Below are 57,036 nucleotides of genomic sequence, written 5' to 3' on the forward strand. Positions count from 1 at the left end.
GCTTCAGGAAGAGCTACTTCCCCGAAGAGCTCGGCGGCAAGCTCTACCTGGCCGGCGACGGCTCGATCCGCGACAAGGACACCGGCTACTTCACCATCATGGGCCGCATCGACGACGTGCTGAACGTGTCGGGCCACCGCATGGGGACGATGGAGATCGAGTCCGCGCTGGTGTCCAACCCGCTGGTGGCCGAAGCCGCCGTGGTGGGCCGCCCCGACGACATGACCGGCGAGGCCATCTGCGCCTTCGTCGTGCTCAAGCGTTCGCGTCCGACTGGCGAAGAGGCCGTCAAGATCGCGACGGAGCTGCGCAACTGGGTCGGCAAGGAGATCGGCCCGATCGCCAAGCCCAAGGACATCCGCTTTGGCGACAACCTGCCCAAGACGCGCTCGGGCAAGATCATGCGGCGCCTGCTGCGGTCGCTGGCCAAGGGAGAGGAGATCACGCAGGACACCTCGACGCTGGAGAATCCGGCCATCCTGGAGCAGCTTGGCCAGGCACGCTGAAGATGCGGCGCGCACAAGCCGTGCGCGCCGCGGCGCGACTATGCCCGATTCAGACAAGGTCGGCAATTGTGCAGTGCCGCCGAGCGCTGGCCCAAGGTGACCGCAGCCCCTTGAGCTTTCCAGACTTGACGCGCGGGATCATTCCGCAATGGTCTCGATCGTCAGGGTGACCTCGCCGCCCATCGCGGCCAGCATGGCCGGGCCGCCGCCCTTGTAGGCGACATGGGTCATGTCGAGCTTGGCCTGGGACTTGCGTGCGGCGTGCCGTGGTTGCCGGCAGCCAGGAACGAAGGGTCTTCGCGCAGGGCGCCAGGCATGCCTGCCGGCGCGGCGCACAGCAGCGCGTTCATCTGGGACAGCTCGCGCAGGGTGTCCAGGTGCAATGCGCTGGTTTCCACGCTCGCGGTGCGGCGCTGCGCCACCCGGGCAATGTGGCGGGCGGTGAAGCGCTCGGCGCGCGCCTGGAAGTCGCCGGCGCATTCGAGAAGCAATGCCGAAGCTGCGCGGTCGTTGGCAACAAAGAGCGACATCCTGGTACGCAGGTTGGCCACCAGCATGTCGCATAGTTCCAGCAGTTCGGCGCTGCCCTCGGCCGAGAAGCAGAAGTTGCGGGTGAGCTTGCGCTGGTCCAGGTCGACCAGGATCCGTTCGACGATATCGCCCGCGTACTCCAGGTTGATATTGACCAGCATGATCGCATCCCAGCGTTCCGCATCCTCACCGTCGAGGCTGCCGGCGTCGACGTCGGTCAGGTACATCTTGACGGACGAATAGAGGTCGTCGATGCGGTCGTCCAGCGCGCGGCAGCGGGCGTTAGCGGCGCGGTCGTTGCCCACGATCGAGAGCTTCATGCCATCGAGCATTTCCTCGATCACGTCGCCGATGCGCACGACCTCGCGCGTGGCATTGCCCAGCGCGACGGACGGGTGCCGCAGGTCGCCCTGGCTCAGGTAGCGCGCGCCGCCGGGCGCTGCGTCGTCGTGCGCCTCAGGCAGCCATCGGGTGCAGAGGGCCGCCACCGGGTTGACAAACCAGATCAGCGTTGCGGCCAGGGTCAGGTTGAAGGCCATGTGGAAGTCGATGGCCATGGTGCCGGCACTGCTGCCCAGGCGCGCCAGCAGCCAGGGGATGGCGTCCAGCAGCGGCAGGAATGCCAGTATCCCCGCGAACCGGAAGATCAGGTTCGCGAGCGATACCCGTCGCGCGGCAGGCGAACTGCCGGAATTGGCCAGGCAGGCAATCAGGCCACTGCCCAGATTGGCGCCAAGCACCAGCGGCAAGGCGGTGGCAGGTCCGATGACGCCGCCCATGGCCAGCGTTGCGGTGAGCAATACCGCGGCCAGGCTGGAGTAGGCCAGCAAGGTCACGAAGGCGCCGATCACCAGGGCCAGCAGTGCGTCGTTACCAAGCGAGGTGAAGATGGCGCGCACGATCTCGGCGTGCAGCAGCGGCGCGGCGTAGAGGCGGATCAGCTGCAAGGCCAGCGTGATCAACCCCAGTCCCACGATGACTTCGCCGGCCTGTCCGCGCAGGCTGGCCTTGCCGGACAGGCGCAGTGCGATGCCGATCACCAGCAGCAGTGGCGAGAGCCAGGAGATATCGACCGTCAGCAGACGCGCCATCAGGCTGGTGCCGACGTCGGCACCGAGCACGATCGGCAGTGCCGCCGGCAACGACACCAGGCCCCCTGCAACGAAGGCGCTGGTCATCAGCGCCGTGGCGCTGCTGCTCTGGATCAGCGCGGTCACGCCAAGCCCGGCCACGAAGCCACGCGCGGGACTGGCCGTGCCCGCGGCCAGCACCAGCCGCAAGCGCGGCCCCAACAGGTCCAGCATGCCGTGGCGCGTCACATGCGCGCCCCAGATCAGTAGTGCGACCCCGGACATCAGGGAAAGCAGGATTTGCATGGCGCCGCCCCCTGGTGGTGGCTGTCTTCGCGGCCACCTTTATCTGCTTGTTGAGGAAGCGTGCCGGCCAGGCCGGCACGCACCGGACTTAGTCCGCGTGGTTCAGCGCCAGCCGCAGGATGTCGAAGTTGCGCAGCCGCTGGCCTGCGGGCGCAGTGACCTTGCGGTTGAACAGCAGCGGCACCTTTTGCTCGGACAGGCCGCCATGCGAGCGCAGCGGGGCATCCAGGCCGCTCAGGTCATGGCGCGCCGGCGTGGTGCCGAGCACGGTCAGGCGTTCGCTGACCACCACCAGGTCGCCGATGCGGTCGGGCGGCAGTTCGAAGCGCTCGCTGGCGGCGCGCTTGTCCAGCACCAGTTCGATCCCGGGCAGTGCGGCGATGCCTTCATGCACGGCCTGTTGATCGGTGCCGGCAGGCAGGTACACGGTCGCGTAGGAGCCCAGTGCGCCATGGTGGGCGACGTAGGGATCGGTGATCGGCAGCAGCACGCGCGTGGCGTCCGTGCCGAAACGCTCGTCCAGCACCTGCTGCAGGAACAGGATGTTGGCCTTGCCCAGCGAATCGGTCTTGGCATTCATGCCGTGGTCGGCGGTGACGCCGATGACCGCACCGAGCGCGTCCAGGCGCTGCAGGTAGCTGTCGATCATGGCGTAGAAGGCATTGGCCTGCGGCGTTCCCGGGGCATGCTTGTGCTGGATGTAGTCCGTGGTGGACAGGTACATCAGGTCGGGGCGGACGGTTTCCAGCAAGGCCACGCCGGCGGCGAACACGAACTCGGACAGGTCGGCGCTGTAGACCGAGGGCAGCGGCATGCCGACCTTGCGCAGCACGTCGTCGATGCCGTTGTCTTCGATGGTGGCCTGGTCGGCCTTCTCCGCCGAGAAGCAGATGCCCTTGAGGCTGTGGCCCAGCAGCGCGCGCAGCTTGTCCTTGGCGGTGACCACCGCCACCGATGCGCCGGCCTGCGCTGCCGCAGCCAGCACGGTGGGCGCGCGCAGGTAGCGGGCGTCGTTCATCAGCACTTCGGCGCCGGCTTCGGTGTCGTAGAAGAAGTTGCCGCAGATGCCGTGCACCGACGGCGGCACGCCGGTCACGATCGACAGGTTGTTGGGGTTGGTGAACGACGGCACCACGCAATCGCCGGTCAGGACGGTGCCGCGTTTGGCCAGGCTGGCGAAGAACGGGGTGGCGCCCGCCTGCACGGCAAGGTTGATGTATTCCTGCTCGCAGCCATCGATGCAGACGATGACGGTGGGCCGGGCGGGAAGCTGGTAGTGGTGGCCGTTGACCTGGATCTGGGTGCTCATGGCGTCTCTTGCGGAAGGATTGTGAAGGGGATTTGCCTGAGACCCATGCTAAGTTAGGCGATAAACTCTCACAATCGAGTTTATTTTCCAGATTCTGTCAGGAAATCTCACAATGCCGCACAAGCTGCCCCCGCTCAACGCCCTGCGCATCTTCGAGGTTGCCGCCCGCGCCGGCAGCTATTCGGCGGCCGCGCGCGAGCTGCACCTGACCCATGGCGCGGTCAGCCGGCAGATCGAGATCCTGGAGCAATGGCTGGGGCAGCCGCTGTTTATCCGCCAGGGCCAGCGCATGGTGCCGACTGTCCACGCGCAGGCGTTCGCGCGCGAGATCAGCACGGCGTTCGACCAGATCAGCGCCGCTTCCGAGCGCTATGGCCGCATCGCCACGCGCAAGGTGGTGCGCGTCAATGCCCCGGCAACCTTTGCCATGCGCTGGCTGATTCCGCGGCTGGATGACTTCCGGCACCGGCAGCCCGAGGTCGACGTGCGTGTGTCGACCGCCTTCAGCAACGAGACAGGATTCAATGGCACCTTTGACGTGGCGATACGGCGCACCCTCGAACGTGGCGAACAGTTCGAGTCAGTGCCGATCTTTTCGGAGTACCAGACGGTGATCGCCAGTCCGGCGATGCTGGAGCAGGTGCCGTTGCAAGGTGTAGAGGACCTGGTGGAGGGCGTCTTCCTCTATACGGAGACCCGGCCGGGAAGCTGGGAATCGTGGCTGCAGCAGGCGGGACATGCCTCGCTGCTGCCGGTGCGAACGCTGCGCTTCGACCATTTCTTTGTCACGCTGCAGGCGGTGGTGGACAGCCTTGGCTTTGCCATCGGCACCTTTCCGACGCTGGAAACGGACCGCGCGGGCGGGCGCATTGCGACGCCGTTTGCCGCCATCCGCGCACCGGGCAATACCTATCATGCGCTGGTGCCGCGCGATGCCGACAAGCCGCTGCATCTGCGCGCGTTCCTGGAGTGGCTGCAGCAGCAGGGGCAGACGGCCGCAGCGACCTGAAGCGGCGCGAGCCGGGGAAGCGGGGCGAGTGTGGCGCGCGGCCCGCGCGATGCGGGCCTGCGCTGAGACGGGAGCTCAGGCCCCGTCGAGGAACGCGCTGCGCTGGCCCAGGCGCGAGCCGAGCGCATCGGGGGCCAGGCTCATGCTGGCGGGGTCCACGGCCGAGGCGGGGCTGCCTGCCATGGTCGGGTCGGCGGCTGCCGGCGCCATGCCCGGCTGGGCCGCCTGTATGGGAGCCTGGGCATAGCTGCCGCCCGCTGCGGGTGCCACCTGGGCCGACGGCGCTGCCGACGGCATGGCTTGCACGGGCTGGGCGGACTGCACCGGCTGACTGGATTGCATCGGCTGCATCGGCTGCGTCATTGGCATCGGCTGGCTCGGCTGCAGGGGCTGAGCCTGCTGCGCAAACAGCGGGTAGGACGCGATCATCGCGCCAGCCACGACCAGGGATTTCGCCAGATGTTGCTTCATTCGTGTACCTCCTAGAACGCCTACAGGCAAGGGAACAGTCACTGTAGCGCCGCAGCACCTGACATTCTGTTTGATTTTGCAACGGTCGTTAACCAGCCTTGCCATTGCGGCCAGGGCAGGTTAATTGCGCGCGCGGCCTGCAAATCTTGCGCGGCCGTCAACGCCGGGCCAATCGCTTGAGCGCCGCGGGGTCCAGCAGTTCGATCTGGCGGTACTCGCGGCGGATCAGGCCCGCATCTTCCCACGCCTGCAGGTACTTGGCCACGGTCTGGCGCGAGCGGTTGACCATGTCGCCAAGGTCCTCAGCGCTGATGCGCACGACATGGTCGGTGCGGTCGGCCAGTTCCAGCAGGCGCGCCGCCATGCGCGCGTCGATGGGCGCCTGCGCCGCGCTTTGCGCGTGGTCGAACGCTACGCGCAGGCGCGCGCAGATCTGCTGCACGATCAGCTGCATGCCTTCCGGATGCGCGGCCAGGATGCGGTGGAAGTCGCGCTGGCTCAGCACCATCAGTTCCGTATTGCCTACGGCGAAGGCGTCGTGCGTGCGCGGCTTGCCGTCCAGCAGCGAGATCTCGCCGAACCAGCGGCCACGCCCGATCACCGAGTACACCGACTCGCGCCCGCCCGTGCTGACCCGGCTCATGCGCACCCGGCCCGACAGCACCATGCAGAAGTAGGTGGGCGGATCGCCGCGCGCGAAGATCATCTCGCCGTCGCCAAAGCGCAGGCGGCGTGCGGCGTTCGCCACGGCATCGAGCACGCCCGGCGGCGCATTGCGCAGCCAGCCGCTGGCCAGCACGCTGCGCGGCAGCGTGCGCGCCGGCTCCACCGCTCTCGATCCACTCTTCACATCAGCCTTCACATCGCTCTCCTGCTGGAGCCGAGATTGTCCAATACTTAACAGACTTTGGCGCGGTGCGCCCGGACAATGCATCGATTCAATGACTCACATGCCCCCGGGAGGTACGCATATGGCGCAAATCCAGCTCGTCGATTCAATCAGGGACCGCGTCTCCGACGCCGAATGGCAGATGCGCGTGGACCTGGCGGCCGCGTACCGCCTGGTCGCCCACTTCGGCTGGGACGACCTGATCTTCACCCATATCTCGGCACGCGTGCCCGATGCGCCGGACCAGTTCCTGATCAACCCGTACGGGATGATGTTCGACGAGATCACGGCATCGAGCCTGGTCAAGGTCGACCACGAAGGGCAGCCCGTGCTGGAAACGCCGTATGACGTCAACCCGGCCGGCTTCATCATCCACAGCGCCGTGCACGAGGCGCGCCCCGAAGTCGGCTGCGTGATGCACACGCATACCTCGCACGGCGTCGCCGTCTCGGCGCAGCAGGCGGGCCTGCTGCCGATTTCGCAGCAGTCGATGTTCGCGCTGACCGGGCTGGCGTACCACGACTATGAAGGCGTGGCGCTGCGCGAGGACGAAAAGGCGCGGCTGGTGGCAGACCTGGGCCGCTGCAAGCAGATGATCCTGCGCAACCATGGCCTGCTGACGTGCGGGCGCACGGTATCCGATGCTTTCCTGACCATGTACACGCTCGAGTCCGCCTGCCGCATCCAGATCCTGGCGCAAAGCGGCGGCACGCCGCTGACCATGGTGCCCGAAGCCGCCAGCGCCAACATGGGCCAGCAGGCGCGCCAGGCCACCAAGGGCAAGGGCTCCAACCTGGCCTGGCCGGGCCTGCTGCGCCGCCTCGACCGCATCAACCCTGACTACCGCAACTGACCATGGCCATCCTCGTTCACCTGCCGTCGTTCATGGCGGTTCCCATCACTGCCGCGCTGCGCGAAGCCGCGCCGGACATCACCGTGTGGAACGGCCGCGAGGCCGCCGTCGCGGAACAGGTCGAAGCCATCATCGCCTGGGGCCTGAAGCCCGGCGTGCTGCCGGCCTACCCGAAGCTGCGGCTGGTCTGCGCTGCCACCGCGGGCGTCGACAAGCTGCTGGCGGCGCCGGACCTGCCGCCTGGCATGCCGGTCACGCGCATCGTCGATCCCGGCCAGCAGGCCGGCATCGCCCACTACGTGCTGGCGATGGCGCTGCGCCATACCCGCGCGCTCGGCCGGTACGCCGAACAGCAGCGCCGCGGCGAATGGAAGCGCCACCCGGGGCGCGATGTGTCGCGCTGCCGCGTGGGTGTGCTGGGGCTGGGCGAGATCGGCAGCGAGGTGGCGCGCATGTTTGCCGCCATCGGCTACCCGGTCAGCGGCTGGAGCCGCAGCGCCAAGCATCTGCCCGGCGTGACCAACTTCACCGGCGACGACGGGCTGGATGCCATGCTCGCGCACAGCGACATCCTGGTCTGCACGCTGCCGCTGACGCCGCGCACCGAGGGCATGCTGAACCGCCAGACGCTGTCGCGGCTGCCCAAGGGGGCGTTCCTGATCAACGTCGGGCGTGGCGAGCATGTGGTCGAGCCAGACCTGGTCGCACTGATCGACGAAGGCCACCTTGCCGGCGCGGCGCTTGATGTGTTCGCCAAGGAGCCGCCCTCGGCGGACGATCCGGTCTGGAACCATCCCCGCATCGAGGCCACGCCGCATATCGCGGCCGACCCCTCGTACGAACTGGTGGCGCGGCAATGCATCGAGAACCTGCGGCGCGCGCGCGACGGGCGTGAACTGTTGAACCAGGTGGACCGGCAAGCGGGCTACTGAGCGCCCGGCGTGCCGGTCCGTCCGGGTGGCTATGTCACGCTTACATCCGCGGTTCCCGCCGCCACCTCCAGCAGCCGCGTGCTCGCCGTGGCAGGTAGCGCCGGCGCCGTGCCGCCCTCGAGCGGCTTGAGCGTATGGAAGGTGCAGCTCAGCTTCTCGGGCGTCAGGGTGACCAGCGTGTAGCCCTCGGCGTTGGAGTCGGCATGGCGCAGCCACGCGTTGAAGGTGCGCAAGGTGGTGTCGAAGGTGTTCACCACCGTGCCGCCCACGTCGCTGTAGACCAGTTCACGCAGTGCGGCGAAGGCCTGGTCGTTGTCGACGATCGAGCGGAATGAACTGAGCAGGGAGTTGCTCGACAGTCCGGCCGTGACCAGGTCCACCATCACCGGCGCTGGCGTCGCCGCATCGTAGTCGTCCATCACCTGGCCGGCAAAGAATGCGTGGATATCGCCGCTCAGCGCCACCACATTGCGCACGCCGTTGTTCTTCAGGAACGCCATCAGGTTCTTGCGCTCGGCGTTGTAGCCATCCCACTGGTCGGCATTGAGGATAAAGCGGTCGAGCAGCGCGATGGCCGGCAACCGGCTTTCGATCAGCGGCTTGATGTTGGCATCGAACGTGGCGCTGTCGATGCCGATCTGCGCCAGTACATTGCGCAGCGCCGTGTAGGCCAGGTTGGCATAGGTGCCGGCGGTCTTGGCCGCGCGCAGGTCGTCGGCCAGCGCATTGGCAATGGCGCTCTCCAGCGAGGACAGGGAATTGTTGGCCAGCACCAGCGCCCTGGCGATCAGCCGTGCCACCGCCTGGATCACATCCACCTGCATGCGCAACAGCGACAACTGGTTGGCCCACAGCTTCCACGCGGTGGCGTCGGCGCCGACGCGGTCCTGCCACCACGCGCGCTGCGCATCGCCCAGCATCGACACCGGTGTCAGCGTGCCGCCGGCGGCGGCAATCTTCTGCGCTTCGGCCGCAGCCAGTGTCTCGGCCGGGACGAAGTACAGGGCGCCGACTGCGCGGCCGGTGGCTTGCTCGGAGATGATGTGGTCGGCGCGGTACAGGCGCTCGTCGGTCATCAGCAGGGTGGCGAGATTGCCGAAGGTGAACGAGCGATAGATCTGGATGTTCTGGAACGACGGGTTGTTGACGTCCAGGCTGACATCGGCCGGCATGAACTCGAACCACGCCTGGTTGGCAGCGCGCCGGCGCGCGGTGCGCGGCGTCAGGTCGTCGTCGGAGTCGTAGGTCTGCCGGTCCTGCCAGCAATTGTCCGAGAATTCATGGTCGTCCCAGATCGCAATCATCGGGAACGCGGCATGCAGGGCCTGCAGGCGCGCGTCGGTGCGATAGCTGCGGTACAGGTAGCGATAGTCGTCCAGCGTGGTGGCGTAGACGCTGCCGTCCGGCAGCGCGGTGCCATTGGGCAGTTGCAGCACGCCGTGGCGATCCTCCACATTGCCGGCGCGCGAGCCGCCCGGGACGGCCTCGTAGATGTAGTCGCCGACATGGACGATGAAGTCCAGGTCCTGCTGCGCCAGTTCTTCCATGCCGGCCCAGTGGTTGGCATTCCAGTCCTGGCAGCTGACAAAGGCGAAACGCAGCTGTGACAAGGGCGTGCCGGCCGCTGCTGCGGTGCGGGTGCGGCCGACGGTGCTGGGGCGGTTGCCCAGCAGGAAGCGGTAGTAGTAGCGGGTGCCGGGGCTCAGGCCCGTGACCTTGTTGCGGATGGTGTAGTCCCAGTCCGGCAGGGCCATCAGCGGTTGATTGACCAGCAGGCTCGGCGGCGGGAAGTCAGGCTGCGCCGACACCTGCAGCCGCACCACCACCGGCCGCTTGCCATTGCTGCCTTCCACCCGCGTCCATACCACCACGCTGTCGGGCTTGGGGTCGCCCGAGGCGACGCCATGGACGAAATTGAAATTTTCCGGATTGCCGGTGTCGGGTTCCGGGTCGTCGCCGCCGCCGCAGGCGCTCAGCCCGCCGGTGGCAACGGTGACGGTCAGGAAACTTCCCCACTTGAGAAACTGTCGGCGGTCCATGGCGCTCCTCCTGTGCTTGCGGTCTCGGTCCACGCAGCGCGCAGCCGCGGCCACGATGCCGCTTGCGGCACCAGGATTCGTGGGGGCGTGCTGGTTGCTGAATGCATACTAGTGGCTGGCCTGCACGCTCGCCGTCGGTGAGGTTCCGACATCGATATAGGAGGAAGTCGACTGGTTCGTGCCGGCGCTGGCGCACCGCGCACCACCATTGCTGGCGCGATCGGCAAGTCGGCATGCATTGCCTGCGACGCGGCCTAGACTGAAAGCAAAAGATTCGGACGCGAGGGCATCATGGCGTACGACAGCATCCTGGTCCATCTCGACGGCAACCGGCAGGCCATGCAGCGCTTGCAGGTTGCGGCACGCCTTGCCACCGCCAGCCAGTGTCCGCTGATCGGCCTGCTGGCCGGGCGCGTGCCAGACCCCAGCTGGTTCTACCGCATGAACAATGCCCAGCGCTGCCTGGCCGAAGACCAGGAGCGGCGCCGGCTGCAGCGCGAGAACATGCGTTGTGCCTTCGCGGCCGCCACGCGCGAGCTGGCGGTTGCCTGCGACTGGCGCACCGTCGAGCGCGATCCGGTGCCACTGGCGCTGCGCGAGGCGCGCGAGGCCGGCCTGATCGTCTCCGGCCAGTATGACGCCGACAACGCTGAAGGCCCGGTGGCGCGGCAGCTGTTGGAGGCGCTGCTGCTTGAGAGCGGCCGGCCGGCGCTGGTGGTGCCCTGTTCCGGCGCTTTCGCCACCGTGGGCACACGCGTGCTGGTGGCCTGGAACGGCAGCCGCGAGGCCGCGCGTGCCTTGCACGACGCGCTGCCGCTGATGGCCGGGGCACGCGCGCGGGTGCTGGGCGCCCATGCCGCCAGGGAGCCGCGTGCCGATGCCACTCCGGTCAGCCACGCCGTGCACGTGCTGGAGCGACAGGGTGTGGCAGTTGAGGTGGAGCACGGCCCGGGCGGTGGCGACCTGGCCATCGGTGAGCTGATCCTGTCGCGAGCGTCGGACTTTGGTGCCGACCTGATCGTGATGGGCGCCTACGGCCACGGCCGGCTGCGCGAGCTGGTGCTGGGCGGCGTGACCAGGGTGGTGCTGGAGTCGATGACGGTGCCGGTGCTGTTCTCGCACTGAAGCGCAGCGCCAGGGTTCATGCGGCAAGCCCCTCCAGCCGCGGCGCCCCCCGGTGGTCTTCAGTCGACCGTGATGTGGTTGGCCTGGATCACCTTGCCCCACACGCCCACGTCGTCGCGCACGGTCTGCGCGAACTGCTCGGCACTCCTGGCGGGCGCCATGCCCATGTTCAGCTGCAGGAAGCGCTCGCGCATGGGCGCGTCAGCCAGCAGGCGGGTCACTTCCGCATTGAGCCGCTGCACGATGGCGGCACTGGTGCCGGCCGGCGCGAACAGGCCATACCAGCTGTCGGTATCGAACCGGTAGCCCTGTTCAGTCATGGTCGGCACGTCCGGCGTGGCCGGCGCGCGGCGCGTGCCGCTGATGGCCAGCGCGCGCAGCTTGCCGGCGCGGATCAGCGGCAGCGACGACGAGGTATCGACAAAGGCCACCTTGACCACGCCGCCCTGCATGTCGGTCAGGATCTGCGCCACGCCCTTGTATGGCACGTGGCGCAGCTTCATGCCGGTCTGCATCTTGAGGGCTTCCATGGTCAGGTGGCCGCCCGAGCCGATGCCCCATGAGCCGTAGTCGTATGCATCCGGGCGCTTGAGCACGTGGGCGACGAGCTCCTTGAGCGTGCGTGCCGGGAAGTCCGGCGTCACCACCAGGAAATTGCCGCCCGCGCCGACCTGCGCCACCGGCAACAGGTCGCGCAGGCCGTCATAGGGCAGCTTGGGCTGCAGGGTCTGGTTGATCACCACCGTGGCGGCATAGGTGAACAGAAGCGTGTAGCCGTCGGGGCTGGCCTTGGCCACGGTATCGTTGCCGATGATGCCGGTCGCGCCGGGCTTGTTGTCGACCACGATGGTCTGGCCCAGCGCCTTGCCGAGCGATGCGGCCAGCGCGCGCGCGAACAGATCGGTGCCGCCGCCGGGCGGGGCCGGCACCACCAGCCGGATGGGCTTGGCGGGCCAGGCATTGCTGGCGCATAGCGGGCCGGCCGCAGCACCAAGACCAAGTGCGGCAAGCGCGCGCAGCACGTCGCGCCGGCGCGCGGCGTTGCCAGGCAGTTCCGTCGGAGCCGGGTTCATTGCTCGGGGCATGGCGTCTCCCTAGTGCATGCCGAAGTTGTCCGCCGCGTCGCTTTCCAGCGCGTCGGCGGCCGCGCCGTACAGGCTGCGCGACACATAGCTGCGGATCTGCGTGGCGCGCTGGCGCAGCCAGGCGGCCTTGAGTTGGCGGGCCTCGCGCACGGTGGGCGTTTCATCGGGCGCCAGCGCCAGCACGTCGATCACGTGCAGCGCCAGCTGCGTGTCGCCGCGCGCGGCCAGGGCCTGCGCGTGGCGGATCAGTGCGCCATGGTCGGCCACGGCCGCGGCGATCTCGGCGGCCGCCTGTTGAGGCGCGGCTGGATGCAGCGTGGTGGCATTGCGGTCCCACCAGCCGTTCTCAGAGCGGTAGATGTCGCGCGCGATGTAGCTGGGATCGCCATAGGTGGGGCGCATCCAGGGCTGGTCGAACAGGTCCGCCGGCGGCTTGAGCGCGGCCAGCACCTGGCGTTCGTTGCAGCCGGCGTTCATCAGCCGCACCACCTCCGCGCGCAGCCAGCGCAGGGCCCTGGCGGTCTGGCACAGCACGCGCTGGCACTCGTCCTCGCCCTGCAGCGTGGCGCCGAACTCTCGCACCACGGTGCGCGGCTGCAGCCCGGCCAATCGTTCCAGCGTATCGGCCCAGCGCACGGTGTCGCGCATGGTGCGGAAGGGGGTGCCGATGTTCGGGATCGAATCAATCACCGCGGGGCCGCCGTACAGCAGGCGCCGGCCCGGCAGCCAGACCGCCACGGCGTCGTCGGTCTCGGACGGCGCCCACAGGATTTCCGCGCGGCGCTCGCCCCGGCCCAGCGTCAGGCCATCGGCGAAGGTCTCGGTGGGTTCGATGTGGACCAGCTTTCCCGCCAGCGCGCCGGCCGGCTGGCGGAACTGGATCTCTGCCATGCGCTCCTGCATGCGCTGGGTCTCGCGGTAGCGCGCCTGCCGCGCCAGCACGTTGACGTGGGCCAGCACGCGTGGCGCGGGCTCGCCGCGCGCGGCGGCGTGGTCCAGCCATTGCCGCAGGCCGGCGTTGTAGCCCATATGGCCGTGGCTGTAGCAGATGGCCAGCACCGGCAGCCAGGTCTGCGTGCGCAGCGCCTCGATCATGCCGCGCGTGACGCGCCCGCCGGGGCCGCTGTCGACCACCAGCAGGCCGCCGCCCACGTCTGCAACAAAGCTCTGCCCTTGCCCGTGCAGCAACCACACGCCGTCGCCGACGCTTTCGATGCCGGTGCCAGTGACCAGTGCGGCCGGCCGGTCCTCAATGTCCTGCATGCTTGCCTCCTCCGCGAACCAGGTCGCGTCCAGCGCAACTGTCACGCAAGAAGGGACATCCCGGGGATTGGGGAAAATCCCGCCGGGATGCGGTGAACCGGCCGCAAACCAAGCGCCGGTGCGGCCCGGCGGAGGTTTTGGAATTTCATGTGTAAACCGCTGGTTAGCACCGCGCGGGTGCAGGGAGTTCCCCGCCGGCACGCGCTGCGGTAGCGGCTGCCTTCAGTCAAGTCGGCGCAGCGGACTGTCAGGCAGGTTGGACAGATAGTGGACTTCACGCCGCAGCAAGGTGGCGAACTGCGCCGCCACCGGCGTCATCGGCGAATCGGCGCGGTAGATCAGGCTGACGGTGTGGCTGGGCAGCTTGTCCTCGATCGGCAACGGCACCAGGCCATTGGCGGCCAGCCGGCCTGCCACCATCTGGCGCGGCAGCATGCACAGCAGGTGGCGGTCCTGCATCAGGTGCTCGATCATGCCGATGGTGTCGCAGCGCACTGCCACGCGCGGCAATGGCAGATCGCGTTCACGGAAGGCATCGAGGATGGCGGCGCCCGGGCCGTGCATGCGCTGGCCGGTCAGGATCCAGTCCGAGCCGATCAGTTCGCGCAGGCTGCGGGCGTTGCGCAGCGGATGCTCGCGGTGCGCCATCACGACCGAGTCGTTGTTGTAGAGCGGCTCGCAGGTGAATTCGCGCTCGATGCCCTCATCCGGGACCGGGCTGACTGCCATGTCCATCACGCCCGAGCGCAGTTCGTCCAGGTGGGTCGGGTAGCCCCAGCTGTCGATGCACACCAGCACGTCGGGGTGCTGGACGCGAAAGCGCTTGACCACCGCGGGCAGCAGCACATGCGCCGGGCCGCGGGTGGTGCCGACGCGCACCACGCCGTTGCGCGCGCCCAGCATCTGCGCCATTTCCTCGCTGGCCTTGCGGGCCTCGGTGGCGATCAGCCGCGCGCGCCGCAGGAAGGCATCGCCGTAGCGCGACAGCACCACGCCGCGGGTGGTGCGGGTCAGCAGCGGCACATGCAGCTCCTCTTCCAGCTGGCGGATGCTCTTGGTCAGTGCCGGTGCCGACACGTCGCGCGCACGGGCCCCGGCGCGGATGCTGCCGTGCTCGGCCACGGCGATGAAGTCCTGGACTTGGCTCAGACGCATGGATTTGGCTCCACTCAAACGACGCACTGGGCGCACAGCATAGCGGCATTCCGGTGGGTTCGGGATAACCCCAGGGTGCTAACCATTGGTTTGCACCGAGGCGGTTTTAGCATCTGCCGTGATGCGCCGTGCCAACGCATGATCGCTCCACATCGTCGCAAACCGCCGGCCGCGCCGGCATCTTCGAGGAGTGGCATCGCATGACGAACCGGCAAGACCTGCCGCTGGCAGGCATACGCGTGGCGGAGTTCGGGCAGTTCATCGCGGCGCCGGGCGCGGCCATGATGCTGGCCGACCTGGGCGCCGACGTGGTCAAGGTGGAGGCCTTGCGCGGCGACAGCGCGCGGCGCTTTGACGGCACCAGCCCGCAGAGCCCGATGTACCTGGCCTACAACCGCGGCAAGCGCGGCATAGCGCTGGACCTGCGCACGCCCGGCGGGCTGGACGCCGCACGGCGGCTGGCGCTGGCCAGCGACGTGGTGCTGCACAACACCCGCGCCGGCGTGATGGACGCGCTGGGGCTGGACGCCGCCACGCTGCGCGCGGCGCGTCCCGACCTGATCCATGCCTCCATCAGCGGCTTCGGCACGCGTGGGCCGTCGCGCACGCGCCCCGGGCTGGATATTGCCGCGCAGGCCGAGAGCGGCATGATGTCCGTCACCGGCGAGGCCGGCGGGCAGCCGCTGAAGGCCGGTTTTGCGCTGATCGACGCGGCCACCGCGCTGGCGACCGGCAACGCCATCCTGGCGGCGCTGTTCCGGCGCGAGCGCACCGGCGCCGGCGAGACCATCGAGACCTCGCTGCTGTCGGTCGGCGTGCAGATGCAGGCCCAGCTGTGGGCCGAGTACCAGTGCTCCGGCGCGCTGCCAGTGCGCAGCGGCAACAGCCAGCCCAAGGCCGCGCCGGCCGCGGATGTGATCGCGGTGGCGGACGGGCATATCGTGCTGTCGGCCTATCTCGACGAGCACTGGACGCGCCTGTGCGAGGCCATCGGCCAGCCGGCGCTGGCGCACGATCCGCGCTTTGCCTGCAACGCGCTGCGCGTGCAGAACCGCCCGGCGCTGCTGGCCATCCTGCACGACGCCATGCGCCACCTCAGCGGCGACGCCGCGCGCACGCTGCTGGAGCGCCACCAGGTGGTGGTGGGCGTGGTGCGCGACTACCACCAGGTCAACGCGAGCCCCGACGTGCGCGCCAGTGGGGTGCTGCAAGCCGTTGACGACGGCGAGGGCGGCCAGCTGGAGCTGCCGGGACTGCCCTTCACCATGGCCAGCATGCCGGCAGGCGCGATGCCCGCGGTGCCGCGCCTCGGCCAGCATACGACCGAGGTGCTGGCCGAGCTCGGCTTCAGCGCCGCGGAGATTCACACCATGGCCCGCGCCGGCGCGATCGGCGTGGAACAAGCCCGGCAGGAGCCCGCATGAACACCCCCCAATCCCCTGTACTGCTGCAGCGCCATGCCGGCTGGGCCGAGGTGGTGCTGAACCGCCCGGCCCGCCGCAATGCCGTCGACATGTCACTGGCACGCGCGCTGGGCGACGCCATCGAGACCCTGGCCGCCGACGACAGCGTGCGCGCCGTGCTGCTGCGCGGCGCCGACGGCGCCTTCTGTTCCGGCCTGGACCTGCAGGCACTGCAGGCGGAGCGCGGCGGGCTGGCCGCGTTTGCGCCGCTCTGGGAGCGCGTCCACCTAGGCCTGCTGCAAAGCCGCAAGGCATGGATCGTGGCGCTGGAGCGCCATGCCATCAACGGCGGCGCGGCGCTGGCGCTGGCCGGCGACCTGCTGGTGTGCGGCGCCGGGGCCTTCCTGCAGATCGGCGAGATCCGCCTGGGCATGGCCGCGCCGCGCAATGCCGACTGGCTGGCGCTGCGCCATTCCGAGGCCGTGGCCGCGCGCCTGTGCCTGCTTGGCGACCGCGTGCCCGCGCCGGAGCTGCTGCGCCTGGGCATTGCCACCGAACTGGTCGAAGACGCCGAGGTGCTGGACCGCGCGCGCGGCCTGGCCGCCACCATCGGGGGTTTTCCGGCCGATGGCGTGGCTGCGATCAAGGGCGGCATGCGCGCCGCGACGAGGCGCATGGCATCTGCTGCGCGCGACAAGAATTCCTGAGGACCGATATTTCCATGACAGATTCCATCACCACCGACGACGACGCGTCGCTGCAGGACTTCCGCCGCGAGGTGCGCGAGTTCGTCGCCCGGTCGCTGCCCCATGCCGTGCGCGAGAAAGTCCGCCTCGGACTGGAACTCAGCAAGCCAGAGCTGGTCGACTGGCAGCACCGGCTGGCCGAACGCGGCTGGCTGGCGCCGCACTGGCCGGCTGAATGGCAGGGCTGCAACTGGAGCGCCGAGCGCCGCGCCGCATTCCAGGAAGAACTGGTGCTGGCGCACGCGCCCGAGAGCGGCGGCATCACCTTCGAGATGATCGGCCCGATCCTGATCCGCTACGGCACGCCGGCGCAGCAGCAGTACTTCCTGCCGCGCATCCTGAACCAGGAGCACTGGTGGTGCCAGGGCTATTCCGAACCGAACTCCGGCTCCGACCTGGCTTCGCTGAAGACGCGTGCGGTGCGCAAGACGCGGCCCGACGGCACCGAGGTCTACGTGGTCAGCGGCAGCAAGATCTGGACCTCCTACGCGCAGTACGCGGACTGGATCTTCTGCCTGGTGCGCACCGATACCGAGGCGCGCGCGCAGCGGGGCATCAGCTTCCTGCTGATCGACATGCGCAGCCCCGGCGTCAGCGTGCGGCCGCTGGTGGGCATCCATGGCTGGCACCTGTTCAACCAGGTGTTCTTCGACGAGGTGGAAGTGCCGGTGCAGAACCTCGTCGGCGAGGAGAACGCCGGCTGGACCATCGCCAAGTCCCTGCTCGAGCATGAGCGGCTGAACCTGGCGCGCGTGGCGGAGAACCGCCGCCGCCTGGCCAAGGTGCGCGCCATCGGCAACGAGCTGGAGGAGGGCGGCCAGCCGCTGTCGCAGCGCCCGTGGTTTGCACGCCGGATGCGCGCGCTGGAGGTGCGGCTCGAAGCGCTGGCTGCAACCGTGCTGCGCTTTCGCAAGCGGGCGCGCGCCGGCGAAACGCTGGGGCCGGAGACCGGCATGCTCAAGCTGCTGGGCAGCCGGCTGATCCAGGACATCGAGAACCTGGCGGTCGATGCGCTGGGGCCGGACACGCTGGCCTATGACCGCGCCGCGCACTTCGAGCCCGCCGTGCCGCAAGCGGGACAGTCGGCGTACGCCGCGGCGGCATCGGCGCGCCGCTTCGTCACCCGCGGCTACTCCATTGCCGGCGGCTCCAGCGAGATCCAGCACGAACTGCTGGCCAAGCAGGTGCTGGGCCTGTAGTGGCTCCAATCGTGCCCGCAACCCAGGACAAGGAACTGAACACATGAGCGATCCAACGGACGATCGCCGCATGCTGCAGGAAAGCGTGCGGCGCTATGTCGAACGCGGCTACGGCTTCGAGCAGCGCCGCGCGGCGCTGGCCGAGCCCGATGGCTTCTCGCGCAAGCACTGGCAGGCGTTTGCCGAAATGGGCTGGCTGGCCGTGGGGCTGCCCGAAGCCTGCGGCGGCCTGGGCGATGCCGCGGACCAGGCCCTGCTGGCCGAGGAACTGGGCCGCGCCCAGCCTGCCGAGCCCTGGCTGGCCAATGCCGCGCTGTGCGCGCCGCTGCTGGCCGCCTGCGGCGATCCCGCCCACGCCGCGATCGCGGCGGCGATGGCCGAGGGTGGCGCGATGCTGGCGCTGGCCGCATGGGAAACGCAGGGACGCTATGACGCCTTCGATATCAGCACCACCGCGCAACAGCATGAGCCGGGGCAATGGACGCTGGACGGCCGCAAGACCCTGGTGCTGGGCGGCGGCAGCGCCGCGGTGCTGCTGGTGCTGGCGCGTAGCGGCGGCCAGCGCCGCGACCGCGACGGCCTGACGCTGTTCGCGGTGCCGGCCGACACGCGCGGCATCAGCGTCGATGCGCTGCCGACCTACGACGGCCGCCAGACCGCCAGCGTGACGCTGCGCCGCGCGACCGTGCCGGACAGCGCGCGCATCGGCCCGGTGGACGGCGCCTGGCCGATGGTGGAAGCCGCCATCGACCAGGCCACGGTGATGGCCTGCGCCGAAGCCGTGGGCACCATGTCGCGCGCGTTCGACCTGACCCGCGACTACCTGGTGACACGCGAGCAGTTCGGCCGCGCGCTGACGGCCAACCAGGTGATCCGGCACCGGCTGGTGGACCTCTATGTCAGCGTCGAGCAGGCACGCGCCATCACCGAGCTGGCGGCCAACGCCCTGCATGGCGATGCGGTGGCGCGCATGCGCGCGGTATCCCATGCCAAGGCCTTTGTCTCGGATGCCGGGCGCGCGCTCGGCGAAGACGTGGTGCAGCTGCACGGTGCGGTGGGCATGACCGACGAGATGGAAATCGGCCACTGCTACAAGCGCCTGGCAGCCCACGCCAACCTGTTCGGCGATGCCGACTGGCACTACGAACGGCTGGCGGCACTCGATCACGCGGCGCAGGCGCAAGCCTGAGCCGGTTCAGCCAGGGCGCCCGGGCCGCTGCCCGGTGCGCCCACCCATGACACGCCGGCAACGCACCGGCATGCGCGGCCAATGCGCCGCAACGGAGACAGCAATATGAGCAGCCAGCACACTGGCGCCCGCAGGGCTTGTGCCACGCGCACAGCAGCCCTGGCCGCGGCGCTGGCCCTGGCGGGCGCCGCCAGCGCGCACGCCGAGGCCCCATACCCCAGCAAGCCCATCCGCATGGTGCTGCCCTCGGGCGCGGGCACCGTCACCGACCAGACGGCACGGCTGGTGGCCGAGCGCCTGACCGCCGCGCTCAGGCAGCCGGTGGTGGTCGACAACCGCCCCGGCGCCAACGGCATCATCGCCAACGAGACCGTGGCGCGCGCCGCGCCCGACGGCTACACGTTGCTGTTCACCTATGCCGCGACCATGACGGTGAACCCGTGGACCACGCCGTCGCTGCCCTATGATCCGATCAAGGACTTCACCCCCATCGCACGCCCCAGCCAGCCCGGCGGCAACCTGCTCGCGGTCAGCGCCAATGTGCCGGTGCACAGCCTGCAGCAGCTGATTGCCTACGCCAGGGCCAGCAAGACGGAACTGGCGTACTGCTCTTGGGGTGTGGGCTCGGGCGGCCACCTGGCCATGGAATACCTGAAGGCCAAGACCGGCATCCACCTGCGCCATATCCCCTACAAGACCGCCACCCAGTGCAGCAACGACCTGGCCGCGGGCCACGTCACCATCGGCATCACCGACGCCATCTCGTCGGTCCCGCACCTGAAGTCCGGCCGCATACGGGGCATTGCGGTCTCCGGACCGGAGCGCCTGCTGACGGCTCCGGACGTGCCGACCATGTCGCAGCAGGGCGTGCCCTTCCAGCAAGCCAGCTGGGTCGCGATCTTCGGCCCCAGGGGCCTGCCCGCGCCGATCGTCAACCGGCTCAACGCCGAGGTGAATCGCATCCTGCAGACACCGGGCGACCGCGAGAAATTCACCGCCATGAACCTGCAGCCGGCCGCGCCGTCGAGCCCGGCCGACCTGGGCAAGCTGGTCAGCGCCGACCTGGCCGCGTGGGGCGAGGTGGTGAAGGTGGCGGGGCTGCAGGCGAAGTAAGGCTGGACCACAACAACAACGGGAGACAGGCAGCGTGAAGGTAAGACAGTGGATGGTGATGGGTGCGGCGCTGGCCGCGGGCAATGCCGTGGCGGGCACGATGCAGTTGTTCGGGGTGGTCGATGCATCGATCGAATACGCCAGGGGCTCGGAAAGCGTGGTGCGCATGCGCGAAGGCCAGCAGGCCGCGTCGCGCTGGGGCATCCGCGGCATCGAGGACCTGGGCGGCGGGCTCAAGGCCAACTTCCTGGTCGAGTCGGGCTTCAATATCGACAACGGCACCGAGTTCTTCGGCAACAACCGGCTGTTCGGGCGGCAGGCCTATCTGGGCCTGTCGGGCAACTGGGGCGAGTTCCGGCTGGGGCGGCAGTACACGCCGTCGTTCTATGCGCTGCTGCGGCTGGATCCGTTCCTGCTCAATGGCGCGGTGTCGCCGTTCAACCTGCTGAGCGCGACTGCATCGCAGGGCACCGGGCACGTGGCCTACGGCGCCCGCTTCGACAACGCCGTGCAGTATTTCTCGCCCAAGTGGGGCGGCTTTTCCTTCGGCGCAGCGGTGGCGCCGGGCGAGGTGCCGGGGTCGGCGCGCTCAGGGCTGAACTTCGGCATGAATGCGACCTACGAGGCCGGCAACGTCTACGCGTTCTACTCCTACCAGGGGATGTATTCGGGCGCCAACGTGCCGGTGGAACCGACGCTGACTTCCAACCATTTCGTCGGCGGCTCCTATCGCTTCAAGCCGGTGGAAATCGGCCTGCTGTACAGCGCCGCCAGCAGCGACCGGCCCGAGACCCGCTCGGCACGCCACTACGGCGTGACCTTCAGCTGGAACGTGACGCAGCGCGACACCTTCAAGGCCGCCGCACTCAAGCGCCAGATCCTGGGCGGCGGCCAGCGGCCGCTGGCGGTGACGCTGGGGTGGGACCATGACCTGAGCAAGCGCACCACCGCCTATGTGCGGGCGGTGCTGGTGCATAACAGCCCTGGCGGCAGCGTGAGCAACAACAGCATCGTGATCGATCCGGGTAGCGGGGATGATGCGAAGTCGGTGAGCGTGGGGTTGCGGCATCGGTTCTGAAACGGACTGCTGCCCGTTCATGCGGCGCTGAGGCCAAGCGGCTGAGGCTACGGAGACCCGGGGCGGGCTGCCACCTGTCCCGTGGCGCTCCCCGCAAAGTGGGGGAGGGCGCCAATCTCCAGAACGCATACCGGGCTGTCGCTCGTGTCGGGTCATTTTCCTTTGTGCTTACTCTTCGCGCTTCACAAGGCGAACGAAATCGCACGGAACGACCCTATAGATCATGGCGATACGAGATTGATATAGGACATCCCTTAATTTCTATTGGAATTCTCATTCAATCGAAAACAATGGCGATATCTGAATAATCCACCTTCCTTCCTCAACGCATAACGGCTACCGTACGCGACGAACGCATCTTCTTGACGGTCATGCAAATGACGCGAGAAGCAAAGCACCGGAACACTGGTGCTTCTGCGGCAAGAGAAAGTTCAACGCTACGGAGTGCTGCACTTGGATAACCGACCGCCGTTCCTTTCCTCCCGCACCGTCACCGTGTCTGGTCCGGCGTTGCCGGAACTCTTCGGACAGTCCCCCTTTACCTTCGTACGCCTGGATGGCAAGGAAGGCGTCTGCGGCCTGTTCGAATACGACATCGAACTGAAGACGCCGGACAAGGCCTACAACTTCCACGGCCCGGAAGGCAACTTCGACTTGCGCGAGATGAACGGGCGCGAGCTGACCGTTCGCATCGAACTGGATGGCATGGGCACCGGGATGGCAGGCGGCGTGGGTGCCGGCACGCGTGAGATCAGCGGCATAGTGGACCGCGCCCGCTACCTGCGCGCCGAAGGGCGGCACTTTGTCTACGGACTGACCCTGCGTCCCTGGCTGTGGATCGCCTCCCAGAACCGGGACAGCCGCGTCTTCGAGAACCGCACCGACATCGAGATCATCGAAGAGGTCCTGTCTGCATACTCCTTTCCGGTTGAGCGCAGGCTCGACGTGGCGAAATACCCCAGGCGGGTCTACCGCACCCAGTGCGACGAGAGCGACTACACCTTCATCGCCCGCCTCATGCAGCACTGGGGCATATCGTGGTTCTTCGAACATTCTGACGGCAAGCACCGCCTGGTTCTGGTCGATCACGTCGGTGGCTATTTCAGCATGCCGAGCGAGGCGTACCAGGTGCTGGAAATCCATCCGCCTGGCGTCAGGGTCGACCAGGAACACCTCGATGCGTTCTCGGTTGTCGATGCCGTGGTCGCAGGCAAGTACACGACCAATGCCTACAGCTTCACCCAGCCGCGCGGCAACCTGAGCGCCAGCAGTTCGGACCCGCGGGACACGGGCCTGAACACTGGCGCGCTGCACCAGGAGGTGTACGACTTCCCCAGCGAGCATGCCCAGCCGGCCACGGACAACCGCCCGTGGGACGAAGGCGACATGATCGCCCGCATCCGCATGGAGGAAATCCGTTCGCGTGGCCTGCGCTGCTTTGGCACCGGCAACCTGCGCGCGGTGGTGCCAGGCTGCACCATGAATGTGAAGGGACACCCCCAGCAGGCGGCCAACCGCGAGTACGTGGTGCTTGGCGCCAACCTCAGGCTGGAAGACGTGGCCGAGGCCTCCGGCGAGGGCCAGCGCTGGCATTGCCGCGTCGAGTTCGAGTGCCACCCCACCCATGAGGTCTTCCGTCCGGCGCTGAGCATCCCGTGGCCGGTGGTCGCTGGGCCGCAAAGCGCGACCGTGGTCGGGCCGGAAGACAGCCATGTCGTGTGGCCGGATCAGTATGGGCGCGTCCGCGTCCAGTTTCCGTGGGACCGCTTCAACAAGATGTCCTGCTGGGTGCGCGTGGCCACGCCGTGGGCGGGCTCACAGTACGGCCAGATCAGCATCCCGCGTATCGGCAGCGAAGTTCTGGTGATGTTCCTGGACGGCGGCGATCCGGACAAGCCCATTGTGATGGGGGCGGTGCCGAACAGCCTCAACATGCCGCCATGGCAGCTGCCGGACCAGCTCGCTCTCACCGGCATTCGCAGCCGCGAGCACGATGGTGGTCGTAGTAACCACCTGGTGCTGGACGACACCAAGGGAAAAATCCAGGCGCAGCTCGCATCGGACCACCTGCAGTCGCAGATCAGCATGGGGTACATCACCGGCATTCCTGACGTGCAGGGACGCCGCGACAAGCGTGGTGAGGGGCTGGAGGCGCGCACCGATGGACATGCCGCGCTACGCGCGGCGTTGGGCATGCTGCTAACCACCTACCCGCGCGAACGGGCCGAGGGCAACGCCATGAACGTGGAGGATGTCATCCATGTGTTCATGGAAGCCCTGACCCTGGCGGATTCGCTCGCCCAGAGCGCGGTCAATGCCCAGGCCCAGACCGGGCAGCAGCAGGAGGTTGCCAAGACTTTGCGCAGCCAGGCCGATGCGGTCAAGGGCGGCGGCAAGCTGGGGGAATTCACCGAGCCGCACATCACCGTTGCCAGCCGGGCGGGCATCGCCACCACCGCGCCGGGATCCACGCACCTTTACAGCGGCGAACACATTGCGCTGACCAGCGGCCAGCACCTCTCATTCTCCTGCGGCGGTGGCATGTACGCCACGATCAGCGACCGTTTCTCGCTCTTCGTCCAGCGCGACGGGATCAAGCTGTATTCGGCCAAGGGCAAGGTGGAGGTGCAGGCCCAGTCGGATGACGTCGATGTGATCGCACAGAAGGTGCTGCGCCTGCTGTCCACAACTGACTGGGTGGAGATCAGCGGCAAGAAAGGCGTTCGGGTCAATGTCGAAGGCAACGAGTTGCGCATCACGCCGGAGGGCATCGAGAACATTTCGACGGGCAAGTGGATTGTGTTCTCGGCCAGCAAGTCGCTCACCGGGCCAAAGAATGCTCCCTATACGATGCCCACCACCAAGATCTGCTCGCACCTGGCGGCGGGAGCGGCGGCATCCGGCGCCGGTGCCGTGCCTCTGCATTGAGGACGAACATGGCCGCACCCATCGGCAACCCATTGACCCAACTGCCCTGGCCGCAGGCCTGGGGCGACGGTTACCTGGTGCTCGATCCGCTAAATCACGATCCCATCCTCGCGGATCTGTCTGCCCTGACGCTACATCAGTGCTTGCCCGCCGGCATCGGCGACAACGCACACCTGATGCCCGCCGTGGTAGAGCTGGCCACCGTGTCGCCGGCAGACCGGCAGATGCTATTGAACGTGGCCCAGGATGAAGCCGCGCGTGGAGATCCGCCCCTCATCTGCGCGTGGCTGCAGAGCGTCGCCCCTGTCCAGGAAGTCAGCAGCCATCTGGCGTCCTGCCTCACCGGTACCGACCATGCCGGCGGACACGCGCTGTGGCGCTTCTACGACCCTCGCGTATTTGCGCACATGACGTGGCTGCTGCGTCCCGTCCAACTCCATGCGCTCCTTGGCCCGAGCGAGTCGTGGGGCTTCGCCTGGGCGGGCGATTGGTACCAGTTCGCCAGACCGACGCTGGCGGAGGCACCGCCGACGTTGCCGCGACCCTGGTGGCCAGACGCCAGGCAGTGGCCCACCGTCGAGCAAACCGCCGATATTGCGCAGGTCCTGACACGCATTGCCGGGCGCAACAAGCCGTCCCTGGCACAGGCCCGCACAGTGGACCGCGCCTTGCGGCACGCCGATGAAGTGCTGCATCTGACCCTGCCGGCGGATCGCCGTCACTACGCCACACACGTCGCGGCGTTTGGGCAGCCGTTCGAAGACCAACCGAAACTGCAGGCCGCATGGCCCGCCGTGGCCGCAGGCGAAATGACGCTGCGCCAGGCACTGGGATCGCTGTCCAGCGACGACTGGGAACTCATGAAAATCATGGCGCAGCACGCCAGGCAAATCTCATCGGAACGCCACCATGGTCATGTATAACGTTGACAGCACGCTGGAATGTTCATCCAAACCGGTGAAGGCGTGCAATTTTTGCCATCATGCGCCCGGCTTGGCCGTGCTGCCGGTCCGGTACGCCGTCGTCGGACCCGAGGACAAGAACGGGGCGCCGCCGCTCTCAGGGAATTTCAGGATCGAGAACGCCCCTGCCCAGCTCGGCAGCGGGGTGCAGTACATCCTTCGCACGATGCGCCCCGGCTTCCTGTACGTCTTCCATGAAGCCATGCAAATGTGGGATGCCTATGTGGTCATGAAGGGCGGTCACATGTGGAAGGTCATACCGGAGAATCCTGGCCCAGCCAAAGTCCCGGAGGCGTTCAGTTGCTGTGTTAGTTCGCACCACAGCCTTGAATCCCTGTATTTCACCATTCCCGATCCCGCGCACGCGACGCGTGTCTGGTACGCCTATTCGCATGTGGCCTGGACCAAGGCCCAACTGAACGACAACAAGCACAAAGTCGATGTGCGCAGGGCTCATATGCAATGCCTCGACGTGGCCGCCTGGATGGGCAACCAGAACCAGCCACACGCCGGCCGCGCGACGGAAATCAACAAGCGCGTGGCATCGTTCGCCATGACGCCCGAAGCGCAGCAACAAGCATTCCGGCATCTGAGCGCCACACCACCCGGAACCATTAACCTGGGCGAGATTGCTCCGATTGGCCCCATAAGCGGTTCGATGCTTGCGGATCGGATGGAGATCGTGTCCCCCGGCAAGGCGATGATGCTGGCGTTCAATGATCCGCTCGCAATCACTGAAGACCTGGGCATCCTGACCAATCCCAAGCTGCACGCTAAGGCAAACAACGGCGTCATCTGGGACAAGGCAACAGATCTGTTCCTGGATACGCTCGAAAAGAACATCCGGGCCAACGCCGAGGCGCAGCACACGAAAGAGGCGGAGGCCGCGGCGGCCGAGGCTGAGCGCATGAAGACCACGCCGGATGGATTTCCGGCTTACGAACTCATGTCGGTTCTGTTTAATGGAAAAGCGACGGCCGAGCGATGGAAACGCGAAGATGCGGAGCGTGAAGCCACGCGACTTGCCCGCAAGAAAGCCGCCAGTGACGCCGCCTGGAAACCCTACGAAGACGAACTCACGCCAGGCAAGCGCCACCAGGACCTGAGTCCCAGACTGAAGGCCCTCAACGAGGACGTGCTGGCACCCATTGCGACCTCGCTCGCACAGTGGCTCATGAGTCCTCAGCTTGCTTCCTACATGCAATACCGGCATGACAAGTTGGACCTGCCGCACGGCTATGTCTACAACGAATCCCTGACGCGCTGCCTGGAGAACGCGCTCGACACCGTGGAATGCCGTCGGGTCATCCAGCGTTGGTTCAACGAGGCGAATCCGGAGAACCACAGCAATCTGCTTGCGCGCGCCCTGTTGCTGGACCACAAGCCCATCATCGACACGGTGCCGGACCCGACCGACCAGGGCTATGCCGCCATCTTCGGCATCCTGAAGAGCGGTCTCGACAAGATGGACTCCATGGCAAAGGGCCTCACTCTTCCCGAAGCCCTAGCGAAGATGGGCCTGGTACCGCGCCTGACCTGGATACTGGCCGACCAGATCATCCCGACCCTTGCAAACAGCTTCAGCTCGGCATCGGCCAGGCTCGCCTTGTACGGGATGAGCCTGCTAGGCGGCGTGCGCCTGATCGCCCCGACGGCCAGCGTCATGCAAATCCGCGCGGTCGTGCTGAACGATCTCTCCACAGTGAATCCGGAGTTGTACAAGCAACTGGACCGCACCCGACGGCGCGAGGACGCCGTGGCACTCGGACGCGCGGCCAAGCGCATGGCTCAAACCGCCAGATTGGTGTGGTTCAAGACAGAGGACCTGGAGCGCATTCCGGAACTGAGCGCCCTCAAGCTGCGTACCGCCAATGACGTGCCTGGGGTGCGGCAAGTCAAGGCGGTCCTGGGTTCACGCTTCGTGAATGTCGGGGCGGTCGCCTGCATCCTGCAGGGACTGGCGCTCTATCACGCCACGCAATCGTTCCGCGCAGCGGGCGAGTTCGACGAACCCGAAAGAGGAATCAAGCTGGTCGGCGGCCTGGTGTCCATGGCCGGGACCCTTGCCGAGCAGACTGGCGTCGTGCTGGAGAAGGCGCCGACGCACATAATTGTCCGGCGCATCATGCGCTCGCCGCCGAAGGCGGAATGGCTGGAAATGGGCAAGAAGCTGGCTGTCAGAGGGCGTTGGATTGGTTTTGCCGGGGCTGCAGTTGGGGTGGGATGGGATGCGTACCATGCCTACGATGAAGGCATGAGGGGAAACCGGACAGTCTCAATACTATATTTTGGCTCTGCGATGTCCGGAGGCGCAGCAGCCGTCCTCCCGCTGGCGACTGAAGAATTCCTGGCCTTCCTCGTTGGCGTGCCTAGCTGGCCGTTCCTAGTCGTGTTGCTCGCGGTGAACATCGGCATCCTGATACTAGACGACCCGGCGACGCTCAAGTGGGCCAAGCGTTGCCGTTTCAGCAAGGGACCCGCCAGCGAACGCTACACCAGCCTGGAGACCGAGTCGTTCGAGTTCGTGCAACTGGGCCTCAAGGACGTCAAATAGGACTCTTCGATGAAATTCCCGACCAAGGATGAACGCACGCCTTTCTACTTCCGCCAACAGGGCAAACCGCTGGGCAAGTGGGAGCAAGAACACCGGCTCCATGTCGGCCAGCCTGCCAGCGAGCATGTGCTGGAGAGCGGCAATATCTACCGCATTGATTCGACCTGCCTGGAGATCACCGATGAGTCGCAGGCTCGGATGCAGAACGTTGGTCTGCTTTGGATTATCTGTTCAGCATTTGCGTCGTTTTCTCTCTTTTACGGATTATTGCTTGCAACTAGCCCATTCAGAGACTCTGAGGAAATGATGGCGAAGAACGGGTATTGGTTCGGTACGATCGTCGGCATATTACTTGGCTTTAGTTCTGCAGGCTTCTTCGGTCTGCTTGCCTTCGATCCGATGCGTCGCAACATGTTCACGCTGAAGCGCCGCCCCATCCGCCTGAACCGGAAGACCCGTCGTATCTATGCCATTCGCACCAAGGACCCGGGCGGCATCTGGGAAGTGCCATGGAACCATGACGAATTCTTCTGTGTGGGCCATCGGCGCATGGGCGGCTTGTCACGCGCCTATGACATGTACGACATCCGCCATTACCAGCTCGACGCGAGTGGCAACGTCGTCCGCGCATTCGTGCTCGGCCAGTTCGTCTTCACCCTGGAAGAAGCCTACGCGCAGTGGGAATACTACCGCCGCTACATGCAGGACGGGCCGGCTGGGCTGCCCGAGCCATATCGCTTCTGGGCGCCGCGGGAAACGTTCTGGGAAGGCTACAAGATCTGCAGAGGGGGTAAATTCTCCGGAGCGTTCTTCACCTTGACCGACGTCATCTTTGCACCGTTCGCACTGCTGGATGCGATCGCCCGCTGGCTCGTGCTCGTCACGTGCAGTGATCCCGTGTGGCCGCCGGAGATCGAGGCGGCGTGCAAGCCCATGCCCAATGACCCGTACGCGCGCCCGTACGCCGACGACTACATCGGCGTGCCGAGCGGCCCGGATGCCAGGCCTTCCCGCGAGGATCTGGCGCGAATGCTCGACCAGCAGCAGGAGCGACGCAAGGGTGGCGCGCTGACCCGCGCGGAAGCGGAAGCCCTGCTTCGAAGCACTACGGAACAGACCACATGACCGCCACTTCGCCGCTACCAGCGCCTCACGTTATCTTGATAGAGCAACCTTCCAAGGTACCGGGCAAGCGCGGAATGGAAGGCTTCTGGGGCATGCGCTACGGGAACAAGACGGTCCTGACTGCCTACCTGTCGCCGATCGACCTGCTGTTGGACTCAATGCGGGGCAGCGCCCCCAATCAAGCCTTCAAGTTTCCATCCCTTGACCGGCTGCCCGCAGCCCGCGTGAAGCAAACCTTCCCGACCGGCGTGGAGTTGGACATTGCCTGCGGCTTTCTCGCCCGCGACGGACAGCTCCTGCTCAGCCCAAGCGGCAAGTGGCGGCGCAACGTCTTGGTGCATGACGTGCGCGCGCCATTGCGGATGGGAATTCTTGTGCCTGAATACACCACCGATGGCCGACGCGCGATCAGCCGTCTCTTTGAGGGCGCAGGTCTCTTTGCCTGGCAGGACACACTGCAGTCGCTAGCCAGGATCTGGAAGGGCGACCGCATGAAGCACGCAATAGACAGCGCGCTGGCAACCGCAAGTACGGTAGTGCATTCGGCTGGCCAAGTCGTGAACCAGATCGCCGTATTCGATCCGGAGGCGGAACAATGGCATTTTGTCCCTTGCCAGACGATGGACGATGTGCCGGAGAACAATCACCCACATGGAGGCGGCGACAGCGCCACGGTAGGCTGACGTTGATTCGGAGCGTCTCGGCCAGACGACACGTTGTTCAATTCAGCCTTTCCTTGAGGCCATGTAATTTGAGACCCTCACCTCACCATGCAGACCGGCGAAATATCAAGGAAGTCGCGCCGGCACGGTATCCCGTGCCGGCGCCATTCACTTGCCGCAGCCTTACTTCAACTGCTGCGCAAACTCATCCAGCTGCGTAATGCAGATGCCCCAGCCTTCATAGAACCCCAGCTCCTCATGCTGCTTGCGCGTGGCCTCGTCCGGATGCATCACGCGCGCAATGTAGCGGGTGCCGTCACCCTCGTCGGCCATGGTGATGACCGCGGTCATTGACAGCCACGGCTTGTTGGGCCGGTACCCGGCCACCAGGGCCGAGGTGGAGACGATCTTCTCCATCGGCACGATCTCGAGGAAGCATCCCGGGTTGTCGCTGACGCCGCCGTCCGGGCCTTTCATGAGGGTATGGAAGGCGCCGCCGGGGCGCATGTCGAAGGCCAGGACCTCGGTGGTCCAGGGTTTGGGGCACCACCATTCCTTGAGCAGCTTGGGATCGCTCCATGCACGCCAGACCTTGGCACGCGGGGCCTTGAGCAGGCGCGAGATGACCAGGTCCTGGCTTTCAGGGCTGGCGGCGTTTTCATTCGGCATCTGACTGTTCCTCCTGATGAAGGGCTTCGACAAGAGCGGCCAGGCGGTCGGTACGGGCCTCCCACATGGCGCGCTGGTCGGCCAGCCATTGCTGCGCGTCTGACAGCGGTTGCGGTACCAGTTCGCAAGTGCGCACGCGCCCCGTCTTGCGCGAGCGGATCAGGCCGCTGCGCTCCAGCACCTGCAGGTGCTTCATGAACGAGGGCAGTGCCATCGTGAACGGTGCCGCCAGCGCCGAGACCGTTTCCGGCCCGCGGCCGAGCACGCTGACGATGGCGCGGCGGGTCGGGTCCGCCAGCGCGTAGAACACGTCGGAAAGCGGGGAAATATCGACAGCCTGGGACACGTCAGCAAACTCGGCACAATGGTTAGCCATGAGGCTAAGTATAGGGAGGCAAGCGGAAACTGCAAGCGCGAAATGCAAGACGCCCCGGCATCAGCCGGGGCGTCTTGTGATCGGGGAAGCGGGGCGCAGGCTATTGCTGCCGCACGTACGCCGCCAGCGCCTTGACCTCATCCGCCTTCAAGCCGGCAAACGGCGGCATCGGCACCGATCCCCATTTGCCGCTGCTGCCGCCGCGGATGCTGGCTTCCAGCTTGGCCTGTGCCTGCGCATCGCCCTTATAGCGGGTGGCGACTTCGTGATAAGCCGGGCCGACCACCTTCTGCGTCACGCTGTGGCAGCTCAGGCAGGCGTTCCTGGCCAGCAGGCCCTGCACGTCCACCGCGGCGGCGGCAGGCGCCGAGGCGGCCGCGGGTGTGGCCGGCGCGGGCTTGCCCGCCTTCTGCGCGATCGCCACGATCTCCGGGTCCTTGATCCTGGCGGAGCCGTAGGCCACCGCGAGGTAGGCGCCGAGCTGCTCGACCTCGCCATCGTCGATCGGCGCACCATAGGCCTGCTGCATTTTCTTCATCTCGGCGGTCCACTGCGTCAGGCTCAGGCCGGGCGGCTGGTAGGAGACGTAGTCGGCCGAATGGCAGATCGCGCATTTCTGCATGGCGATGCCGTAGCCGGGCAGCTTGGCGGGTTTGAGCTTGACGTTCTCCGCCGGCAGCTTGATGTCCTGGGGGGCCGCGGACGCGCTGCCCGCGCCCAGCAGGGCGAGCGCGAGCAGCACTGGGGTGATGGATCGATGCATGGTGCGCTCCTCAGGCGATGGTGACCGGCGTGGATTCAATGACGTTGCGGCGATAGCCGGCCGGGTTCCAGTTGGCCTTGGCGGGCTGCACCTCGCCCTGGACGCTAGTGGCGCGCACCATCAGCACCGCCGGGCCCTTGCGCGCGAACTTCACCGGCAGTTGCCAGGCGCGGAACGAGAAGCGCCCCAGGTCCTGGCCCAGCGTCGCGGCCTGCCAGCTCTGCCCGCCGTCCACCGAGACCTCGACGCCGCGGATGCCGGAGCCGCCATCGAAGGCAATGCCTTTCAGCTCCACCGTGCGCCCGGCGGGCAGCACGCCGCCGGCGCCCACGCTGGTGATGAAGCTGCGTACCGCCAGCGTCGAGATCGGTCGCGTCTTGCTGGCGGGGGTGCCCGGCGCCACGCATTGGCAGTCGTTATCCGGTACGCGATAGCCCTTGGTCATGAAGAACGCATCATGGCCTTCGAACGGGTGGTCCAGCACCTCGATCTCGGACAGGTGTTTGATCCAGTAGGTGCCGAAGTAGCCCGGCACCACCAGCTTGACGGGGTAGCCGTTGAGCAGCGGCAGGTCTTCGCCGTTCATGCCCCAGGCCAGCATCGGCTCGCCGTTCATGGCATGGGCGATATCGAGCGACTTGCGGAAGTCCGGCGTGCTCGGCAACACCGGCGTATCCATCCCGTTGAACGTGACCACCTTGGCGCCGGCCTTGACGCCCGCGTGCTCCAGCACCTTGCGCAGCGGCACGCCGGTCCAGCGCGCATTGCCCATTGCGCCGTTGGCAAGTTGGGCACCGAACACGCGCGGCTCGGAGAAGCCGCGGCTGTTGCCTGAACACTGGTTCACGGCGACGATGTCCACCGGATCGGCCAGCCGCTTCAGTTCATCGAGCGACAGCTTCAGCGGCTTGTTGACGTGGCCGCCGACCGTCAGGCGGAAGGTGGCAAGGTCTACAGACAGCGGAATGTTGGCCAGGTGGTAGCGCACGAAGAAGGCGTCGTTGGCGGTGATCGGCCCCTCGTTGAACGCGGAGAAGGGCGTCTCAAGGTGTGGCGGCCGGGTGCTGACGCGCACCAGCGGGCGCTTGCCCGGATAGCGCACCAGCGGGCGGGGGCCGTCGGCCAGCGTGACGCCGTCGCTGATGCGCGCGGCCAGTGCGCCGAGCGGGGTGGCGCCGAGGGCGAGCAGGCCCGCGCCCTGGACGATGCGGCGCCGGGCCGGCAGCGGCTGGGCGGGGTCGGCAGATTCCGCCGGACTGTTCTTGTCTCGCATGGGGCGTCTCCTTCAGGGGCTTGTTGTGTCTCGCAAGGCGCTATGGCGGGTACTTTGAGGCCGCGGCATCAACTTGTGAAACGTGTTTTGCTGCTAGCACTTATCGATTGAATCGATATAGGGGAAGACCACGGGCGTTCCGCCGAGAAACCGCTTGCATCGCGAATTCCATTTCCCTACACTTACCAAAACGTTTTTGTTGGCGGAAATCGATAATATCTGAGGCGAATTGCGCACAGACGCAGCAAGTGGCTTGCGAGCCACCGGCACAAACGCTCACACACCAAACGAGGAGCAAAGCATGTCCCACCCCGCCCCCGCGCCGGTGGATGAACGGCTGCCATGGCGGCGCCTGTTTGTCTTCGGGCTTCAACACGTACTGGTCATGGCCGCGTCGCCGATCGCGTCGGTCTTCCTGATGAGCAAGGCGCTGAACTTCCCGCCCGCGCTGGCGGTGCAGCTGCTGAGCGCCACCTTTGTGATCTGCGGCCTCGGCACGCTGTTGCAGTCGCTGGGCAAGCGCGGCATCGGTGCCCGGCTGCCGTTCGTGATGCTGCCCGGCGGCGCCCCGATCGTGCTGTTTATCCTGATCGCGCAGCAGACCGACGTGCAGACCGCTGCCGGCGCGGTGATCCTGACCGGCGTGTTCTACTTCTGCGTGCTGCCGGTGTTCCGGCGCTGTCTGCGCTATTTCCCGCCGGTGGTGGTGGGGACGATGCTGCTGCTGGTGGCGATCAACCTGGCGCAGGTATCCGGCAAGCTGGTTGCCGGCCACCCGGCCGCGGGCAGCACGGTGGACCCGCTCAACCTGCTGCTGGCGTTCGCCACCATTGCCTGCACCGTGGCGGCATCGCGCCTGCTGTCGGGCATGCTGGCGCAGCTGGCGATCCTGCTGGGGCTGCTGGGCGGTGCGCTGGTGGCCGGGCTGGCCGGCGCGTTCCAGCCTGGCCATGTGTCGATGTCGCCCGTGTTCGCGTTGCCCACGCCGTTCCCGTTCGGGTGGCCGCATTTCGATGTGGTGGCGGCAATCCCGCTGATGGTGTTCGCCGTGATCTCGATGGTGGAGGCCACCGGCCAGACGCTGGCGATCAGCGATGCCGTGGGCCGGCCGGTTGACCAGCAGCGCGACGTGCCGCGCACCATCCGCGCCGATGCGCTGACTTCGCTGCTGGGCGGGATGTTCGGCACCTCGCTGATCATCACCAGCGGCGAGAACATCGGCATCGTGCGTGCCACCGGCGTGCGCTCGCGCTTCGTCACGGCGATGTCGGGCGCGATCCTGGTGGTGTTCGGGCTGCTGGTGCCGGTGTCGTCGCTGATCAGCGCGATTCCCGAGGCCGTGGTCGGCGGCACCGGGCTGGTGGTGTTCTGCATCGTCGGCACCATGGGCATCGACATGCTGCGCAAGGTGGACCTGCGCGACCACGCCAATATGTACGTGGTGGCCGTGGCGCTGGCCGTGGGCCTGCTGCCGATCCTGGTGCCCGGCATCTATGGCGGCCTGCCGGCCAATGTGCGCATCCTGGTGGGCAATGGCGTGGCCATGGGTGCCATTACCGCGGCGCTGCTCAACTTCCTGTTTTTCCATACGGGCCTGCGAGCCGCGGCAGCGGGCGCGGTTGCCCGCGACGATGCCGCCGCCACGCATTGACCCGGCTTCCTGAATTGCAATGACTGATCGTTCTGACTCGACGCCGGCCTGGCCCGGCGATACCAAACCGGCCCTGGTGCCGGACAGCTTCAGGCAGCCGCGCATCCTGCTGCCGGAATGGACCTTGCTGCGCCAGGGCGCGGTACGCGGCCACGCGGTGGTGGTGGAGGGCGGCCGCTTCACGGCAGTGGGCACGGCCGCGGAAGTCGCCGCGCGCTTCCCCGAGCTGGAAACCCTGCCGCTGCCGCGCATGCTGCTGATGCCCGGCATGATCGACACGCACCACCACCTGACGCAGTCGTTCGGCAAGTCGCTGGTGTTCGGCGAACCATCGGAGATCTTCCGGCGCGTGTGGGTGCCGCTGGAAGGCAGCCTGAAGGCGGAGCACCTGTACCTGTCGTCCAAGCTGGCGGCGCTGGAAGCGCTGCGCGGCGGCTTCACCACCGTGGTCGATGCCGGCACGCGCAGCGACGCCGGGCTGGATGCGGTCGCGCGCGCGGTCGCCGATGCCGGCGTGCGCTGCGTGCTGGGCCTGATCTGCAACGACAAGCCCGGCGCCGAAACGCTCGACGCCGCGCCGATCCTGCGCCGCGCCGCCGCCCACCTGGACAAGTACGCCAGCGATCCGCTGGTGGCCCCGTCGCTGGCGATCTCGATTCCCGAGGTGGCCTCCGACGCGATGCTGCACCACGTCTACCAGTTGTGCGCCGAGTCCGGCCGCATCTTCCAGACCCATGCCAACGAGCACCTGGTGGCGGTGGAGCGCTCGCTCAACGCCTGCGGGCGCCGTCCGATCGAACATCTCGCCGCAGTCGGCGCACTGGGTCCGGCGGCACTGCTGGCGCATGCCACGCTGGTGACGCCGCAAGAGATCCGCTTGCTGGCCGACACCGGCAGCGCGGTGGCTTACAACCCCGTGGCCAGCGCCTGGAAGGGCAACGCCGTGGCACCGGCCGAGACCATGGCTACCTTCGGCGTGCGCCTGGGCCTGGGCACCGATGGCACCCGCAGCGACGGCTTCCGCCTGCTGGACTATGCCGAGGCCGCCCAGCGCTTCGCCTTCGGCATCGGCGTGGGCGATTCCTCCTGCGGCGCGGGCTGGCGCTGGGTCGACATGGCCACGCACGACGCGGCCGATGTGGCGGGTCTCGGTGCGCTCACCGGCGAGATCGCCGCAGGCAAGCGCGCCGACTTCCTGCTGGTCGACCTGGACGTGCCTGAGCTGACGCCGTCCTGGGACCTGACCTGGGAACTGGTGCGCCTGGCCAACCGCGACCAGATCCGCGCGGTCTTTGTCGATGGCAGCCTGCGCCTGTGGCAGGGCTGGCCCACGGACTGGGACGCACGCGCGCTGATGCGGGCGATCCACGCCATGGCCGAGGACACCGTCGCCAACGCCCCGATCCGCAAGCTGCATGAAGCCGCGGACGTGCACCGAGTCCGCCATGCCGGCACGGAGGCATCCTGACCATGGACATGACGTTGTTCAGCGTCGGCGTGGCGGTCTTTACCGGCGCGCTGGTCCAGGGTGCGACCGGCATGGGCTTCGCGCTGATCGTGGTGCCGGTGCTGGCGCTGGCCGCGCCGGCAATGCTGCCCGGCGCGCTGCTGCTGGCGATGCTGCCGCTCAACGCCTATGTGGCCTGGCGCGAACGCCATGCCATCGATATGCGCGGGGCCGGCTGGATCAGCGCCGGGCGGCTGGCCGGCACCTTCGGCGGGCTGTGGGTGCTGGTGGCGATGCCGATGGCATGGCTCAACGCGCTGGTCGGCGGCAGCACCATTGCCGCAGCGGTGGTGTCATTGCTGGCGCCGGCCTTTACGCCGGGGCGGCTGACCTTTGCCTCGACCGGCCTGATCACCGGCGTGACCGAGACCGCAACCGGTGTCGGCGGCCCGCCGCTGGCGCTGGCCTACCAGCATGCGCCGGTCGCGACGCTGCGCGCCACCGTGGCGCTGTGCTTCCTGGTCGGTGAAGCGATCTCGCTGGTGGTGCTGGCGCTGAGCGACCGGCTCGGCATGGAGCAGGTGCTCTATGCCATCGGGCTGCTGCCGGTGCTGATGGTCGGCATGGTGGCCAGCCACCTGGTGCACAAGCGCATCAACCAGCGCATGCTGCGCATCGGCGTGCTGGTGTTTGCGCTGGTTTCCGGTGCGGTGGTGCTGCTGCGCGGTTAGTGTCCTAGACGCTTGGCGTGGACGATGCCCGCACCACCAGTTCGGGCGCGGGCCCGGTGATCACGTCGCGGCTGCGGTCGCCGGACAGATGTGCGAACAGCAGCTCCACGGCCAGCGATGCCACGCGCTCCAGGTGCAGGTTGACCGCGGTGATCGGCGGCTGCGCGCTGCGGGCGCGGATGCCGTCATAGCGCGTCACCACCAGCACATCGTCGGGCACGTGCTTGCCCAGCGCTTGCAGGTGGGCCATGGCGCCCACCGCAAACGCATCCACCGGCGCGCACAGCGCATCGAGCGCCGGCATCTGCGCCAGCAATTGCGCGCAGGCGTCGGCGCCAGCGGCTTCGCCGTGTTCCTCGGCTGCCTTGACGATATGGCAGGGCAGGCCCATTGCCTGCGTGAACTCGCGGTAAGCGCGTTCGGTTTCCACATACGACTGGCGCGGCGCCGCGCCGATCATCAGGCCGATATGCCGGCGCCCGTGCCCGTGCAAGTGCGCCAGCAGCAGCCGGGCGGTGTCGGCCGATTGCAGGTCGACGCAAGGCACCGGCGTGTCGGTCAGCGGCTCGCGTCCGATCGACACGATGCTGACGCCGCGCTCGCGCAGCCGCGCGATATGCGGGTCGCCCGCAATCGGCTCGATCACGATCGCGCCGTCGATATCCAATGTATCGAGCAGGCCCCCCGCGCCTTCCAGCGGTGGCACCAGCACCACGCCCAGGCCGCGCCCCATTGCCGCCTCGGCGGCAATCGCCGCCACTTCCATCATGAAGCCGAGCCGCGATGTGCCGCCCGCCACCGCGAATGGCATCGACGACAACAGCGCGATGCAGTTGGCGCGGCCCGACTGCAGCCGCTGCGCGCGCACGCTGGGACGGTAGCCCAGCTCGGCGGCAACGCGCTTGACGCGCGCACGCGTGGCCGGGTCCAGCACGCCACGGTCGTTCAGCGCGTGCGACACCGTGGTCAGCGACACGCCGGCGGCGCGGGCGACGTCATGGATGGTGATGCGGCGAGGGCGGTCTGGCGTGGATTCGGTCATGCGGGACACGGGCGATGGTTCAGGGCGGAGCATACAACAGCGCGCGGCAAGGGGCAGGCTCAGCGGCGCGCGTTGGCACCGCCAGCTTCGGACGACAGCGCTTTCCAGTGTTCGCGCGTGAACCGATAGAGCACCTCCAGCGCCGGCGACAGCGAGCGCGCCGCCATGCGTGCAATGCCATAGCGGCCGCAGCGGCGCGGATCGGGCGGCATCGGCACTTCGGCCATCAGCCCCGCGGCGCGCTCCTGCCGCGTGATCGAGAGTACGCCGAACAACAGCGTATCGCTGGCCAGCGTCACGCTGCGCAGCATGTCGAGGTTGTCGCAATGCAGGGTGAAGAGCTTGTCCGGCGCGGCGCCCGGCCCCCATAGCTCCGCCAGTTGCCGGCTGATGACGGTGCTGAGCGTGGTGGTTGCCACCGGGTAGGCGCGGATGGTCTCGATATCGATGCGGCGCTTGCGCAGGATCGGATGCCCGGCGCGGCATACAAGACCTGCGGGCAATTCACCCAGTGGCTCCACGTCAATGTCGTCGGCCGCACGCAGCACATAGGCATCGCCGACGATGGCGTCGATGGTCTCGTTGCGCAGGGCCTCCAGCAGGGCGCTGGTGGCGCCGCTCTCGGTGCGCACCTTGACGCGCGCGTGGGCCTGCGCCATGTGGATCAGGAACGGCGTCAGCAGCAGCGCCGCCGGCGCGGGCGCCACCCCGATCGTCAGCGAGCCCTCCTCGGCGCCGCGCACCAGGTCCAGGTCGCGCCGCAACTGGCGTTCTTCCAGCCGCATGCGGCGCGCGCGTTCGGCCACCAGCTCGCCGAACACCGTCAGGCGCGCGCGCCGCGCGCCGCGGTCAAAGAGCGGCGCCTTGAGTTCGTCTTCCAGCGCGCGGATGCTGCGGCTCAGCGCCGGCTGGGTCAGGTGCACGGCACGGGCCGCTTCGGAGAACGTGCCGTGCTCGACCACGGCGAGCAGATGCAGAAGTTTCTGTGTGTCCATGCGGAAAACCATGCGCGTTGGTTATGGGAGCGGTTCAACATTTGCATTTGAATCATACCCCCGCGCTCCCTATGATGACCGGAACACAAGAGCGGGCCGGTGACAGCACACACGGCGTCCGCCATCCACCGTCCATCGGAAATCGGAGAGACATCATGCTCAAGCTGTTTATCGGCCTAGGCCTGCCGTTTATCGGCGTCATCGGAATGCTGCCCTGGGTGGCGGCTGTCGAGCGCTTCGTGCTCGGCGTGCCCTTCATCTACGCCTGGATCTTTGCCTGGTTCGTGCTGACCTCCGGCTGCATGCTGGCGTGCTGGCTGCTGTTCGACCGCCACGCCGCCGACGCGGCGCATGAAGCCTGAAGGGAGACCACCATGACCACAGCGGTATTCGTCGGCTTCATTGTCTTCTCGCTCTACCTCGCCATCCGCTCGAAGAAAGGCCACGGCGCGCAGAGCGTGCATGACTTCTTCGTGGCGTCGCGGCAGTTCGGCGCCTACCTGGTGTTCTTCCTGGCGGCGGGCGAGATCTACAGCATCGGCACGATGGTGGGCTTTCCCGGTGGCATCTACGCCAAGGGACCGACCTACGGGGTCTGGTTCCTCGGCTACATCCTGCTGGCGTATCCGCTCGGCTATTTCCTCGGGCCCAAGATCTGGCAGGCGGGCGCGCGCTATAACGCGATCACGCTGCCAGACCTGTTCAAGGGCCACTATGGCAGCCGTGCGCTGGAGCTGATCGTGGCGGGCTCGGCGATCCTGTTCCTGCTGCCCTGGGGCCAGCTGCAGTTCACCGGGCTGGTGGCGGCGCTCAAGGGGCTGGGCTGGGAGTTCGAGCCGGTGTACCTGGTGATGATCTCGGCGGCACTGGCCTTTACCTACATTGCCATCTCCGGCGTGCGCGCATCGGCCTATATCGCCATCCTCAAGGACATCCTGATGGTGGTGGCGATCGTCGTCACCGGCGTTGCGGTGGGCTGGAAGGTGGGCGTGGGCGAAGTGTTCCATGCCGCCAGCATGCAGGTCAGCAACCAGATGAATGACACCCAGCTGCGCTTCTCGATGAGCACCATGCTGTTCCAGGCGCTGGGCTTCTACGTGATGCCGTTCGCGGTGCAGAACTTCTTCACGGCCAGGAGCGCCAACACCATCCGGCGCACGCAGGTGGCGATGCCGCTGTACATGCTGATGTATCCGTTCCTGGTGCTGGCGTCGTACTACGCGATCAGCCAGAACCTGCAGCTCGCCTCCCCCAACGAGGCCTTCTTCGCGGCCGCGGTGCGGCTGTTGCCGGACTGGCTGCTCGGACTGGTGACCGCCGGCGCGGCGCTGTCGGGACTGCTGGTGCTGGCCGGCATCTGCCTGGCGATCGGCCCCATCGTCACGCGCAACCTGCTGCCGGGCATGCCCGAGGCGCGCCAGAAGCAGGGCGCCAAGGTGGTGATCGTGATCTACCTGGTGCTGTCGATCGCCATGACACTGGCCACGCCGAACCTGATGCTGACGCTGATCAATACCACCTACTACGGCGTGACGCAGTTCTTCCCTGGCGTGCTGGTGATCCTGTTCTCGCTGAAGGTGCGTCCGCTGGCGATTGCGCTCGGCATCGTCACCGGCCAGGCACTGGCGATCGCGCTGTATGTGCAGCAGGTCGACTTCGGCGGCATCAACCTCGGGCTGGTCAGCCTGGGCGTCAACCTGCTGGTGACCGCGCTGGTGAACTACACGCCCCGACTGGCCCGCGTGCAGGCGGCGTGAATGACCGGAATCATGCAATCCATGACACAAGACGACACGGCGCGCACGCAGGTATTCGTGGCGCGCAAGATCCTCACGATGGAAGCCGGCCAGCCCGAGGCGACACATGTCGCGGTGCGCGACGGCAGGATCCTTGCCGTGGGCGGCGCCGCCGAGATGGCCGGCTGGCCGGATGCGGTGCAGGTCGACACCTTCCGTGGCAAGGTGCTGATGCCCGGGCTGGTGGAAGGCCATTGCCACCTGATGGAAGGCGCGATGTGGGATGCGGTTTACGTCGGCTACTTCGACCGCCGCGATCCGGACGGCAAGCTGTGGCGCGGCCTGCGCACGCTGGAGCAGGTGATCGATCGCCTGGCGGGCGCGGCAAGCCAGATGCATGACCCGGACACACCGCTGCTGGCCTGGGGCTTCGACCCGATCTATTTCGGCGCCAGCCGGCTGTCGGTGCGCGAGCTGGATCGCGTCTCGGCCACGCGGCCCATCGTGGTGATGCATGCCAGCGTGCATCTGATGAATGTCAATTCCGCGATGCTGGCGCGGGCCGGCATCGACGAGGACACCGATATCGACGGCGTGCACAAGGACGCGCGGGGCTTGCCCACCGGCGAGCTGCAGGAATTCGCGGCGATGTTCCCGGTGCAGCGCGTGCTTGGCAGCGGCCTGTCGCTGGCGGCGGCCGAGAATGCCGACGCGGTGCGCCGCTTCGGCCGCGTGGCGCAACTGGCGGGCGTGACCACGGCGACGGATCTGGTCAACGACCTGTCGCCCAAGGGGCTGGAGACGCTGCAGGCGGTCACTGCCGACCCCGGCTTCCCGCTGCGCATCGTTCCGGCGTTCTCGCCGCAGCGCAATGCGCAGGGCGGCCCCGCCCGCGTGCAGGCCCCGGCGGCGGCCGGCACCGACAAGCTGCACTTCGGTCCGGTCAAGTTCATCGTCGACGGCTCGATCCAGGGCTTTACCGCGCGCTTGCGCGCGCCGGGGTATGCCGGGGGCCAGGCCAATGGCTTGTGGCTGATCCCGCCGGAGCAACTGCTCGACGCCTTCACGCCATTCCACCTGGCCGGCCTGCCGCTGCATATCCACACCAATGGCGACGAGGCGACGCAAGTGGTGCTGGACGTGCTGGAAGCCATGCTGTCGCGCCATCCGCGCGCGGACCATCGCCATACGCTGCAGCACTGCCAGCTGGCGGACGAGGCACAGCTGGCGCACGCGGCGCGGCTGGGCCTGTGCATCAACTTCTTCTCCAACCACCTGTACTACTGGGGCGATGCACATGCCGGCCAGACCGTGGGACCGGCGCGGGCCGCGCGCATGAACCCGGCGGGCACGGCGCGGCGGCTGGGGATTCCGTTCGCGATCCATTCCGATGCGCCGATCACACCGCTGAACCCGCTCTTTACGGCGTGGTGCGCGGTGCAGCGCCAGACCGCTTCCGGCCGCGTGCTGGGCGAAGCTGAGCGCCTGCCGGCCGCCGACGCGCTGTATGCCATCACCATGGGTGCGGCCTATACGCTGAAGCTCGATCACCACATCGGCAGCATCGCGCCCGGCAAGCTGGCAGACTTTGCCGTGCTGGAAGATGACCCGACCGCAGTGGCTCCGGAGTGCCTGAAGCACGTGCGTGTCTGGGGCACGGTGCTGGGCGGGCGCGTGTTCGCGGCGCCGGCACGATGAACGCGCGGGCTCCGGTCCCGCTGGTGGTGGTCGGCGGGTACCTTGGCGCCGGCAAGACCACCTTGCTCAACCGCCTGCTGGCCAACGCGCAGGGGCGCCGCATCGCGGTGCTGGTCAACGATTTCGGCGAGATCAATATCGATGCCGCGCTGATCCGCACGCGCAGCGACGACGTGATCCAGCTGGAGAACGGCTGCATCTGCTGCTCGATTGGCGGCCGGCTGGCCGAGGCGCTGGTGGCCATCGCAGCGCGGGAGCAGCGGCCGGACTTGCTGGTGATCGAGGCCAGCGGCGTCTCGGACCCGCAGCGCATTGCTCAGGTCGGCTTGCTGGATCGGGCCTTTGTGCTCAATGCCGTGGCGGTGGCCGTGGACGTGACCGAGGTCGGCCACAACCTGCACGATCCGCTGGTGGGCGACATGGTGCGGCAACAGATCGCGGGGGCCTCGGTAGTGGTGCTGACCAAGGCAGACCTTGCCGATGCGGATGCGCTGGCAATGGCTGCCGCCACGGTCGACGCCATCGCGCCGCATGCCGCGGTGCTGACCGCATGCGAGGGCGAGGTGCCCTTGTCGGTCTTTGTTGACGCCGCCCCGCCGGAACCACATGCCGATGCCGTACTGCAGGCGGGCGGGCACTGGCGGCGAGCCGTCGGCACCGTGCCCGCCGGCATCCGCAGCATTTCATACCAGACCGGCCGCGACTTCGACAAGGCGCTGCTGCGGCAGGCGCTGAAGGCGCTGCCGGTGCGGCTGTTGCGCGCGAAGGGCATGGTCAGGCTGGCAGCCGATCCGCGCCTGCACGAACTGCATGTGGTCGCGGGCCGCATGCGGCTGAGTCCGATGGCGCAAGGCGATGCGGCAGGGTCTGCAATGGTCCTGATCGGTGCCTTCGGTGCGGAGGAGGAGAGGCGTATCCGCGCCTGCCTCGATCTGGCGCTCGCCTGAGCGGGCGCGCGAACGGCGTCGCTGCGGCGCCGCTCAGGTGTGGAATTCTTCCGGTTCCGCATGCGCCGGCCTTCCTTCCCAGCCGCCACGCTCGAACTCCGCAATCACCTGCGCCCCAAACAGCAGCAAGGTCGCCGCGATCTCCAGGCTCAGCAGCACCACGATCGCCGTGGTCAGCGAACCATAGACCCGGCTCACTTGCGACAGCGTGGTGAAGTACCACGCCAGCACATGGCGGGAGATTTCCCACAGCACGGCCGCGACCAACGCGCCGCTCAGCGCATGCCGCAGCGACAGCCTGCCAACCGGCATCACCATGTAGATCGAGGTCAGCATCAGCACCTCGCCAATGAAGCCGAGCAGGTAGAGCAGGCCGGTCGAGAGCCGGTCCAGCGACCAGTCGCGGCCCAGCATTTCCACATGCCGTTCGCCGATGGCGAGCAGGCCGCCTGACACCACCGTGACCAGCAGCAGGCCCACGCTAAGTACCGCGATATAGCAGTAGGGCAGCAGCGCCGAGACCAGGAAATGCCGGCGCCGGATCGCCACGCGGTGCTCGAAGATGACCGACATGGCATTCTCCAGCACGGTGAAGGCGAGCGAACTGAAGAACAGCATGGTGACCAGCAGCACCCAGCCGATCGTGCCACGGTTGCGCAGGAAGGCGGCAAGCTCGGTGATCAGCGCCCTGGACTGCCCCGGCACCACCCACTCCAGGTAGCGCGCGAGCGTGGACAACAGCAGGTCTGGTTCGATCACGTGCGACAGGGCAATGATCATCAGGATCAGCAGCGGCACGATCGACAGCAGCGCGTAGTAGGCCACCGCGCCGGCCAGCAGCAGCCCCTGGTTGGCGCGGAACTGCCTGAGCGTGTGCCAGGCAAAGCGCCCCGGATGGCGGAGCAGGTCACGGACGCGGGCGTCGGGAAGCTGCATGGCAGACATCGGAGAGGAAGGGGTTTCGCCATTATGCGGCTTCGATGCCTGACATTCCACCGGGTTATGGCTCTATTCCGAATGCATCATTGTGGTCGGAATCCGCTTCCTCCAAGATGGCGCCCGCGGCCTGCACCATGCGGGCTTGCACCTCATGCATACAAGGCGGCGCACCGTGCGTGCAACCGCCTGGACAGGAATGGAGACAGCATGCAAGCGCAAACAGTGTCGCGCAGGACGGGATTCGGACGCAGTCGGGTGTGGCTGGCCGTGGCGCTGCTGGTGGCGCCGATGAGCGTTGCGCTGGCGCAGGGCACCGGCCAGCCTTTGGCCGTTGCCGAGGACGAGGTCATGCAGGGCTTTCCGCCGCCGCCCGACAAGCAGGTCAGCCGCGGCAGCGGGCTGCGTCCGCCGTATATGCGCTGGGCGTTCCGGCATGCACGCGAGATGTCGCCGACGGCGGGCATCCGGCATGCCAGCCAGCCGCTGGCCCTGGCCGGCCAGCCCGGCACGGAACTTGACGGCACCACCTTTGCCGTGGCCGGCAAGACGGTCCGACTGGCCGACTACCTGCGCGACACCCATACCGACGGCTTTATCGTGCTGCACCAGGGCAAGGTCGTCTATGAGCGCTACCTCGCGGGCTTTGGTCCTTACCAGCCGCATATCTGGGCCTCGATGACCAAGTCCGTCACCGGGCTGCTGGCCGCCATGCTGGTCGAGGAGGGCAAGCTCGATCCGCAGGCCCGGCTGGCGCAGTATGTGCCGGAACTGGCCGGCAATCCGTTCGGCGAGGCCACGGTACAGCAGAACCTGGATATGGAGGTGCCGGTGGGCTACCCGGAGGGGCTGCCGCCGGACCTGGCGCTGTTCGGGGCGGTGGGGATCGTGCCGCGCAAGGCGGAGGCGCCGGACACCATCTATGACTTCCTCAAGGTCGTCCACGCCACCGGCGGGCGCGACGATGGCGGCGTCTGGTACTACCAGAACGGCTCGCCGGAAGCGGTGGCATGGGCGCTGCGGCGCATCACCGGCAAGAGCTGGGCGCAACTGGTGACCGAGCGGCTGTGGGCCCGCTTTGCTGACGATGATGCCTACACCCAGGTGGACCGCCAGGGCACGGAAATGGCCAGCGGTGGCATGAATTCCACGCTGCGCGACGCCGCCCGCTTTGCCGAGGCCGTGCGCCGGGCGGCCGCGGGCGACGCCTCGGGCGGGATCTCGCCGGCGGCGGTTCGCATTGCGCTGCAGCCGGCCGGCAACCAGGCCCGCTTTGCGCGCGGCAACACCATGCCGGGCCGCGACGGCTATGGCTACCGCAACTACTGGTTCCAGCGCAACGACGGCGACGGCAGCATCGAGGCCAGCGGGCGCTTCGGACAGAAGATCTATATCAATCCGGCCAGGGGGCTGACGGTGGTGAAGTTCTCCGCCAGCCCGGACGGCGCCGCGCGTGCGACCAGCGCAGCCGCGGTGCGCAAGCGCGACGATCCGGCCCGGGCGCTGGAATCCGCCGAGGCCATGGTGGCCGCGGCGCTCGCGATCCAGCGCGCGGTCAGCCGCTGAGCCACGCCGGCAGCGGCCGGCAGAGTCTCCCGATCTGGACTAGGCCGGCGTTTCCGCCGGCACCTGCGGTGCCCCCGCCGCCCGCCGCAGGCAATCCAGCATGGCCATGACCGCCGCGCGCGACTGCGCGTCGTCACGCCAGTACATCGACACCGAGCCGAACCCCGCCAGCCGCAGCGGCACGATGCGCAGCGCGCCCAGCTCTTCCAGCCTGCGCGCGGTGCGGTGCGAGGCCAGGCCGATCATGTCGCTGTTGTTGAGTAGCGTGAGATTCAGCACAGTGGAATTGCTCTCCACGCAATCGGCCGGCAGGGCACGCTCGGCGCTGGCCAGCGCGCCTTCCAGCGCATTGCGGATGGGCGTGCCGCGCGGCCACACCACCCAGCGGTGGCGATACAGGTCGTCCCAGCCGATGCGCCCGCCTTGAAGCAGCGGGTGGCGCGGCCGGGCGACGAAGTGGATCGGCTCCATGTAGAGCGATTCGGTGCGCATGTGCGCGTCCTGCAGCTCGGGCGCCGAGCGGCCCACCACGATATCCAGCTCGCTGTGCGCCAGCTGGCTCATGAGCCGGTCCATGGTCGTTTCCACCAGCCGCACGCTGGCGCGGGGCATCTGCTGCAGCAATTGCAGCGCTGCCAGTGGCACGGTATCCGCCGACGACGCGCCCGACGTACCCACCACCACGATCCCGCTGCCGCCGTCGCGCATGGCCTGCAGGTCGTCGCGCGCGGTATCCAGCTGGGCCTCGATCCGGCGGGCGTGCTCGATCAGCGACTCGCCGTAGGGCGTGGGCCGCAGCCCGCGCGCCTGGCGCTCGAACAGGGGCAGCCCGATATCGTCCTCAAGGTCCTTCAGCCATTTGGAAAGTCCCGGCTGGGTCGTGTTCAGCATGGCCGCCGACTGGCTCATATTGCCGGTCTCGGCCAGGCTCAGCAGCATCTGCAGGTTGCGCAGCCGCAATCTCTGGGTCCAGTCCATGAAGCTACCTATATAAAAAAACGTATCGATAAGATAAAAAGTTCATTTCAAATCTTATAGGGCCGGGCGTATAACGACAACAAGACGGTGCGCATCGACACAGGCACCCGCAAAGAGCGCTCCCCAAAGCACCTGCAAAAGTCACGGAGACAGCATGTCCGAACACACCCCAGACCCGGCCCGCGTGGCCTATTACGAAGAAATCGGCCGCAGCCACATGACCCCGCTGTGGGAGTCGCTGCACGCGCTGGTGCCGCCGCAACCGCGGCCGCAGATCGTTCCCGCCATCTGGAAGTACGCCCAGATCCGCCCGCTGGTGATGCAGGCCGGCGGCGTCATCAGCGCCGAGGAAGCGGTGCGCCGCGTGCTGGTGCTGGAGAACCCGGGCATTCCCGGCAAGTCGAGCATCACCTCCACGCTGTACGCCGGCCTGCAGCTGATCCTGCCGGGCGAAATTGCGCCCAGCCACCGCCATACCCAGTCCGCGCTGCGCTTTATCGTGGAAGGCAAGGGCGCCTGGACCGCGGTCAACGGCGAGCGCACCACCATGCATCCCGGCGACTTCATCATCACGCCGTCGTGGACCTGGCATGACCATGGCAACCCCGCCGTCGAGGACGGAGGCGAGCCGGTGGTGTGGCTGGACGGGCTGGATATTCCGCTGGTGCAGCAGTTCGATGCCGGGTTTGCCGAGAACTACCCGCAAGCCCAGCAGCCCGTGACCCGCGTCGAGGGCGACAGCTTTGCCCGCTTCGGCCATAACATGGTGCCGGTGCGGCACCGCGTGACCGATCCCACTTCGCCGGTCTTCAGCTACCCGTACGAGCGCTCGCGCGAGGCGCTGGACCAGCTCTACCGTAACGGCGAGCTCGATGCCTGGGACGGCGTCAAACTGCGCTATATCAACCCGGCCACCGGCGGCTGGCCGATGCCGACCATCGCCACCTTCATGCAGTACCTGCCGGCGGGCTTCCAGGGCAAGACCTACCGCAGCACCGACGCCACCGTCTACAGCGTGGTGGAAGGGCGCGGCACGGTGCGCATCGGCGACGACCAGTTCCAGTTCGAGCCGCGCGACACCTTCGTGGCCCCGTCGTGGGCGCCGGTGCAGCTGGGCGCGCTGGAAGACGCGGTGCTATTCAGCTATTCCGATCGACCCGTGCTGTCCGCGATGAACCTGCTGCGCGAAGCGCGCACCTGAGCGTCTCGCGACCCTGATCCGACCTGCCCCGGGCGGTGCCTGCGCGCACCGCCTGAGGCTCCCGCTTACCTGACGACTTCCGGAAACCTCGAACCATGTCCTACGTCTTCACGCCCCCCGCCACCGTTTCCATCCCCGTTGCCGGCAGCGACGACCAGTTCGCCGTGCGCCGCGTCTATTGCGTGGGCCGCAACTACGCCGCCCATGCGCGCGAGATGGGCTTCGATCCCGACCGCGAGCCGCCGTTCTTCTTCTGCAAGCCGGCGGACGCGATCGTCCCGGTGCAGGCAGGTACCACGCTGGACCTGCCGTATCCGGCGCAGACGCAGAACTACCACTACGAGGCCGAGCTGGTGGCCGTGATCGGCAAGGCTGGTTCGGATATCCCGGTCGAACAGGCACTCGAACACGTCTGGGGCTATGCCGTCGGCCTCGACATGACCCGCCGCGACCTGCAGATGAAGATGCGCGAAATGGGCCGCCCCTGGGAAATCGGCAAGGCCTTCGATGCCTCGGCGCCGGTCGCCCCGATCCACCGCGCCAGCGAGATCGGGCATCCGCAGCAGGCCGGCATCTGGCTGACCGTCAACGGTGACACGAAGCAGCGCAGCGACGTGTCGCACCTGATCTGGTCGGTAGCCGAGACGGTGGCCTACCTGTCGCAGTTCTTCCGCCTGGAACCGGGCGATGTGATCTTTACCGGCACACCGGAAGGCGTGGGCGCGGTCAAGGCCGGCGAGACCATGGTCACGGGCGTGGACGGCCTCGGCGAACTGGCCGTGCGCGTGGTCTGAACCTCTGAATCGCAGCACAGGCATTACCGATCATGCAGCTCTATAGTTTCTTCAACAGCTCCACGTCCTACCGGGTGCGCATCGCGCTGGCCCTCAAGGGCCTGCCGTACGACTACCTGCCGGTCAATATCCGCACCGGCCAGCACCGCGAGCCGGAATATGTCGGAAGCATCAACCCGTCCGCGACCGTGCCCGCGCTGGTGGATGGCAGTTTTGCGCTCGGACAGTCGTTCGCGATCATCGACTACCTGGACGCGCTCCAGCCGGTGCCGCGCCTGCTGCCGCAAGACCCGGTGCAGCGCGCGCGGGTGCTGGAACTGGCCACGCTGATCGGCTGCGACATCCACCCGGTCAACAACCTGCGCGTGCTGCGCTACCTGCAGGACGTGCTGAAGGTCACGCCCGAGCAGAAGGATGCCTGGTACTGCCACTGGATCGATGAAGGCATGGCCGGCGTGGAACGCCTGCTGGCGCAGCACGGGCATGGCAGGTGGTGCTTCGGCGATGCGCCGACGCTCGCTGACGTCACGCTGGTGCCGCAAGTTGCCAACGCCCTGCGCATGGGCTGCGACCTGAGCCGGTACCAGCGCGCGATGGCGGTCTACGCACACGCCAGCGTCCATCCCGCCTTTGCCCAGGCCGCGCCAGCGCACCAGCCCGACTACACCGCCTGACGCCACCACGCAGGCCAGGAGACAAGCATGAGCAGTACCAACAACGCGACCGGCAAGGTCCTCATCATCGGCGGCGGCATCGGCGGCCTCGCCGCTGCGCTGGCGCTCGCACGCCAGGGCATCCGCATCGAACTGCTGGAACAGGCCGGGCAGATCGGCGAGATCGGCGCGGGCATCCAGCTGGCCGCCAACGCCTTTGCCGCACTGGATGCGCTGGGCGTAGGCGAAGCTGCGCGCAGCCGGGCTGTCTTTACCGACTACCTCAGCCTGCGCGATGCAATCGATACCAGCGTGATCGCCGAGGTTGACGTTGGGCAGGCGTATCGTGAACGCTTCGGCAACCCCTATGCGGTGATCCATCGCGCTGATATCCACGTGTCGATCCTGGAGGCGGTGCAGGACCATCCGCTGATCACTTTTCGCACGAGCACGCGCGTGGAGCGGTTACTGCAGGACGACAAGGGTGTGACCGTGATCGACCAGCACGGCGAGCATCACCATGGCGACGCGGTGATCGGCTGCGACGGCGTCAAGTCCGCCATCCGCCAGGCATTGATCGGCGATGAGCCCCGCGTCACCGGCCATGTGGTCTACCGCGCCGTGGTCGACGTCGCCGACATGCCGCAGGACCTGCAGGTCAATGCACCGGTGGTGTGGGCCGGCCCGCACTGCCACCTGGTCCACTACCCGCTGCGCGGCGGCCAGCAGTACAACCTGGTGGTGACCTTCCACAGCCGCGAGCAGGAAACCTGGGGCGTGCGCGACGGCAGCAAGGCGGAAGTGCTGTCGTACTTCGAAGGCATCCATCCGCTGCCACACCAGATGCTGGACCGGCCCACTTCCTGGAAGCGCTGGGCCACCGCCGACCGCGACCCGGTCGAGCGCTGGAGCTTCGGCCGCGCCACCATCCTGGGCGATGCCGCACACCCGATGACCCAATACGTGGCCCAGGGCGCCTGCCAGGCGCTGGAAGACGCAGTCACGCTGGGCGCCGCGGTGCAGGCCGCTGGCGGCGACTACGAGGCAGCATTCAAGCTGTACGAGCAGGCCCGCATCCCGCGTACCGCGCGCGTGCTGTACGCCGCGCGCGACATGGGCCGCGTCTACCACGCCAAGGGTGTGGACCGCCTGGTGCGCAACAGCCTGTGGACTGGCCGCACGCAGGCGCAGTTCTACGACGCGCTGCAGTGGCTGCATGGCTGGCGTGCCGACCAGTGCCTGAGCCCCACGCCGTGGCTGTAAGCCGCTGGCGCAACTTTTCTTCGCAGTCAATCCGAAACGATCTGGCGGCCGCGCATAAGGCAGCCGGACGTGACTCGCCCCTAATCCTGGCATCAAGGAGGAGACCACCATGCCTGCCAGCCAACCCCTGAACGTCACCGCGTTCATCGACCGCCAGCCGCTGTCGGCGTTCCAGGTGAGTATCGTCGTGCTGTGCTTCCTGATCGTTGCGGTCGATGGCTTCGATACCGCGGCGATCGGCTTCATCGCGCCAGCCATCCGCGCGGAATGGCAGCTGACGCCGGCCCAGCTGGCGCCGCTGTTCGGCGCCGGACTCGGCGGCCTGATGGTCGGCGCCTTCGTCTTCGGCCCGCTGGCCGACCGCTTCGGCCGCAAGGGCGTGCTGGTGCTGTCGGTGCTGTTCTTCGGTGCCGCCAGCCTGGCCTCGGCCTGGTCGCAGGACCTGTGGACGCTGGTGCTGCTGCGCTTCCTGACCGGCCTGGGCCTGGGCGGAGCCATGCCCAACGCCATCACGCTGACCTCGGAGTTCTGTCCGGAAAAGCGGCGCTCGTTCCTGGTCACGACCATGTTTTGCGGCTTCACGCTGGGCTCGGCTTTCGGCGGCCTGGCTTCCGCCGGGCTGATCGATGCCTTTGGCTGGCGCTCGGTGCTGGTGGCCGGCGGGGTCATGCCGCTGGTGCTGGCGGCGCTGCTGCTGTGGCTGCTGCCGGAATCGGTGCGCTACCTCGTGCTGGCCGGCAAGCAGCGCGAACGCATCGTCGCCACGCTGCAGAAGATCGCGCCGCAAGCCGACCTGCGCGACGCCACCTTCGTGGTCGGCGAACAGCGCAGCACCAGCTCGCCCGTGCGGCACCTGTTCCGGCCCGAGCTGCTGCGGGGCACGCTGCTGTTCTGGCTGACGTTCTTTATGAGCCTGCTGGTGATCTACCTGCTGTCCAGCTGGCTGCCGACGCTGCTGCGCACCGCGGGCCATTCGCTGCGCACGGCCGCGCTGGTGACAACCATGTTCCAGGTCGGCGGGACGGTGGGGGCGATTGCGCTGGGTTGGCTGATGGACCGGATCAATCCGCACTATGTGCTGGCGTCCAGCTATTCACTGGCGGCGCTTGGCATCGCGGCGGTGGGCAGCTTTGCTTCCGACCCGGTGGCTGCGGGCATGGCGGTGTTCCTTGCGGGCTTCTGCGTCTCAGGGTCGCAGGTGGGTGCGAATGCGCTGTCCGCCAGCTTCTATCCGACCGACTGCCGTGCCACAGGCGTGAGCTGGGCCAACGGCGTTGGCCGGATGGGGTCGGTGGTGGGGTCGGTCGGCGGGGCGACGATGCTGTCGATGGGGTTGGGGATGCCGGCGTTGTTTGCACTGATCGGCGTGCCGGCACTGGTCGCAGGGTTGTCGATGTTCTCGTTGGGGATGGTCAGGCGTCAGAGGGCGGTGGAGCGCCTGGCAGTCTGAAGGCGGGCGGCCGCGGGAGCCATTGACTGAGGGGGAGGCGCATGGTCGGTCGTCGGGAACACGCTGACCGAGGTCTTCTGCAACACCGTGTGATGCGCGGCCGGCTGCCTGCGCCATCAGCCGAACACCGCCTCCCAGTCGACATCCCCCTTGTCGCGCGGCCCGAGGTTCAGTTCGCGTTCCACGTGATCCAGGTGCGCAAGCATCCGCGCGCAGGCGGTAGCGGCATCGCCAGCCTCGATCGCATCGACGATGCCGGAGTGCTCGTCATCCGGGCAAGCCGGTGCGTTCGGTGCGTTGTAGAGCGCGATGATCAGGCAGGTGAGCGGGCAAAGCTCCCCCATCAGCTTGATGAAAAAACTGTTGCCGCCCAGCTCTGCCAGCAGCATGTGGAATTCGCCCGTGAGCTTGATCAGGGTGCGATGATCGTTATCCGCGCGGGCGCGGGCCTCCTTGGCCAGGTGTTGGCGCAGGCGGCGTAGCCCGGCCTTGCCAGCGCGCGCGACCACATTGCAGACAATGTCACGTTCGACCACGCGGCGCGCCGCGAACAAGTCTTGTGCTTCCTGTACCGACGGACTGGTGACATAGGCACCGCGGTTCGGATGCAGCTGCACCAGTCCTTCCTTGGCCAGGACCGTCAAGGCCTGCCGTATCTTCGTGCGGCTGACGCGAAAAGCCAGTGCGAGCCGTTCCTCGGCCAGCTTCATGCCAGGCGCAACGCGGTGCTCCATGATGGCCTGGCTGATGCGTTCCGCAATGGAAGGCGCCTCTGCTTTTGCGGCCATGCTGTGCTGGGTCGTCAACGTTATCTGCTCGATAGGTGGAGAAGTGGCGCCTTTTTGCCCGCATCCGGGATGCTGGTGAAAGCAATCCGGATGCCAGGCAACGGCTGGAAATATTGTATACAGGTTAAAACGGGCCGCCCACAAGAGCCAGCACAAGAAAACAAGGGATTTCCCTCTTCGTGTTTCGGCCGTTGGGCGAGATATTCTTAATGGCTTCCATCATGGTTGTACACAATTTTGTGCACTAAAGTCGGGCGAAGGGCGGGGCGGAGCGAGTGCATGTGGCACGGCGGCGGTGCGGGCTGACCGCATGCCCCATGTCCGGCGTGGGCCAGGCCCGTGACCGGGCAGTGGCCCGGAACTTGCGTCCGCGTGCGGCAACGCAAGCAAGGGGACTCACATGGCAGGCACCACGACCAGGACAAGGGAGGCCAGGAAGGAAGCCGCAACACGGGCGGTGGCGCCTGCCGCCAGCGCCGACCCGCCGTCACGGGAAGGGCGGGAGTGCCGGGACGGCGACAGCACCGTGCAGTCCCTGACGCGCGCGCTCCAGTTGATCGAGCTGTTGTCCGATGACGACGAGGGCTACCGGCTGGTGGATCTGGCGGCACGCAGCGGCCTGTCTACATCGACCGTCCATCGCCTGCTGACCACGCTCGAGCAGCGCCAGTTTGTCCAGTTCGATCGCGAGCGCAGCCTGTGGTACGTGGGCGTGCGTTGCTTCTCGGTGGGTGCCGCTTTCGCCCGCCGGCGCCGCATCAGCGAACTTGCCCTGCCGGTGATGCAACGGTTGAGCGCGCTGTCCGGGGAGACCGTCAACCTGGGCGTGGCCAGCGACGGGCAGATTGTTTTCGCCTGCCAGGCAGAGGGCCCCCACGGCAGCCGCGCGCTGGCCAGGCCGGGCCAGCGTGCGCCGCTGCATGGCACGGCCATGGGCCAGGCGGTGCTGGCAGCCAAGAGCGAACCCGACGTGCTGCAATACCTGCGCACCTTTGGCTTGCCGCGCCTGACCAACAACACCATTGCGCGCCCCTCGCGCCTGCATGAGACCCTGGCCGAAGTGCGCCGGCGCGGCTATGCGGTGGACGACGAGCAGAATGCGGTCGGCCTGTGCTGCATTGCCGCCGCGATTTGTGACGAGCACGGCCGGCCCTTTGCCGCGGTCTCGCTGGCCGGTTCCAGCCAGCGCATCGTGCGTGCCCGTTTCGATGAGCTTGGCGCCTGGGTGCGTTGGGCTGCCACAGAGATCAGCGCAGCCTACGGCGGGCGCTGCACCCGCGTGCCCTGCCCGATGCCAGTGCCCGCAGCGTCCTTGCCTTTCCACGCGGGCGCGCCGGAAAGCTGTTGATTCCTAAGGGTTTATTCAAGAAGTTCCGGCGTGCGGGAAAGCCACCGCGCGGGTCTGGCCATGCGCTTCAATGGAAGCAATGTCACGACCGGCCCCCGCACCATGAAGACCCTGCTTGCCGATACCCCCTGGAGCCGACGGCTTGCCGCCGGCATTGACCGTATAGCCATCCTGTGCGGATGGTGGCTGATCGTGCTGTCGGTGGCGACCTGCGTCGAAATGCTCGGGCGCAAGCTGGGTGGCTTCAGCTTGCAGGGTATCGATGAAATCGGCGGCTATACCTACGCCATCCTTGGCGCGTGCGGCTTTGCCTACACCCTGGTCGGGCGCGGCCATACCCGGGTGGACTTCCTGCTGACGCGCTTTCCGGTCAAGGTGCGGGCCGTGCTCAACCTGCTGGCGATGCTGAGCCTGGCTGCGGTGGCCGGACTCTGTCTCTGGCGCGCCGGCCATGTGCTGGTGGACTCCATCGACCTGCACAGCACCGCGTCCACGCCGCTTGCCACGCCCCTGTGGATGCCCCAGACCCTGTGGCTGGCCGGCTATGCCCTGTTCGCACTGGTGGCGGCCTGCGCCGCCTGGCACGCCCTGCAGCTGCTGGTGCGGCGCGACTGGGCCCGCCTGAACAGCCAGTTCGGGCCGCAGACCCTGGCCGAGGAGATCGAGGCGGAGGCGGACATCCGCGTCGGCAACGCCCCCCCTGATGGCAATGCCGCGGGCCAGGGCACTGCCGCAGGCAAGAGCGAAGGAGCGGCAGCATGATCGGTCCCATTGAAATCCTGCTCGGGCTGTGCCTGATGATGGGGCTGATGTTCGTCGGCTTCCATGTGGCCACGAGCATGCTGGTGGTGGGGTTGGCCGGGGCGCTGGCCTATTTCGGCATGCCCGCGATCGACGCATTGGGCGAACAGTTGTGGGCGGCCGGCGAGGACTACCTGTTGCTGTCGATCCCGCTCTATATCCTGCTGGGCGAGATCCTGATGCGCGGTGGCGCGACGGACAAGATGTACCAGTCGCTCGGCGACTGGCTGAACCGCCTGCCGGGCGGCCTGCTGCATACCAATATCGGCGCCTCGGCATTGTTCTCGGCGGTTTCCGGGTCATCGGTGGCCACCGCGGCGACGATTTCCACGGTCGCGCTGCCTTCCTTCCGCAATCGCGGCTATGACCAGCGCATGGTGCTGGGCTCGATCGCGGCCGGCGCCAGCCTGGGCAACCTGATCCCGCCCGGCGTGGCCTTCATCATCTACGGCTCGATGACCAATACTTCGGCGGCGCGGCTGTATGTGGCGGGCGTGCTCCCCGGGGCCATCATGACCGTGCTGTTCCTGGCCACGATCCTGCTGATCTGCCTGTGGAAGCCCGCCGCGGGCGGCCCGCGCGAGGCCCGTGTGCCGCTGCTCGCCAGGCTGAGCAACTCGCGCCACCTGGCGGGCCCGCTGCTGGTGTTCACGGTGGTGATGGGCAGCATCTACACCGGCTGGGCCACGGTCACCGAGAGCGCCGCGCTCGGCGTGCTGGTGTGCCTGCCGGTGGCGGCCGCCTACGGCAAGCTCAGCGTCGCCATGCTGCACGACTGCTTCCGCTCCACGCTGCGCCTGACCGCGATGACCGCGCTGATCCTGGTGGCCGCGCTCTACCTGAACTTCGTGCTCTCCATGCTGGGGGTGCCGCAGGCGCTGGCCGGCCTGATGAAGCAGGTGGACGTTTCGCCGGCAGTGTTGCTGTGGCTGCTGGCAGCCCTCTACCTGGTGCTGGGCATCGCGCTGGAGACCATGCCGATGCTGGTCGGCACGGTCCCGGTGGTCTTCCCGATCGTGCAGGCGGCCGGCATCGATCCCGTGTTCTTCGGCGTGTTCATGGTGCTGATGTGCGAGATCTCGCTGATCAGCCCGCCGATCGGCATGACGCTCTACGTGATCCAGGGCGTGCGCGGCGAAGGATCGATCAATGAAGTCTTCCAGGGCACGCTGCCGTTCTTTGCCGCCATGGTGGTAATGACCGCCGTGCTGATCCATTTCCCGGCGATTGCCACCTATCTGCCCAACCTGATGTTCGGGCATTGACCTCCAAGGAAGCTCCCATGAACGCCAAACGAATCGCCGGCGCGCTGATCGCGGCCGCCCATGTCGCCTGCGTTGCCGCCGTGCTGCTGCCGGGCACTGCCCAGGCACAGCCTGCTCAACCAGCCCAGCAAACGAAGCTGCGGGTAGCCGGCAACCTCGTCGCGACCGGCCTGATCCAGCAGAACAAGGAGCAGCCCTTTTTCGAGAACTTCGCCAGGAACACCGGCCTGCCGATCGATGCCGACTACAAGCCGATGGATGTGCTCGGCATCAAGGATTCAGACGGCCTGCGCGTGCTTCGCTCCGGGCTGTTCGACATCGTCAGCCTGCGCCTGGCCCAGGTCTCGCGCGACGAGCCATTCTTCCTCGGGCCGGACATCGTTGGCCTGAGCACCGACTACGGCTCGGCCAGCAAGGCCGTGGATGCCTACCGCAATGCCTTCGACAAGCGCCTGCAGGAACGCTACGGCGCCAAGCTGCTCGGGATCTGGCCGTTCGGGCCGCAGGTGGTGTTCTGCAAGTCGCCGATTGGCGGACTGGCCGACCTGAAGGGCAAGAAGGTGCGCGTCTATGACCAGTCCCTGGCCAAGTTCATCGAGAAGCTCGGCGGCATTCCGGTGACGATCCCCTTCGGCGAGACCCAGCAGGCGCTCGAGCGCGGCGTCACCGATTGCGCGATCACCGGCCCGAGCTCGGCGAACACGGCGGGATGGCCCGAGGTCACCTCATACTTCATGCCAGTTGGCTTCCAGATCGCGCTGAATGCGTACGCCATCAAGCTCAGCCGCTGGAACGCGCTGCCGCCCGACCAGCAAACGCGCCTGGCCGAGGCCTTCCAGCGTTTCGAGCGCGATACCTGGTCCTACTCGCGCGAGTTGTTCGAGGATGCCTCGCGCTGCAACGTCGGCAAAGAGCCGTGCAAGACCGGCAAGAAGTTCGCCATGAAGGAGGTGCCCGTGCGTCCGGCCGACCTGCAGCTGGTGCGCGACGCGCTGACCACGGTCTCGCTGCCGACCTGGACCGAGGTCTGCGACAAGTCTTACCCGCAATGCTCGGCCATCTGGAAGCAGACCATCGGGCCGCTGGTCGGGCTCAAGTGAACACTGAGGACGGCGGAGACGACGATGGATGATCTTTGGAAACTGCCGGCACATGCGCTCACC

General features: G+C 67.3%; 50 protein-coding genes and 1 pseudogene (1 of these 51 only partly in view). 34 read left to right on the forward strand and 17 right to left on the reverse strand.

Going from position 1 to position 57,036, the window contains the following annotated elements; translation table 11 throughout:
* Positions 1-506: pseudogene (locus C265_RS07880) on the forward strand (acetyl-coenzyme A synthetase); the annotation flags it as partial.
* Positions 507-733: 227 nt separating this feature from the next.
* Here the strand turns inward: C265_RS07880 and C265_RS07885 are convergent.
* Together C265_RS07885 and phnA are read right to left on the reverse strand one after the other, a co-directional pair.
* Complete coding sequence (locus C265_RS07885; RefSeq protein ID WP_010813363.1) at positions 734-2,413, reverse strand: Na/Pi cotransporter family protein; 1,680 nt, start codon at positions 2,411-2,413, stop codon at positions 734-736.
* A gap of 88 nt (positions 2,414-2,501) precedes the next feature.
* Positions 2,502-3,722, reverse strand: a complete 1,221-nt coding sequence (gene phnA, locus C265_RS07890; RefSeq protein WP_010813364.1) for a phosphonoacetate hydrolase — start codon at positions 3,720-3,722, stop codon at positions 2,502-2,504.
* A 112-nt stretch (positions 3,723-3,834) separates the two neighbouring features.
* Between phnA and C265_RS07895 the strand changes: the two genes are divergently transcribed.
* A complete protein-coding gene (locus tag C265_RS07895) occupies positions 3,835-4,731 on the forward strand; it encodes a LysR substrate-binding domain-containing protein (RefSeq protein ID WP_010813365.1) in 897 nt (298 codons plus the stop codon).
* Between the two features lie 75 nt (positions 4,732-4,806).
* Here C265_RS07895 and C265_RS07900 read toward each other — a convergent pair whose 3' ends face one another.
* Together C265_RS07900 and C265_RS07905 are read right to left on the reverse strand one after the other, a co-directional pair.
* Positions 4,807-5,202 (reverse strand): hypothetical protein, encoded by a 396-nt coding sequence (locus tag C265_RS07900; RefSeq protein WP_010813366.1) that lies wholly within the window; start codon positions 5,200-5,202, stop codon positions 4,807-4,809.
* A 157-nt stretch (positions 5,203-5,359) separates the two neighbouring features.
* Entirely contained in the window at positions 5,360-6,064 is a 705-nt protein-coding gene (locus tag C265_RS07905) for a Crp/Fnr family transcriptional regulator (RefSeq protein ID WP_011616834.1), read from the reverse strand.
* Positions 6,065-6,173: 109 nt separating this feature from the next.
* Here C265_RS07905 and C265_RS07910 point away from each other — a divergent pair, with 109 nt between their 5' ends.
* Together C265_RS07910 and C265_RS07915 are read left to right on the forward strand one after the other, a co-directional pair.
* A complete protein-coding gene (locus tag C265_RS07910; RefSeq protein ID WP_010813368.1) occupies positions 6,174-6,944 on the forward strand; it encodes a class II aldolase/adducin family protein in 771 nt (256 codons plus the stop codon).
* Positions 6,945-6,946: 2 nt separating this feature from the next.
* Positions 6,947-7,876, forward strand: a complete 930-nt coding sequence (locus C265_RS07915) for a glyoxylate/hydroxypyruvate reductase A (RefSeq protein ID WP_010813369.1) — start codon at positions 6,947-6,949, stop codon at positions 7,874-7,876.
* Between the two features lie 29 nt (positions 7,877-7,905).
* Here the strand turns inward: C265_RS07915 and C265_RS07920 are convergent, their stop codons facing one another.
* Positions 7,906-9,915: an alkaline phosphatase gene (locus tag C265_RS07920; RefSeq protein ID WP_010813370.1), complete on the reverse strand. Its 2,010-nt coding sequence runs from the start codon at positions 9,913-9,915 to the stop codon at positions 7,906-7,908.
* 291 nt (positions 9,916-10,206) lie between these two features.
* Here C265_RS07920 and C265_RS07925 point away from each other — a divergent pair, with 291 nt between their 5' ends.
* Positions 10,207-11,040, forward strand: coding sequence for a universal stress protein (locus C265_RS07925; RefSeq protein ID WP_010813371.1), 834 nt, complete (start codon positions 10,207-10,209; stop codon positions 11,038-11,040).
* A 59-nt stretch (positions 11,041-11,099) separates the two neighbouring features.
* Here the strand turns inward: C265_RS07925 and C265_RS07930 are convergent, their stop codons facing one another.
* The 3 genes from C265_RS07930 to C265_RS07940 form a co-directional block, all read right to left on the reverse strand.
* Positions 11,100-12,125: a tripartite tricarboxylate transporter substrate binding protein gene (locus C265_RS07930; protein ID WP_037023885.1), complete on the reverse strand. Its 1,026-nt coding sequence runs from the start codon at positions 12,123-12,125 to the stop codon at positions 11,100-11,102.
* Positions 12,126-12,134: 9 nt separating this feature from the next.
* On the reverse strand, positions 12,135-13,388 hold the full coding sequence (locus C265_RS07935) for an alkyl sulfatase dimerization domain-containing protein (RefSeq protein ID WP_010813373.1): 1,254 nt from the start codon (positions 13,386-13,388) through the stop codon (positions 12,135-12,137).
* A 222-nt stretch (positions 13,389-13,610) separates the two neighbouring features.
* Positions 13,611-14,543: a LysR family transcriptional regulator gene (locus C265_RS07940; protein ID WP_010813374.1), complete on the reverse strand. Its 933-nt coding sequence runs from the start codon at positions 14,541-14,543 to the stop codon at positions 13,611-13,613.
* 200 nt (positions 14,544-14,743) lie between these two features.
* Between C265_RS07940 and C265_RS07945 the strand changes: the two genes are divergently transcribed.
* The 11 genes from C265_RS07945 to C265_RS07995 all read left to right on the forward strand — a co-directional run bounded on the left by C265_RS07945 (position 14,744) and on the right by C265_RS07995 (position 29,523).
* Positions 14,744-15,967, forward strand: coding sequence for a CaiB/BaiF CoA-transferase family protein (locus tag C265_RS07945; RefSeq protein WP_010813375.1), 1,224 nt, complete (start codon positions 14,744-14,746; stop codon positions 15,965-15,967).
* Complete coding sequence (locus C265_RS07950; protein WP_010813376.1) at positions 15,964-16,653, forward strand: enoyl-CoA hydratase/isomerase family protein; 690 nt, start codon at positions 15,964-15,966, stop codon at positions 16,651-16,653. The genes C265_RS07945 and C265_RS07950 overlap by 4 nt, the downstream gene beginning before the upstream one ends.
* A gap of 14 nt (positions 16,654-16,667) precedes the next feature.
* Positions 16,668-17,891, forward strand: coding sequence for an acyl-CoA dehydrogenase family protein (locus tag C265_RS07955; protein ID WP_010813377.1), 1,224 nt, complete (start codon positions 16,668-16,670; stop codon positions 17,889-17,891).
* A 43-nt stretch (positions 17,892-17,934) separates the two neighbouring features.
* A complete protein-coding gene (locus C265_RS07960; protein ID WP_010813378.1) occupies positions 17,935-19,080 on the forward strand; it encodes an acyl-CoA dehydrogenase family protein in 1,146 nt (381 codons plus the stop codon).
* A gap of 105 nt (positions 19,081-19,185) precedes the next feature.
* Positions 19,186-20,193 carry a tripartite tricarboxylate transporter substrate binding protein gene (locus C265_RS07965; protein ID WP_010813379.1) on the forward strand — a complete coding sequence of 336 codons (1,008 nt, stop codon included), beginning with the start codon at positions 19,186-19,188 and terminating at the stop codon, positions 20,191-20,193.
* A 52-nt stretch (positions 20,194-20,245) separates the two neighbouring features.
* Positions 20,246-21,271 (forward strand): porin, encoded by a 1,026-nt coding sequence (locus C265_RS07970; protein ID WP_010813380.1) that lies wholly within the window; start codon positions 20,246-20,248, stop codon positions 21,269-21,271.
* A 453-nt stretch (positions 21,272-21,724) separates the two neighbouring features.
* On the forward strand, positions 21,725-24,199 hold the full coding sequence (locus C265_RS07975) for a type VI secretion system Vgr family protein (protein WP_010813381.1): 2,475 nt from the start codon (positions 21,725-21,727) through the stop codon (positions 24,197-24,199).
* Between the two features lie 8 nt (positions 24,200-24,207).
* Positions 24,208-25,122 carry a DUF4123 domain-containing protein gene (locus C265_RS30975; protein ID WP_010813382.1) on the forward strand — a complete coding sequence of 305 codons (915 nt, stop codon included), beginning with the start codon at positions 24,208-24,210 and terminating at the stop codon, positions 25,120-25,122.
* A complete protein-coding gene (locus tag C265_RS07985; protein ID WP_246840186.1) occupies positions 25,109-27,715 on the forward strand; it encodes a T6SS effector BTH_I2691 family protein in 2,607 nt (868 codons plus the stop codon). Before C265_RS30975 ends, C265_RS07985 begins: the two co-directional genes overlap by 14 nt.
* A 9-nt stretch (positions 27,716-27,724) precedes the next feature.
* On the forward strand, positions 27,725-28,840 hold the full coding sequence (locus tag C265_RS07990) for a DUF6708 domain-containing protein (RefSeq protein WP_010813384.1): 1,116 nt from the start codon (positions 27,725-27,727) through the stop codon (positions 28,838-28,840).
* The gene (locus C265_RS07995) at positions 28,837-29,523 is read left to right on the forward strand and encodes a hypothetical protein (protein ID WP_144062243.1); all 687 of its coding nucleotides are present in this window, start codon (positions 28,837-28,839) and stop codon (positions 29,521-29,523) included. Before C265_RS07990 ends, C265_RS07995 begins: the two co-directional genes overlap by 4 nt.
* A gap of 162 nt (positions 29,524-29,685) precedes the next feature.
* On the opposite strand, the gene C265_RS08000 is transcribed toward C265_RS07995, so the two are convergent.
* The 4 genes from C265_RS08000 to C265_RS08015 form a co-directional block, all read right to left on the reverse strand.
* Positions 29,686-30,171 (reverse strand): SRPBCC family protein, encoded by a 486-nt coding sequence (locus C265_RS08000; RefSeq protein WP_010813386.1) that lies wholly within the window; start codon positions 30,169-30,171, stop codon positions 29,686-29,688.
* The gene (locus tag C265_RS08005; RefSeq protein WP_051398556.1) at positions 30,161-30,547 is read right to left on the reverse strand and encodes a helix-turn-helix transcriptional regulator; all 387 of its coding nucleotides are present in this window, start codon (positions 30,545-30,547) and stop codon (positions 30,161-30,163) included. Before C265_RS08005 ends, C265_RS08000 begins: the two co-directional genes overlap by 11 nt.
* Positions 30,548-30,647: 100 nt before the next feature.
* Positions 30,648-31,310 carry a c-type cytochrome gene (locus tag C265_RS08010; protein WP_010813388.1) on the reverse strand — a complete coding sequence of 221 codons (663 nt, stop codon included), beginning with the start codon at positions 31,308-31,310 and terminating at the stop codon, positions 30,648-30,650.
* A 10-nt stretch (positions 31,311-31,320) separates the two neighbouring features.
* Entirely contained in the window at positions 31,321-32,583 is a 1,263-nt protein-coding gene (locus C265_RS08015; protein WP_010813389.1) for a molybdopterin-dependent oxidoreductase, read from the reverse strand.
* Positions 32,584-32,884: 301 nt separating this feature from the next.
* On the opposite strand from C265_RS08015, the gene C265_RS08020 reads away from it, so the two are divergent.
* From C265_RS08020 to C265_RS08030, 3 genes are read left to right on the forward strand one after another with little or no spacing between them, the layout of a single operon-like run.
* Entirely contained in the window at positions 32,885-34,234 is a 1,350-nt protein-coding gene (locus tag C265_RS08020) for a uracil-xanthine permease family protein (RefSeq protein WP_010813390.1), read from the forward strand.
* A gap of 19 nt (positions 34,235-34,253) precedes the next feature.
* Positions 34,254-35,702 (forward strand): amidohydrolase family protein, encoded by a 1,449-nt coding sequence (locus tag C265_RS08025; protein WP_010813391.1) that lies wholly within the window; start codon positions 34,254-34,256, stop codon positions 35,700-35,702.
* 2 nt (positions 35,703-35,704) lie between these two features.
* A complete protein-coding gene (locus tag C265_RS08030) occupies positions 35,705-36,412 on the forward strand; it encodes a sulfite exporter TauE/SafE family protein (RefSeq protein ID WP_010813392.1) in 708 nt (235 codons plus the stop codon).
* 4 nt (positions 36,413-36,416) lie between these two features.
* Here the strand turns inward: C265_RS08030 and C265_RS08035 are convergent, their stop codons facing one another.
* Together C265_RS08035 and C265_RS08040 are read right to left on the reverse strand one after the other, a co-directional pair.
* Positions 36,417-37,454, reverse strand: coding sequence for a substrate-binding domain-containing protein (locus tag C265_RS08035; protein ID WP_010813393.1), 1,038 nt, complete (start codon positions 37,452-37,454; stop codon positions 36,417-36,419).
* A gap of 59 nt (positions 37,455-37,513) precedes the next feature.
* Positions 37,514-38,449 (reverse strand): LysR family transcriptional regulator, encoded by a 936-nt coding sequence (locus C265_RS08040; protein ID WP_037023897.1) that lies wholly within the window; start codon positions 38,447-38,449, stop codon positions 37,514-37,516.
* A gap of 155 nt (positions 38,450-38,604) precedes the next feature.
* Here C265_RS08040 and C265_RS08045 point away from each other — a divergent pair, with 155 nt between their 5' ends.
* From C265_RS08045 to C265_RS08060, 4 genes are read left to right on the forward strand one after another with little or no spacing between them, the layout of a single operon-like run.
* Positions 38,605-38,811 carry a DUF3311 domain-containing protein gene (locus C265_RS08045; protein WP_010813395.1) on the forward strand — a complete coding sequence of 69 codons (207 nt, stop codon included), beginning with the start codon at positions 38,605-38,607 and terminating at the stop codon, positions 38,809-38,811.
* A 12-nt stretch (positions 38,812-38,823) separates the two neighbouring features.
* Positions 38,824-40,206 (forward strand): sodium:solute symporter, encoded by a 1,383-nt coding sequence (locus C265_RS08050; RefSeq protein ID WP_010813396.1) that lies wholly within the window; start codon positions 38,824-38,826, stop codon positions 40,204-40,206.
* 12 nt (positions 40,207-40,218) lie between these two features.
* On the forward strand, positions 40,219-41,883 hold the full coding sequence (locus C265_RS08055; protein WP_371258344.1) for an amidohydrolase: 1,665 nt from the start codon (positions 40,219-40,221) through the stop codon (positions 41,881-41,883).
* Complete coding sequence (locus tag C265_RS08060; protein ID WP_010813398.1) at positions 41,880-42,830, forward strand: GTP-binding protein; 951 nt, start codon at positions 41,880-41,882, stop codon at positions 42,828-42,830. The genes C265_RS08055 and C265_RS08060 overlap by 4 nt, the downstream gene beginning before the upstream one ends.
* Positions 42,831-42,863: 33 nt before the next feature.
* On the opposite strand, the gene C265_RS08065 is transcribed toward C265_RS08060, so the two are convergent.
* On the reverse strand, positions 42,864-43,775 hold the full coding sequence (locus tag C265_RS08065) for a YihY/virulence factor BrkB family protein (protein WP_010813399.1): 912 nt from the start codon (positions 43,773-43,775) through the stop codon (positions 42,864-42,866).
* Positions 43,776-43,976: 201 nt separating this feature from the next.
* Here C265_RS08065 and C265_RS08070 point away from each other — a divergent pair, with 201 nt between their 5' ends.
* Entirely contained in the window at positions 43,977-45,332 is a 1,356-nt protein-coding gene (locus C265_RS08070) for a serine hydrolase (protein WP_011616856.1), read from the forward strand.
* A 39-nt stretch (positions 45,333-45,371) separates the two neighbouring features.
* Here the strand turns inward: C265_RS08070 and C265_RS08075 are convergent, their stop codons facing one another.
* Positions 45,372-46,310: a LysR family transcriptional regulator gene (locus C265_RS08075; RefSeq protein WP_011616857.1), complete on the reverse strand. Its 939-nt coding sequence runs from the start codon at positions 46,308-46,310 to the stop codon at positions 45,372-45,374.
* Positions 46,311-46,464: 154 nt separating this feature from the next.
* Here C265_RS08075 and gtdA point away from each other — a divergent pair, with 154 nt between their 5' ends.
* The 5 genes from gtdA to C265_RS08100 all read left to right on the forward strand — a co-directional run bounded on the left by gtdA (position 46,465) and on the right by C265_RS08100 (position 51,671).
* Positions 46,465-47,511: a gentisate 1,2-dioxygenase gene (gtdA, locus tag C265_RS08080; protein WP_010813402.1), complete on the forward strand. Its 1,047-nt coding sequence runs from the start codon at positions 46,465-46,467 to the stop codon at positions 47,509-47,511.
* A 95-nt stretch (positions 47,512-47,606) separates the two neighbouring features.
* Positions 47,607-48,305, forward strand: a complete 699-nt coding sequence (locus C265_RS08085; RefSeq protein ID WP_010813403.1) for a fumarylacetoacetate hydrolase family protein — start codon at positions 47,607-47,609, stop codon at positions 48,303-48,305.
* Between the two features lie 32 nt (positions 48,306-48,337).
* The gene (gene maiA / locus C265_RS08090; RefSeq protein WP_010813404.1) at positions 48,338-48,979 is read left to right on the forward strand and encodes a maleylacetoacetate isomerase; all 642 of its coding nucleotides are present in this window, start codon (positions 48,338-48,340) and stop codon (positions 48,977-48,979) included.
* A 27-nt stretch (positions 48,980-49,006) separates the two neighbouring features.
* The gene (locus C265_RS08095; RefSeq protein WP_010813405.1) at positions 49,007-50,221 is read left to right on the forward strand and encodes a 3-hydroxybenzoate 6-monooxygenase; all 1,215 of its coding nucleotides are present in this window, start codon (positions 49,007-49,009) and stop codon (positions 50,219-50,221) included.
* 109 nt (positions 50,222-50,330) lie between these two features.
* Entirely contained in the window at positions 50,331-51,671 is a 1,341-nt protein-coding gene (locus tag C265_RS08100) for an aromatic acid/H+ symport family MFS transporter (RefSeq protein WP_010813406.1), read from the forward strand.
* A gap of 116 nt (positions 51,672-51,787) precedes the next feature.
* Here C265_RS08100 and C265_RS08105 read toward each other — a convergent pair whose 3' ends face one another.
* Positions 51,788-52,477, reverse strand: coding sequence for a GntR family transcriptional regulator (locus C265_RS08105; protein ID WP_010813407.1), 690 nt, complete (start codon positions 52,475-52,477; stop codon positions 51,788-51,790).
* Between the two features lie 382 nt (positions 52,478-52,859).
* Between C265_RS08105 and C265_RS08110 the strand changes: the two genes are divergently transcribed.
* The 5 genes from C265_RS08110 to C265_RS08130 all read left to right on the forward strand — a co-directional run.
* A complete protein-coding gene (locus C265_RS08110; protein WP_081225766.1) occupies positions 52,860-53,807 on the forward strand; it encodes an IclR family transcriptional regulator in 948 nt (315 codons plus the stop codon).
* Positions 53,808-53,909: 102 nt separating this feature from the next.
* A complete protein-coding gene (locus C265_RS08115) occupies positions 53,910-54,569 on the forward strand; it encodes a TRAP transporter small permease subunit (RefSeq protein WP_246840187.1) in 660 nt (219 codons plus the stop codon).
* Positions 54,566-55,873: a TRAP transporter large permease gene (locus C265_RS08120; protein ID WP_010813410.1), complete on the forward strand. Its 1,308-nt coding sequence runs from the start codon at positions 54,566-54,568 to the stop codon at positions 55,871-55,873. The genes C265_RS08115 and C265_RS08120 overlap by 4 nt, the downstream gene beginning before the upstream one ends.
* A 17-nt stretch (positions 55,874-55,890) precedes the next feature.
* The gene (locus C265_RS08125) at positions 55,891-56,973 is read left to right on the forward strand and encodes a TRAP transporter substrate-binding protein (RefSeq protein ID WP_010813411.1); all 1,083 of its coding nucleotides are present in this window, start codon (positions 55,891-55,893) and stop codon (positions 56,971-56,973) included.
* Positions 56,974-56,997: 24 nt separating this feature from the next.
* Positions 56,998-57,036: the start of an amidase gene (locus C265_RS08130; RefSeq protein WP_010813412.1), read on the forward strand. 1,392 nt of this gene lie beyond the right edge of the window; only the first 39 of its 1,431 coding nucleotides appear in the window; the start codon lies at positions 56,998-57,000; its stop codon lies off the right edge, out of view.

This window comes from Cupriavidus sp. GA3-3, assembly GCF_000389805.1.
Taxonomy (GTDB): domain Bacteria; phylum Pseudomonadota; class Gammaproteobacteria; order Burkholderiales; family Burkholderiaceae; genus Cupriavidus; species Cupriavidus necator_D.

Bases quoted from the DNA above. Each gene is read 5' to 3' on its own strand.
- C265_RS08065 (WP_010813399.1), bottom strand. From the start codon at position 43,775: ATGTCTGCCATGCAGCTTCCCGACGCCCGCGTCCGTGACCTGCTCCGC.
- C265_RS08030 (WP_010813392.1), top strand. From the start codon at position 35,705: ATGGACATGACGTTGTTCAGCGTCGGCGTGGCGGTCTTTACCGGCGCG.
- phnA (WP_010813364.1), bottom strand. From the start codon at position 3,722: ATGAGCACCCAGATCCAGGTCAACGGCCACCACTACCAGCTTCCCGCC.
- C265_RS08035 (WP_010813393.1), bottom strand. From the start codon at position 37,454: ATGACCGAATCCACGCCAGACCGCCCTCGCCGCATCACCATCCATGAC.
- C265_RS07945 (WP_010813375.1), top strand. From the start codon at position 14,744: ATGACGAACCGGCAAGACCTGCCGCTGGCAGGCATACGCGTGGCGGAG.
- C265_RS07895 (WP_010813365.1), top strand. From the start codon at position 3,835: ATGCCGCACAAGCTGCCCCCGCTCAACGCCCTGCGCATCTTCGAGGTT.
- C265_RS08050 (WP_010813396.1), top strand. From the start codon at position 38,824: ATGACCACAGCGGTATTCGTCGGCTTCATTGTCTTCTCGCTCTACCTC.
- C265_RS07940 (WP_010813374.1), bottom strand. From the start codon at position 14,543: ATGCGTCTGAGCCAAGTCCAGGACTTCATCGCCGTGGCCGAGCACGGC.
- C265_RS07930 (WP_037023885.1), bottom strand. From the start codon at position 12,125: ATGCCCCGAGCAATGAACCCGGCTCCGACGGAACTGCCTGGCAACGCC.
- C265_RS07985 (WP_246840186.1), top strand. From the start codon at position 25,109: ATGGTCATGTATAACGTTGACAGCACGCTGGAATGTTCATCCAAACCG.
- C265_RS07925 (WP_010813371.1), top strand. From the start codon at position 10,207: ATGGCGTACGACAGCATCCTGGTCCATCTCGACGGCAACCGGCAGGCC.
- C265_RS07995 (WP_144062243.1), top strand. From the start codon at position 28,837: ATGACCGCCACTTCGCCGCTACCAGCGCCTCACGTTATCTTGATAGAG.
- C265_RS08060 (WP_010813398.1), top strand. From the start codon at position 41,880: ATGAACGCGCGGGCTCCGGTCCCGCTGGTGGTGGTCGGCGGGTACCTT.
- C265_RS08020 (WP_010813390.1), top strand. From the start codon at position 32,885: ATGTCCCACCCCGCCCCCGCGCCGGTGGATGAACGGCTGCCATGGCGG.
- C265_RS07955 (WP_010813377.1), top strand. From the start codon at position 16,668: ATGACAGATTCCATCACCACCGACGACGACGCGTCGCTGCAGGACTTC.
- C265_RS08110 (WP_081225766.1), top strand. From the start codon at position 52,860: ATGGCAGGCACCACGACCAGGACAAGGGAGGCCAGGAAGGAAGCCGCA.
- C265_RS08120 (WP_010813410.1), top strand. From the start codon at position 54,566: ATGATCGGTCCCATTGAAATCCTGCTCGGGCTGTGCCTGATGATGGGG.
- C265_RS07885 (WP_010813363.1), bottom strand. From the start codon at position 2,413: ATGCAAATCCTGCTTTCCCTGATGTCCGGGGTCGCACTACTGATCTGG.
- C265_RS07950 (WP_010813376.1), top strand. From the start codon at position 15,964: ATGAACACCCCCCAATCCCCTGTACTGCTGCAGCGCCATGCCGGCTGG.
- C265_RS07965 (WP_010813379.1), top strand. From the start codon at position 19,186: ATGAGCAGCCAGCACACTGGCGCCCGCAGGGCTTGTGCCACGCGCACA.
- C265_RS08010 (WP_010813388.1), bottom strand. From the start codon at position 31,310: ATGCATCGATCCATCACCCCAGTGCTGCTCGCGCTCGCCCTGCTGGGC.
- C265_RS07935 (WP_010813373.1), bottom strand. From the start codon at position 13,388: ATGCAGGACATTGAGGACCGGCCGGCCGCACTGGTCACTGGCACCGGC.
- C265_RS08015 (WP_010813389.1), bottom strand. From the start codon at position 32,583: ATGCGAGACAAGAACAGTCCGGCGGAATCTGCCGACCCCGCCCAGCCG.
- C265_RS08075 (WP_011616857.1), bottom strand. From the start codon at position 46,310: ATGGACTGGACCCAGAGATTGCGGCTGCGCAACCTGCAGATGCTGCTG.
- C265_RS07990 (WP_010813384.1), top strand. From the start codon at position 27,725: ATGAAATTCCCGACCAAGGATGAACGCACGCCTTTCTACTTCCGCCAA.
- C265_RS08100 (WP_010813406.1), top strand. From the start codon at position 50,331: ATGCCTGCCAGCCAACCCCTGAACGTCACCGCGTTCATCGACCGCCAG.
- gtdA (WP_010813402.1), top strand. From the start codon at position 46,465: ATGTCCGAACACACCCCAGACCCGGCCCGCGTGGCCTATTACGAAGAA.
- C265_RS08055 (WP_371258344.1), top strand. From the start codon at position 40,219: ATGCAATCCATGACACAAGACGACACGGCGCGCACGCAGGTATTCGTG.
- C265_RS08115 (WP_246840187.1), top strand. From the start codon at position 53,910: ATGAAGACCCTGCTTGCCGATACCCCCTGGAGCCGACGGCTTGCCGCC.
- C265_RS08070 (WP_011616856.1), top strand. From the start codon at position 43,977: ATGCAAGCGCAAACAGTGTCGCGCAGGACGGGATTCGGACGCAGTCGG.
- C265_RS08095 (WP_010813405.1), top strand. From the start codon at position 49,007: ATGAGCAGTACCAACAACGCGACCGGCAAGGTCCTCATCATCGGCGGC.
- maiA (WP_010813404.1), top strand. From the start codon at position 48,338: ATGCAGCTCTATAGTTTCTTCAACAGCTCCACGTCCTACCGGGTGCGC.
- C265_RS30975 (WP_010813382.1), top strand. From the start codon at position 24,208: ATGGCCGCACCCATCGGCAACCCATTGACCCAACTGCCCTGGCCGCAG.
- C265_RS08045 (WP_010813395.1), top strand. From the start codon at position 38,605: ATGCTCAAGCTGTTTATCGGCCTAGGCCTGCCGTTTATCGGCGTCATC.
- C265_RS07915 (WP_010813369.1), top strand. From the start codon at position 6,947: ATGGCCATCCTCGTTCACCTGCCGTCGTTCATGGCGGTTCCCATCACT.
- C265_RS08005 (WP_051398556.1), bottom strand. From the start codon at position 30,547: ATGGCTAACCATTGTGCCGAGTTTGCTGACGTGTCCCAGGCTGTCGAT.
- C265_RS07970 (WP_010813380.1), top strand. From the start codon at position 20,246: ATGGTGATGGGTGCGGCGCTGGCCGCGGGCAATGCCGTGGCGGGCACG.
- C265_RS07900 (WP_010813366.1), bottom strand. From the start codon at position 5,202: ATGAAGCAACATCTGGCGAAATCCCTGGTCGTGGCTGGCGCGATGATC.
- C265_RS08025 (WP_010813391.1), top strand. From the start codon at position 34,254: ATGACTGATCGTTCTGACTCGACGCCGGCCTGGCCCGGCGATACCAAA.
- C265_RS07960 (WP_010813378.1), top strand. From the start codon at position 17,935: ATGAGCGATCCAACGGACGATCGCCGCATGCTGCAGGAAAGCGTGCGG.
- C265_RS07910 (WP_010813368.1), top strand. From the start codon at position 6,174: ATGGCGCAAATCCAGCTCGTCGATTCAATCAGGGACCGCGTCTCCGAC.
- C265_RS08000 (WP_010813386.1), bottom strand. From the start codon at position 30,171: ATGCCGAATGAAAACGCCGCCAGCCCTGAAAGCCAGGACCTGGTCATC.
- C265_RS07920 (WP_010813370.1), bottom strand. From the start codon at position 9,915: ATGGACCGCCGACAGTTTCTCAAGTGGGGAAGTTTCCTGACCGTCACC.
- C265_RS08040 (WP_037023897.1), bottom strand. From the start codon at position 38,449: ATGGACACACAGAAACTTCTGCATCTGCTCGCCGTGGTCGAGCACGGC.
- C265_RS08125 (WP_010813411.1), top strand. From the start codon at position 55,891: ATGAACGCCAAACGAATCGCCGGCGCGCTGATCGCGGCCGCCCATGTC.
- C265_RS08085 (WP_010813403.1), top strand. From the start codon at position 47,607: ATGTCCTACGTCTTCACGCCCCCCGCCACCGTTTCCATCCCCGTTGCC.